Origin of the sequence: Candidatus Pantoea gossypiicola (assembly GCF_008632075.1) — a bacterium.
Classification (GTDB): Bacteria; Pseudomonadota; Gammaproteobacteria; order Enterobacterales; family Enterobacteriaceae; genus Pantoea; species Pantoea gossypiicola.
Genome location: NZ_VWVM01000003.1, coordinates 285360 through 342125 on the forward strand (window position 1 = coordinate 285360; position 56766 = coordinate 342125).

General features: G+C 53.1%; 55 protein-coding genes, 2 tRNA genes and 2 other RNA genes (1 of these 59 cut by a window edge). 32 read left to right on the forward strand and 27 right to left on the reverse strand.

Going from position 1 to position 56766, the window contains the following annotated elements:
* Both trpA and F3I20_RS05870 read left to right on the forward strand, forming a co-directional pair.
* On the forward strand, positions 1 to 383 hold the 3' portion of the coding sequence (gene trpA / locus F3I20_RS05865; RefSeq protein ID WP_150037074.1) for a tryptophan synthase subunit alpha. Its footprint begins 421 nt before the window's first position; the window shows 383 of its 804 coding nt (coding positions 422–804); its start codon lies beyond the left edge, outside the window; its stop codon occupies positions 381 to 383.
* A gap of 149 nt (positions 384 to 532) precedes the next feature.
* Positions 533 to 847: a BON domain-containing protein gene (locus F3I20_RS05870; protein ID WP_009089937.1), complete on the forward strand. Its 315-nt coding sequence runs from the start codon at positions 533 to 535 to the stop codon at positions 845 to 847.
* 47 nt (positions 848 to 894) lie between these two features.
* Here the strand turns inward: F3I20_RS05870 and ompW are convergent, their stop codons facing one another.
* Positions 895 to 1539 carry an outer membrane protein OmpW gene (ompW, locus tag F3I20_RS05875; RefSeq protein ID WP_373276586.1) on the reverse strand — a complete coding sequence of 215 codons (645 nt, stop codon included), beginning with the start codon at positions 1537 to 1539 and terminating at the stop codon, positions 895 to 897.
* 254 nt (positions 1540 to 1793) lie between these two features.
* On the opposite strand from ompW, the gene F3I20_RS05880 reads away from it, so the two are divergent.
* From F3I20_RS05880 to yciA, 4 genes are read left to right on the forward strand one after another with little or no spacing between them, the layout of a single operon-like run.
* Positions 1794 to 2210, forward strand: coding sequence for a YkgJ family cysteine cluster protein (locus F3I20_RS05880; protein ID WP_150015129.1), 417 nt, complete (start codon positions 1794 to 1796; stop codon positions 2208 to 2210).
* A 27-nt stretch (positions 2211 to 2237) separates the two neighbouring features.
* Positions 2238 to 2972: a YciC family protein gene (locus F3I20_RS05885; RefSeq protein WP_150015130.1), complete on the forward strand. Its 735-nt coding sequence runs from the start codon at positions 2238 to 2240 to the stop codon at positions 2970 to 2972.
* Between the two features lie 51 nt (positions 2973 to 3023).
* On the forward strand, positions 3024 to 3563 hold the full coding sequence (locus tag F3I20_RS05890; RefSeq protein WP_111140053.1) for a septation protein A: 540 nt from the start codon (positions 3024 to 3026) through the stop codon (positions 3561 to 3563).
* 59 nt (positions 3564 to 3622) lie between these two features.
* Entirely contained in the window at positions 3623 to 4045 is a 423-nt protein-coding gene (yciA, locus tag F3I20_RS05895; RefSeq protein ID WP_150037073.1) for an acyl-CoA thioester hydrolase YciA, read from the forward strand.
* A gap of 36 nt (positions 4046 to 4081) precedes the next feature.
* Here yciA and tonB read toward each other — a convergent pair whose 3' ends face one another.
* The gene (tonB, locus tag F3I20_RS05900; RefSeq protein WP_150037072.1) at positions 4082 to 4819 is read right to left on the reverse strand and encodes a TonB system transport protein TonB; all 738 of its coding nucleotides are present in this window, start codon (positions 4817 to 4819) and stop codon (positions 4082 to 4084) included.
* A 197-nt stretch (positions 4820 to 5016) separates the two neighbouring features.
* Here tonB and F3I20_RS05905 point away from each other — a divergent pair, with 197 nt between their 5' ends.
* Entirely contained in the window at positions 5017 to 5313 is a 297-nt protein-coding gene (locus tag F3I20_RS05905; RefSeq protein ID WP_003853909.1) for a YciI family protein, read from the forward strand.
* 77 nt (positions 5314 to 5390) lie between these two features.
* The gene (locus tag F3I20_RS05910) at positions 5391 to 5570 is read left to right on the forward strand and encodes a hypothetical protein (RefSeq protein ID WP_150015133.1); all 180 of its coding nucleotides are present in this window, start codon (positions 5391 to 5393) and stop codon (positions 5568 to 5570) included.
* A gap of 208 nt (positions 5571 to 5778) precedes the next feature.
* Here F3I20_RS05910 and ycgZ read toward each other — a convergent pair whose 3' ends face one another.
* Positions 5779 to 6021, reverse strand: a complete 243-nt coding sequence (gene ycgZ / locus F3I20_RS05915; protein ID WP_033732828.1) for a regulatory protein YcgZ — start codon at positions 6019 to 6021, stop codon at positions 5779 to 5781.
* Positions 6022 to 6366: 345 nt separating this feature from the next.
* On the opposite strand from ycgZ, the gene F3I20_RS05920 reads away from it, so the two are divergent.
* Positions 6367 to 6684 carry a hypothetical protein gene (locus F3I20_RS05920; RefSeq protein WP_150015134.1) on the forward strand — a complete coding sequence of 106 codons (318 nt, stop codon included), beginning with the start codon at positions 6367 to 6369 and terminating at the stop codon, positions 6682 to 6684.
* A 22-nt stretch (positions 6685 to 6706) separates the two neighbouring features.
* Here F3I20_RS05920 and F3I20_RS05925 read toward each other — a convergent pair whose 3' ends face one another.
* A complete protein-coding gene (locus F3I20_RS05925; RefSeq protein ID WP_095707117.1) occupies positions 6707 to 6880 on the reverse strand; it encodes a YciY family protein in 174 nt (57 codons plus the stop codon).
* 160 nt (positions 6881 to 7040) lie between these two features.
* Between F3I20_RS05925 and cls the strand changes: the two genes are divergently transcribed.
* Positions 7041 to 8501 carry a cardiolipin synthase gene (gene cls, locus F3I20_RS05930; protein ID WP_150037071.1) on the forward strand — a complete coding sequence of 487 codons (1461 nt, stop codon included), beginning with the start codon at positions 7041 to 7043 and terminating at the stop codon, positions 8499 to 8501.
* A 45-nt stretch (positions 8502 to 8546) separates the two neighbouring features.
* Positions 8547 to 8870: an HI1450 family dsDNA-mimic protein gene (locus F3I20_RS05935; RefSeq protein WP_003853921.1), complete on the forward strand. Its 324-nt coding sequence runs from the start codon at positions 8547 to 8549 to the stop codon at positions 8868 to 8870.
* A gap of 43 nt (positions 8871 to 8913) precedes the next feature.
* On the opposite strand, the gene oppF is transcribed toward F3I20_RS05935, so the two are convergent.
* The 7 genes from oppF to F3I20_RS05970 form a co-directional block, all read right to left on the reverse strand.
* Positions 8914 to 9915 (reverse strand): murein tripeptide/oligopeptide ABC transporter ATP binding protein OppF, encoded by a 1002-nt coding sequence (gene oppF / locus F3I20_RS05940; protein ID WP_150015136.1) that lies wholly within the window; start codon positions 9913 to 9915, stop codon positions 8914 to 8916.
* Positions 9912 to 10925 carry an ABC transporter ATP-binding protein gene (locus F3I20_RS05945; RefSeq protein ID WP_033732831.1) on the reverse strand — a complete coding sequence of 338 codons (1014 nt, stop codon included), beginning with the start codon at positions 10923 to 10925 and terminating at the stop codon, positions 9912 to 9914. Before F3I20_RS05945 ends, oppF begins: the two co-directional genes overlap by 4 nt.
* Before the next feature lie 11 nt (positions 10926 to 10936).
* The gene (oppC, locus tag F3I20_RS05950; RefSeq protein WP_150015137.1) at positions 10937 to 11845 is read right to left on the reverse strand and encodes an oligopeptide ABC transporter permease OppC; all 909 of its coding nucleotides are present in this window, start codon (positions 11843 to 11845) and stop codon (positions 10937 to 10939) included.
* A gap of 14 nt (positions 11846 to 11859) precedes the next feature.
* Positions 11860 to 12780: an oligopeptide ABC transporter permease OppB gene (gene oppB / locus F3I20_RS05955; protein WP_061062598.1), complete on the reverse strand. Its 921-nt coding sequence runs from the start codon at positions 12778 to 12780 to the stop codon at positions 11860 to 11862.
* A gap of 92 nt (positions 12781 to 12872) precedes the next feature.
* Complete coding sequence (gene oppA, locus F3I20_RS05960) at positions 12873 to 14513, reverse strand: oligopeptide ABC transporter substrate-binding protein OppA (protein WP_150015138.1); 1641 nt, start codon at positions 14511 to 14513, stop codon at positions 12873 to 12875.
* Positions 14514 to 14667: 154 nt separating this feature from the next.
* Positions 14668 to 16293 carry an ABC transporter substrate-binding protein gene (locus tag F3I20_RS05965; RefSeq protein ID WP_150015139.1) on the reverse strand — a complete coding sequence of 542 codons (1626 nt, stop codon included), beginning with the start codon at positions 16291 to 16293 and terminating at the stop codon, positions 14668 to 14670.
* Positions 16294 to 16874: 581 nt separating this feature from the next.
* Complete coding sequence (locus F3I20_RS05970; protein WP_150015140.1) at positions 16875 to 17522, reverse strand: YchE family NAAT transporter; 648 nt, start codon at positions 17520 to 17522, stop codon at positions 16875 to 16877.
* 459 nt (positions 17523 to 17981) lie between these two features.
* On the opposite strand from F3I20_RS05970, the gene adhE reads away from it, so the two are divergent.
* Positions 17982 to 20669 carry a bifunctional acetaldehyde-CoA/alcohol dehydrogenase gene (gene adhE / locus F3I20_RS05975; protein WP_150037070.1) on the forward strand — a complete coding sequence of 896 codons (2688 nt, stop codon included), beginning with the start codon at positions 17982 to 17984 and terminating at the stop codon, positions 20667 to 20669.
* 68 nt (positions 20670 to 20737) lie between these two features.
* On the opposite strand, the gene tdk is transcribed toward adhE, so the two are convergent.
* Positions 20738 to 21358, reverse strand: a complete 621-nt coding sequence (tdk, locus tag F3I20_RS05980; RefSeq protein ID WP_150037069.1) for a thymidine kinase — start codon at positions 21356 to 21358, stop codon at positions 20738 to 20740.
* A 407-nt stretch (positions 21359 to 21765) separates the two neighbouring features.
* Between tdk and hns the strand changes: the two genes are divergently transcribed.
* Positions 21766 to 22176: a histone-like nucleoid-structuring protein H-NS gene (hns, locus tag F3I20_RS05985; protein ID WP_150015143.1), complete on the forward strand. Its 411-nt coding sequence runs from the start codon at positions 21766 to 21768 to the stop codon at positions 22174 to 22176.
* A 77-nt stretch (positions 22177 to 22253) separates the two neighbouring features.
* On the opposite strand, the gene F3I20_RS05990 is transcribed toward hns, so the two are convergent.
* From F3I20_RS05990 to rssA, 5 genes are all read right to left on the reverse strand, one after another.
* Positions 22254 to 23261: an NAD-dependent epimerase gene (locus tag F3I20_RS05990; protein ID WP_150037068.1), complete on the reverse strand. Its 1008-nt coding sequence runs from the start codon at positions 23259 to 23261 to the stop codon at positions 22254 to 22256.
* Between the two features lie 14 nt (positions 23262 to 23275).
* Complete coding sequence (locus F3I20_RS05995) at positions 23276 to 24616, reverse strand: UDP-glucose dehydrogenase family protein (protein WP_150015145.1); 1341 nt, start codon at positions 24614 to 24616, stop codon at positions 23276 to 23278.
* A gap of 22 nt (positions 24617 to 24638) precedes the next feature.
* Positions 24639 to 25547: a UTP--glucose-1-phosphate uridylyltransferase GalU gene (galU, locus tag F3I20_RS06000; RefSeq protein ID WP_150015146.1), complete on the reverse strand. Its 909-nt coding sequence runs from the start codon at positions 25545 to 25547 to the stop codon at positions 24639 to 24641.
* Between the two features lie 193 nt (positions 25548 to 25740).
* Positions 25741 to 26757, reverse strand: a complete 1017-nt coding sequence (rssB, locus tag F3I20_RS06005) for a two-component system response regulator RssB (RefSeq protein WP_150015147.1) — start codon at positions 26755 to 26757, stop codon at positions 25741 to 25743.
* Positions 26758 to 26856: 99 nt separating this feature from the next.
* Positions 26857 to 27762 (reverse strand): patatin-like phospholipase RssA, encoded by a 906-nt coding sequence (gene rssA, locus F3I20_RS06010; protein ID WP_150037067.1) that lies wholly within the window; start codon positions 27760 to 27762, stop codon positions 26857 to 26859.
* A 96-nt stretch (positions 27763 to 27858) separates the two neighbouring features.
* Here rssA and F3I20_RS06015 point away from each other — a divergent pair, with 96 nt between their 5' ends.
* The 7 genes from F3I20_RS06015 (at position 27859) to xthA (ending at position 30885) form a co-directional block, all read left to right on the forward strand.
* Positions 27859 to 28314: a YchJ family protein gene (locus F3I20_RS06015; RefSeq protein WP_150037066.1), complete on the forward strand. Its 456-nt coding sequence runs from the start codon at positions 27859 to 27861 to the stop codon at positions 28312 to 28314.
* A 56-nt stretch (positions 28315 to 28370) separates the two neighbouring features.
* Complete coding sequence (purU, locus tag F3I20_RS06020) at positions 28371 to 29219, forward strand: formyltetrahydrofolate deformylase (protein ID WP_003852258.1); 849 nt, start codon at positions 28371 to 28373, stop codon at positions 29217 to 29219.
* A 144-nt stretch (positions 29220 to 29363) separates the two neighbouring features.
* Positions 29364 to 29448: transfer RNA gene (locus F3I20_RS06025), tRNA-Tyr, on the forward strand.
* Between the two features lie 38 nt (positions 29449 to 29486).
* Positions 29487 to 29571: transfer RNA gene (locus tag F3I20_RS06030), tRNA-Tyr, on the forward strand.
* A gap of 41 nt (positions 29572 to 29612) precedes the next feature.
* Positions 29613 to 29740, forward strand: a non-coding RNA gene (locus tag F3I20_RS06035) — RtT sRNA.
* Positions 29741 to 29780: 40 nt separating this feature from the next.
* Positions 29781 to 29908, forward strand: a non-coding RNA gene (locus tag F3I20_RS06040) — RtT sRNA.
* Between the two features lie 170 nt (positions 29909 to 30078).
* Positions 30079 to 30885 carry an exodeoxyribonuclease III gene (xthA, locus tag F3I20_RS06045; protein ID WP_150015151.1) on the forward strand — a complete coding sequence of 269 codons (807 nt, stop codon included), beginning with the start codon at positions 30079 to 30081 and terminating at the stop codon, positions 30883 to 30885.
* Positions 30886 to 30918: 33 nt separating this feature from the next.
* Here xthA and F3I20_RS06050 read toward each other — a convergent pair whose 3' ends face one another.
* From F3I20_RS06050 to F3I20_RS06060, 3 genes are all read right to left on the reverse strand, one after another.
* Complete coding sequence (locus tag F3I20_RS06050) at positions 30919 to 31230, reverse strand: YnjH family protein (RefSeq protein WP_150015152.1); 312 nt, start codon at positions 31228 to 31230, stop codon at positions 30919 to 30921.
* Positions 31227 to 33143, reverse strand: a complete 1917-nt coding sequence (locus tag F3I20_RS06055) for a DNA topoisomerase III (RefSeq protein ID WP_150037065.1) — start codon at positions 33141 to 33143, stop codon at positions 31227 to 31229. Before F3I20_RS06055 ends, F3I20_RS06050 begins: the two co-directional genes overlap by 4 nt.
* Positions 33144 to 33337: 194 nt before the next feature.
* Positions 33338 to 33889 carry an NAD(P)H nitroreductase gene (locus F3I20_RS06060; protein ID WP_150015154.1) on the reverse strand — a complete coding sequence of 184 codons (552 nt, stop codon included), beginning with the start codon at positions 33887 to 33889 and terminating at the stop codon, positions 33338 to 33340.
* A gap of 173 nt (positions 33890 to 34062) precedes the next feature.
* Here F3I20_RS06060 and sppA point away from each other — a divergent pair, with 173 nt between their 5' ends.
* The 3 genes from sppA to pncA all read left to right on the forward strand — a co-directional run bounded on the left by sppA (position 34063) and on the right by pncA (position 37649).
* A complete protein-coding gene (gene sppA / locus F3I20_RS06065; RefSeq protein WP_150037064.1) occupies positions 34063 to 35925 on the forward strand; it encodes a signal peptide peptidase SppA in 1863 nt (620 codons plus the stop codon).
* An 85-nt stretch (positions 35926 to 36010) separates the two neighbouring features.
* Complete coding sequence (ansA, locus tag F3I20_RS06070) at positions 36011 to 37024, forward strand: asparaginase (RefSeq protein ID WP_150015156.1); 1014 nt, start codon at positions 36011 to 36013, stop codon at positions 37022 to 37024.
* Positions 37025 to 37040: 16 nt separating this feature from the next.
* Entirely contained in the window at positions 37041 to 37649 is a 609-nt protein-coding gene (gene pncA, locus F3I20_RS06075; protein ID WP_150015157.1) for a bifunctional nicotinamidase/pyrazinamidase, read from the forward strand.
* A gap of 28 nt (positions 37650 to 37677) precedes the next feature.
* On the opposite strand, the gene F3I20_RS06080 is transcribed toward pncA, so the two are convergent.
* A complete protein-coding gene (locus F3I20_RS06080; protein ID WP_013358061.1) occupies positions 37678 to 37959 on the reverse strand; it encodes a YeaC family protein in 282 nt (93 codons plus the stop codon).
* A 4-nt stretch (positions 37960 to 37963) separates the two neighbouring features.
* Positions 37964 to 38374, reverse strand: a complete 411-nt coding sequence (gene msrB / locus F3I20_RS06085; RefSeq protein WP_150015158.1) for a peptide-methionine (R)-S-oxide reductase MsrB — start codon at positions 38372 to 38374, stop codon at positions 37964 to 37966.
* Positions 38375 to 38715: 341 nt separating this feature from the next.
* Between msrB and gapA the strand changes: the two genes are divergently transcribed.
* Together gapA and F3I20_RS06095 are read left to right on the forward strand one after the other, a co-directional pair.
* Entirely contained in the window at positions 38716 to 39714 is a 999-nt protein-coding gene (gene gapA, locus F3I20_RS06090) for a glyceraldehyde-3-phosphate dehydrogenase (RefSeq protein ID WP_013358063.1), read from the forward strand.
* 74 nt (positions 39715 to 39788) lie between these two features.
* A complete protein-coding gene (locus tag F3I20_RS06095; RefSeq protein WP_150015159.1) occupies positions 39789 to 40688 on the forward strand; it encodes a D-hexose-6-phosphate mutarotase in 900 nt (299 codons plus the stop codon).
* Here the strand turns inward: F3I20_RS06095 and F3I20_RS06100 are convergent.
* Together F3I20_RS06100 and F3I20_RS06105 are read right to left on the reverse strand one after the other, a co-directional pair.
* Positions 40685 to 41536, reverse strand: coding sequence for an aldo/keto reductase (locus tag F3I20_RS06100; RefSeq protein ID WP_150015160.1), 852 nt, complete (start codon positions 41534 to 41536; stop codon positions 40685 to 40687). The genes F3I20_RS06095 and F3I20_RS06100 overlap by 4 nt on opposite strands.
* 72 nt (positions 41537 to 41608) lie before the next feature.
* The gene (locus F3I20_RS06105) at positions 41609 to 42358 is read right to left on the reverse strand and encodes a MipA/OmpV family protein (protein ID WP_150015161.1); all 750 of its coding nucleotides are present in this window, start codon (positions 42356 to 42358) and stop codon (positions 41609 to 41611) included.
* A 420-nt stretch (positions 42359 to 42778) separates the two neighbouring features.
* Between F3I20_RS06105 and yeaG the strand changes: the two genes are divergently transcribed.
* From yeaG to F3I20_RS06135, 6 genes are all read left to right on the forward strand, one after another.
* Positions 42779 to 44713 (forward strand): protein kinase YeaG, encoded by a 1935-nt coding sequence (gene yeaG, locus F3I20_RS06110; protein WP_003852739.1) that lies wholly within the window; start codon positions 42779 to 42781, stop codon positions 44711 to 44713.
* 89 nt (positions 44714 to 44802) lie between these two features.
* A complete protein-coding gene (locus F3I20_RS06115) occupies positions 44803 to 46077 on the forward strand; it encodes a YeaH/YhbH family protein (protein WP_150015162.1) in 1275 nt (424 codons plus the stop codon).
* Between the two features lie 248 nt (positions 46078 to 46325).
* On the forward strand, positions 46326 to 48053 hold the full coding sequence (locus F3I20_RS06120) for a potassium/proton antiporter (RefSeq protein ID WP_150015163.1): 1728 nt from the start codon (positions 46326 to 46328) through the stop codon (positions 48051 to 48053).
* Positions 48054 to 48131: 78 nt separating this feature from the next.
* A complete protein-coding gene (locus F3I20_RS06125; protein ID WP_013358069.1) occupies positions 48132 to 48365 on the forward strand; it encodes a DUF1480 family protein in 234 nt (77 codons plus the stop codon).
* 376 nt (positions 48366 to 48741) lie between these two features.
* Positions 48742 to 50208 carry an undecaprenyl-phosphate galactose phosphotransferase WbaP gene (gene wbaP / locus F3I20_RS06130; protein ID WP_150015164.1) on the forward strand — a complete coding sequence of 489 codons (1467 nt, stop codon included), beginning with the start codon at positions 48742 to 48744 and terminating at the stop codon, positions 50206 to 50208.
* Between the two features lie 127 nt (positions 50209 to 50335).
* On the forward strand, positions 50336 to 51529 hold the full coding sequence (locus F3I20_RS06135) for a multidrug effflux MFS transporter (protein WP_150015165.1): 1194 nt from the start codon (positions 50336 to 50338) through the stop codon (positions 51527 to 51529).
* Here the strand turns inward: F3I20_RS06135 and dadX are convergent.
* Both dadX and F3I20_RS06145 read right to left on the reverse strand, forming a co-directional pair.
* Positions 51522 to 52592 (reverse strand): catabolic alanine racemase DadX, encoded by a 1071-nt coding sequence (gene dadX / locus F3I20_RS06140; protein WP_150015166.1) that lies wholly within the window; start codon positions 52590 to 52592, stop codon positions 51522 to 51524. The genes F3I20_RS06135 and dadX overlap by 8 nt on opposite strands.
* Positions 52593 to 52611: 19 nt before the next feature.
* Positions 52612 to 53913 (reverse strand): D-amino acid dehydrogenase, encoded by a 1302-nt coding sequence (locus tag F3I20_RS06145; RefSeq protein WP_150015167.1) that lies wholly within the window; start codon positions 53911 to 53913, stop codon positions 52612 to 52614.
* Between the two features lie 504 nt (positions 53914 to 54417).
* Here F3I20_RS06145 and F3I20_RS06150 point away from each other — a divergent pair.
* Positions 54418 to 55953 (forward strand): SpoVR family protein, encoded by a 1536-nt coding sequence (locus tag F3I20_RS06150; RefSeq protein ID WP_150015168.1) that lies wholly within the window; start codon positions 54418 to 54420, stop codon positions 55951 to 55953.
* A gap of 42 nt (positions 55954 to 55995) precedes the next feature.
* Here the strand turns inward: F3I20_RS06150 and fadR are convergent, their stop codons facing one another.
* A complete protein-coding gene (gene fadR / locus F3I20_RS06155) occupies positions 55996 to 56715 on the reverse strand; it encodes a fatty acid metabolism transcriptional regulator FadR (RefSeq protein ID WP_150015169.1) in 720 nt (239 codons plus the stop codon).
* Positions 56716 to 56766: the final 51 nt, after the last annotated feature.

Here is a 56766-nt window from a genome sequence, read left to right on the forward strand (position 1 = left end):
AGGCGGCACTGCGTCATGGCATAGCCCCTATCTTTATCTGTCCACCTAACGCCAGCGATGAGCTGCTGCGTGAGATCGCATCGCACGGACGGGGTTACACCTATCTGTTGTCACGCGCGGGAGTAACCGGTGCTGAAAACCGCGCCAGCCTGCCGCTGAAGCATCTGATCGACAAGCTGCGTGAATACCACGCCGCGCCGCCGCTGCAGGGCTTTGGTATTTCAGAACCTGAACAGGTGAAGGAGGCGATCGCTGCCGGTGCAGCGGGCGCTATCTCCGGCTCTGCGATTGTCAGAATCATTGAAAAACACCATGCAGAGCCTGAAGTGATGCTGAGTGAACTCAAGAATTTTGTCAGTCGCCTCAAGGCCGCCAGCCGTTAATCCTGCCACCATGCCTTATCGCGCGATAAGGCATGATTTGTTTCCTTTTTTTTCATTCCGCTATTTGCCCTTTTTGCAAAATCTGCACCACAATGACAATGCGCCGTTACGGTAACGTCGCATCCATTTTGTGACAGGGAGTGAAAGCAATGAAATTCGTTAAACTGCTGACAGGTGCTGTACTGGCGGGCGTGGTTGCGCTGACACTGAGCGCCTGTGCGCCAACCGCAACCAAAGAGGGAACCGGTGGCTATATTGATGACACCGTGGTGACCACAAAAGTAAAAGGTGAACTGCTGAAAGATGACTCGCTGAAATCGACTGAAATCAACGTAGAAACCTTTAAAGGTAAAGTTCAGCTGAGCGGTTTTGTTTCATCACCACAGATGGCGAATCGTGCCGTTCAGGTTACGCGCAGCGTGCCGGGCGTAAAATCAGTCGTCAACAATATGCAGATCAAATAACGTCTTAACAGACAAAAAAGGCCGCTGATTCAGCGGCCTTTTTCTCATCAGAACCGATAACCCGCCCCGAAGAAGAACACCCATGGATCGATACGCATATTGATGTTCTGCTGTTCGCCAGCGGCTTTGAACTTCACTTCCGTATCAATATCCATGTACCACACCGACGCATTCAGCATCCAGTCGCGGTTAATCTGGTAATCCAGACCGACCTGGCCCGCCACCCCCCAGGAATCCTTGACGCTGAGATCGGTCAGGCCTGCATCGCGACCGGTCTGGTTGAAATCGGCGTCATAAAAAGTGGTGTAATTGATACCCACGCCAACGTAAGGGCGCGCTTTGCTTTTACTGTCGAAGAAGTAGTACTGCGCCATCAGCGTCGGCGGTAACTGGCGTACGGTAGCCAGCGTACCGGTCGGGCCAAGACCCACTTTGTGACGGAAAGGCGTGGCGGCCAGTAACTCAACACCAATATTATCTGTTGCCATGTACGTGAAGGTCAGGCCCAGCTGCGTGTCGTTAGTGGCGCTGAACTCGCCCATTCCTAACACATTATCGGAACCCTCGGTGGGCCGGACGGTGGCGCTGCCGGCACGCATAAAGAAGTCGCCTGCTTCGTGGGCCATCGCCAGTTGAGGCAGAGCCAGGGCCAGGGCCAGGGCCAGCAGCATCGCGCATTTTGCCAGTTTCATTATCACTCCTTTGCTTAATGTTAATGTCGCGAACGGAATCGCTTTTTTTGCTGGCAATTATTTAACGTGATTTACAGAAAATTGCACTCAGTAGCCCTGATATAAATTACTTAAAAAACAATGAATTGATTTAGATCAATTTCAGCGCTTTCATCAGGACGCAAATAGCGCTTGCTGAATAATTTCGCCCGCTCTATTTTGCTTATCTTCATTGTTGATTTTGGTTCGATGCCCTGGGAGGGGCGGGTGATCAAATGAGTGAGCTCTCTAACCCTTGTGTCAGCTGTGGTGCCTGCTGCGCCCATTTCCGCGTCTCATTTTACTGGGCTGAAGCCGACGATGCGGGCGGTCTGGTCCCTACTGAATTAACTGAGCCGTTAAGCCTGTTAATGCGCAACATGCGGGGTACGAACGATCGTGCGCCCCGCTGCGTCGCCCTGCAGGGCGACATTGGCGGCTGCGTTTCCTGTGGCATTTATGAACAACGACCGACGCCCTGTCGGGAGTTTTCAATGTCGGGTGAAGCGGGTATCCATAACGAAGCCTGCGACCGTGCCCGCGCGCGTTACGGCCTTCCTCCCCTTTTTGCGCCCTCTTTACCTCATATTACAGAAAGTTATGCCCTGCCGGGTGCCCCGGAGCTGCCAGAACATGTACAATCGCCGGGTTAATTAACCCGGTTCCTCCAAGGAGTGTACATGTCTATCACGGCAAGTTCGTTATACCGTGACACAGGAAATTTCGCGCGCCATCAACTGACTACGGTGCTATTGATGTCGCTGCTGGCCGCGTTCGTCACCGTCATGCTGGTGCATGTGCTGACGCCTGGCACCGATCAGATGGCCATTCTGCAGCAGGGTGATGACAGCGCCAGTTCGCTGTTTGAGATGGTGCAGAATATGTCACCGGAACAGCAACAGGTACTGTTGCGCGCCTCAGCGGCCAGCACTTTTGCCGCGCTGATGGGGAATACCCTGCTGCTTGGCGGTATGCTCTATCTGATCCCGATGGTCTCTTCCGGCCAGCGTGTCAGTGCCTTGCGGGCCATTGGTGCTTCAGCGCCGCTGCTGCCAAAGCTGCTGCTGCTCACCTTCCTGATGACGCTGGTCGTGCAGCTGGGCTTTATGGTGCTGGTCGTGCCGGGCATTCTGCTGACGATCCTGCTATCGCTGGCACCGGTGATGGTGGCGAGTGAGAAGATGGGTGTCTTTGCCGCCATGCGCGCCAGCATGCGGATGGCGTGGAAGAATGTCAGGCTGATCGCCCCGGCAATTCTGCTCTGGCTGCTGGCTAAAGTCATTGTGATGCTCTTCTTCTCATCGCTGACGGTCTTACCCCTCAATGTTTCGTCGGTAATTTTTACCGCGGCAGGCAATGTGGTTTCAGCCATGTTGATTATCTATCTCTATCGGCTCTATATGCTTTTACGTTGATTGGCGATGTGCCCCCGGGCACATTCGCAGCCAACTATGAATGGAAAAACTATGAAGCAGCTACTCGACTTTCTTCCCCTGGTGGTCTTTTTCATCTTCTATAAGCTGTATGACATTTTTGTCGCCTCGGGCGCACTGATTGTGGCCACCGGCCTGGCCCTGGTTGTCAGCTGGGTGCTCTATCGCAAGCTGGAAAAGATGACGATTTTCACCTTTGTGCTGGTGGCCGTCTTTGGCACCCTGACGCTGGTGTTCCACAACGATGAGTTCATTAAGTGGAAAGTCACGGTGATCTACAGCCTGTTTGCCGCCGCCCTGCTTTACAGCCAGTGGTTTATGCAACAGACGCTGATTCAGCGCATGCTGGGTAAAGAGCTGCAGTTGCCTGACGCGGTCTGGCGTCGGCTGAACATCGCCTGGGCGCTGTTCTTTCTTATCTGCGGTCTGGTAAACATCTATGTCGCCTTTTGGTTATCTCAGGCGTTTTGGGTTAACTTTAAAGTGTTCGGTCTCTCCGGCCTGACCTTACTGTTTACCCTGCTCAGCGGGCTTTATATCTGGCGTCAGATGCCGCAGCAGGAACAAAAATAATCATCTGCCCGGTACGCCGGGCATTTTTTTAGCATTCATCTGCATAAGAAGTGGAAGCAATGAGCGAAAAACATAAATTGCCGCAAGGCGAAATGGTGCTGCGTACGCTCGCCATGCCGGCAGATACCAACGCCAATGGTGATATTTTTGGTGGCTGGCTGATGTCACAGATGGATATGGGCGGCGCTATCCTGGCGAAAGAGATCGCTGAAGGGCGCGTTGTTACCGTGCGCGTCGACGGCATGTCATTTATGAAGCCTGTCGCGGTGGGTGACGTGGTGAGCTGTCATGCGAGCTGTCTACGAACCGGCAACAGCTCCATGACGATTAATGTGGAAGTGTGGATTAAAAAAGTATCGTCTGAGCCAATCGGGCAGACCTACTGTGCTACAGAGGCGGTCTTTATCTATGTGGCGGTCGACAATGAGGGCAATTCACGTCCTCTGCCAGTCGGCCGCGCCAATCAGCAGCCTGCCGGATAAGTAACGGGTCAGGCGGCTTCTGCCTGACCCGACGCCTTATTCAATGCTGGCACCACCATTAATTTTAAACACGATATTCATGGTAAGGCCCTGTCCTGGCTGTCCGCTCTGATAACGCCATTTTTTCATCGCCTGCTTTATTTCCCGCTCAAACATATTGCGCGGTTCAGCAGAGAGGATCTGGATGTTATCCACCCGCCCGTCGCTGTCCACATCAAACTTCACCCTTACACGCCCTTCTACCCGTAATGCAAAAGCACGTTGAGGATAGCCAGGCTTACTCACGCTCAGTGCCTTAGGACCGTTTGATGCTGACGCGGTGGGGGCCGGCGTTGCTTTCGGTGCCGTCGCGGGTTTGTTCTGAGTGGCCGGGGCCGCCTGCTTAAACGGGCTGGCCTCAGGTTTGCTCTCCTGACGCGGCTTCACCTCGCGTTTTGGCTGCTCCCGTTTATGTTCCGGCTTTGGTTTAGGTTTAGGCTTTGGTTCAGGTTTCGGAATGGGTACCGGCTCGGCTTTTGGCGGTTCCGGCACTGGCTCCGGCTCAGGCTGTGGTTCAGGTTGTGGCGCAGGCGGCTCTGCGATAGCCGGTGCAGGCTCGGGCTGGACTTCAGGCGCGACCATGGTAACGCTGATGGGCTGCGATGCTTTGGGTACCTCAATCACCTGCTGGAACGAAGCATAAAGAATTCCGGCAATCACGACTCCATGCAGAGCAACAGACAACAACATAGAGACAGGCGTGCGTTTAGGTAATGGCATAGTCAGCGTGGTCATAACAGTCGCAGTGATTGAATAGAGCAGCGATTTTAAATGCAAATAGCAATCAGTTTCAATAACTCCCGCCATCCGGCCTGAAGAAAAGCGCTTTTTAGCCCTTTATGCTGAGCCATTAGCCGCCCACAGGTTTCGTTTGCACTCTAATCTTCAATCCCTTAACGTGTTGCAAAATTCTGATAACCAGGAGTTCCTTAGTGCTTTACGTCATTTATGCAGAAGATACTGCAGAGTCGCTGGAAAAACGTAACGCCGTGCGCCCTGCCCACCTGGCGCGGCTCAAACTGCTGCAGGAAGAGGGACGTCTGATCATCGCAGGCCCAATGCCTGCTGTGGATAGCAACGATCCTGGCGTGGCGGGCTTCACCGGCTCAACCGTTATTGCTGAGTTTCCGTCATTAGAAGCCGCGCAGTCCTGGGCGCAGGATGATCCTTACTTTGCGGCGGGTGTCTATAAACAGGTCTCGGTTAAGCCCTTTAAACGCGTCTTCTGATAACGTATCTGCAGTCAAAATGGCTTCTGTGCCCTGGCACAGAAGCCATTTTTGTTTTAAATATTCAGAGAGGAAAGATGCAGATAATCATACTGGGGCTACTGGCAATTATCGCTTTGCTGATTGGCGGTGCGCTATACCTCTGGCGAACAAAGGGCTGGCGTAGCAAAAAGCAGTGGATTGTGATGCTGATCGTGCTGGCGGCAGCACTGCAGCTGGTGAATGTTACGCTGATGATGACGTCACAACGTCTTTAACGTTGGTTATACATGACAGCTTATTGCGATAGCAGCTTAAACAGACTCTGCGAAAACAGCGCCTTCATACTGCATGACTCTTCTGCCCGGACGGCTGAACGCGACGATCTCTGTATAACCGTTGACAGCTTATTCATGGCTAAGCGGGCCTGCATTCTCAGTTAACCCGCTTTGATTTCCCGTCACTCACTGGCATAGTTGCGTTGAATTAACCCCTGTCCAGAATCAGACCGATCAGCGCATGATAGTGCTGCTCTTCTTCCGGGCTGGTGACATGCTGTAAACGGCTGATCAGCTTTGAGCAAATCGCTTTACGATTCAGGCTACGGCCAGAAGCGATAATTTCCGTCACTACAGACCCCAGAATGGCCTGCTGTGAAGGCTGTGCAGCACTGTGTAAATAAGCGGAGATGTCAGATACTGAAGCGGGAATACGAACGTTAGTCTGCATGGTTGGCCCTCATAGGATTCATTAAAAGTTAGTAACCGATACGGTAAAGTTATACAACAACCCCTTAACTGTACAGATATTTAACTCAAAATTTTGCCCCGCCTGCTGATTAAATGAATAAATCATTATAGAACATCGACTTGCAATAATGTAAAGTTGTACAGGTTTAACGTCAACGGCTGTACACATCTTAAATTACACCTTGAGATAGCCTGTTTAGCTTTAAAAAATGATCTCTGTGTCATTTTTTTAGACGTCGGGAGGAATTATCTGACAGAGCTGTCTACATTTAGATTTTGTGAGTTAAACCTCTGAATGGAAGCACAGCGGAATCGCGGGCAAATTATGAATAAAACGTATCCCGGCCAGGCACTTACTCTTCTCGACCCACTCTTATCCCGGATTGCGGCGATTATTGATCCGAAAATCGAAGTCATGAGTGGTTACCCTGCAAACTGCTCTGCGTGGCTGACCCTCTATTACCAGCGTAAATCGGGAAAGTGGTCTTACGAATGGTACGATCGGACGGGATATCGCAGACCGACGGCGCTGGGCAGCACGATGGAGTGCCTCATGCGCGAAGTCAGTGACCGGGGTGCGTCGCGTCAGGAGCATGCTATGGCGCGACAAGTCATGGCAGAATCGGGATTTTTTGAAGCCTGAACAGGGCGGCTCTCTATATAACCTAAACTAACTGCGTAATAAACAGGATCGAGCGACGTTGCTGCTGTGCCAGTTGATGGCGAATGCAATGGATACGCTTGTAACGCCGCGACTGCCCTTCCAGCCAGCGGGAGCGGCGGCGATGCACCTGACGTAACATTCTCCAGCGCGCCACTTCATTTCTGCTTCGTTTCATCACTTCCTCTCTGACTTCATACATTCAAGACCTGTGCGTGGGCATTATAGAGATCTCCGTCGTAATGCCAAATCAGATCTCTCATCGAGACAAAGGGTTTCGTTAGCGATGATCTGCACGTAAACTTGCCAGACGAAAGCGCGAACGGGATGTCCACTTTATGACCACTTTTTATACCCTGATCAGCTGGTTGCTGGTATTTGGTTACTGGCTGCTGATTGCCGGGGTCACGCTACGCGTGCTGATGAAGCGGCGGGCCGTGACGTCCGCGATGGCCTGGCTGCTGGTTATCTATATTCTGCCGCTGGTGGGTATTGTCGCTTATCTTTCGTTTGGCGAACTGCATCTGGGTAAACGTCGTGCGGAGCGTGCCCGCACCATGTGGCCGTCGACCGCCCGCTGGCTCAATGATCTTAAACAGTGCCGTGAAATTTTTGCCACCGAGCACAGCGATGTCGCCCGTTCACTGTTTGAGCTTTGCTACAATCGTCAGGGCATTGCCGGGGTCAAGGGCAACCAGCTCCAGCTGCTCACCAGCGCCGACGACGTCATGCAGGCGCTGATTCGTGATATTCAGCTGGCCCGTCATAACATTGAGATGGTGTTTTACATCTGGCATCCCGGCGGGCTGGCGGATGAAGTCGCCGAATCGCTGATGGCTGCATCACGCCGTGGCGTCCATTGCCGACTGCTGCTCGACTCCGCAGGCAGCGTCAACTTTTTCCGTAGCCCGTGGGTCGGCATGATGCGCAATGCCGGTATCGACGTCGTGGAGGCCTTACAGGTCAGCCTGCTGCGCGTCTTCCTGCGACGGATGGATTTGCGTCAGCATCGCAAAATCGTCCTGATTGATAATTACATTGCCTATACCGGCAGCATGAACCTGGTGGATCCGCGATTCTTTAAACAGAGCGCAGGTGTGGGCCAGTGGATTGACCTGATGGCGCGAATGGAAGGTCCGGTCGCCACCGCGATGGGCATTGTATTCAGCTGTGACTGGGAGATTGAGACCGGTAAACGCATACTTCCACCACCGCCCGATCGCAACATCATGCCGTTTGAGCAGGAGAGCGGCCACACCGTGCAGGTGATCGCCTCTGGTCCTGGCTTTCCGGAAGATATGATCCATCAGGCGCTGCTGACCGCGGTTTATTCAGCGCGTGAACAGTTGATTATGACCACGCCCTACTTAGTGCCCAGCGACGATCTGCTGCATGCTATCTGTACGGCGGCGCAGCGTGGCGTCAGTGTCAGCGTGATTGTGCCGCGCCACAATGACTCACTGCTGGTCGGCTGGGCCAGCCGCTCCTTTTTCAGCGAACTGCTGGAAGCGGGCGTGAAAATCTATCAGTTTGAAGATGGTCTGTTGCACACCAAAAGCGTGCTGGTCGACGGACAGCTGAGTCTGGTGGGAACCGTTAACCTCGACATGCGCAGTTTATGGCTGAATTTTGAAGTGACACTGGTGGTGGATGATGCAGGATTTGGCAGCGATCTTGCCTGTGTGCAGGATGACTACATTGCCCGCTCCCGCCTGCTGGATAGCAAACGCTGGGCAAAACGTGCCTGGTGGCAGCGCATCGTCGAACGACTGTTTTACTTCTTCAGCCCTTTACTGTAAAACGAGCCAGATTGTGTAAATGGCCGCAGGCCGACAGGACAGACTATGGATTTGAATAATCGCCTTACCGAAGATGAAACGCTGGAGCAGGCCTACGATATTTTTCTCGAGCTGGCCGTCGACAACCTCGATCCGGCAGACGTCATTCTCTTCAATCTGCAGTTCGAAGAGCGCGGTGGCGCAGAGCTGTTTGATCCCTCTGAAGACTGGAAAGATCATGTCGATTTCGATCTGAACCCGGACTTTTTCGCCGAGGTGGTTATCGGGCTGGGTGAAGCGGATGGTGAGCCGATCACGGATGTCTTTGCCCGCGTGCTGCTGTGCCGCGAGAAAGATCACAAGCTCTGTCATATCCTGTGGCGCGAGTAAGCATCAGATAATAAAACGCCGGGCACGTGCCCGGCGTTTTGCTTTATAGCGGATCGACCTTCAGGCAGGAGACCGCATGGTGGAAACTGCCTTCCAGCAGCGGCCGGGTTTTCGCACACTCCGGGCCGGCAATCGGACAGCGGGTGCGGAACACGCAGCCTGACGGCGGATTAATCGGCGACGGCAACTCCCCTTCCAGCAGCTGAATCTGCTTGTTCTTTTCCAGATCAGGATCGGGAATCGGCACGGCAGACATCAGCGCACGGGTGTAAGGATGCTGCGGATTGCTGTAGACCTCGCTGTAGGTGCCCAGCTCCACCGCATGCCCCAGATACATGACCAGCACCCGATCAGAGATATGTTTCACCACCGCCAGATCGTGGGCAATAAAGATTAGCGACAGCCCCATCTCACGCTGTAACTGCTGCAGCAGGTTCACCACCTGCGCCTGAATCGACACATCCAGCGCCGAGACCGGTTCATCGCAGATGATCAGTTTCGGCTCCAGAATCAGTGCACGGGCGATACCGATACGCTGACACTGACCGCCCGAAAACTCATGCGGGTAGCGGTTAATCAGGTTGGGCAGCAGCCCCACTTTCATCATCATATTTTTGACGCGGTCTTTCACTTCCTGACGCGCCATTTTCGGATGATAGGTGCGCAGTGGCTCGGCGATGATATCGCCGATGGTCATACGCGGGTTCAGCGACGCCAGCGGATCCTGGAAAATCATCTGGATATCGCTGCGCGCCTTGCGCCACTCCTCTTCACTCTGACCGAGCAGATCGCGGCCTAACCAGGCCACCCGACCTTCCGTGGCTTTAACCAGACCAATAATGGCGCGCGCCAGGGTCGATTTGCCGCAGCCAGACTCGCCTACCACGCCCAGCGTTTCTCCCTCATAAAGGCGCAGGCTGACGCCATCCACTGCCTTCAGGGTTTTTGACGGCTGCCAGAACCACTGCTTGCCATCTTTGATATCGAAATGAACTTTGAGGTCGGCGATTTCCAGTAACACTTTTTTTTCAGCTACGGTGCTCATACTAACTCCTCCACCGGCTTAAAGCAGGCACGCAGACGGCCATCGCCAAACGGCTCCAGCGGCGGAGCCTGGGTGCAGATATCCATCGCATGCGGACAACGCGGCTGGAACGGACAGCCCTGCGGCAGACGCAGCAGATTGGGTGGATTGCCCGGAATGGTGGTCAGGCTCTCGCCCTCCGCATCCAGGCGCGGCACGGCATTGAGCAGACCGATTGAGTAAGGATGCGCAGGCTGATAAAAAACATCGCGGGCGCGGCCATACTCCATGGTGCGTCCGGCATACATCACCAGCACCTTGTCGCAGATCCCGGCCACCACGCCGAGATCGTGAGTGATCATGATAATGGCGGTGTTGAATTCACGCTTCAGATCGTTGAGCAGCGTCATAATCTGCGCCTGTACCGTCACATCCAGTGCCGTGGTCGGTTCATCGGCAATCAGCAGTTTTGGCCGGCACAGCAGCGCCATGGCAATCATTACGCGCTGACGCATCCCGCCGGAGAACTCGTGCGGGTACATCTTCATGCGTTTACGTGCCTCCGGCATTTTCACCGCGTCCAGCATTCTCACTGACTCTTCAAAGGCCTGGGCGCTGTTCATCCCTTTGTGCAGTTTGAGCACTTCCATCAGCTGCTCGCCTACCCGCATATAGGGGTTCAGCGAGGTCATCGGGTCCTGGAAAATCATCGCAATCTGTTCGGCGCGCAGTTTATTGAGCTGGTTCTCAGGCAAATTCAGGATCTCTTTGCCGTTGAACATCGCCGAGCCGCCAATGCGGCCATTTTTCGCCAGCAGCCCCATCAGAGCAAAGGCCGTCTGTGACTTACCGGAACCGGATTCGCCAACAATCCCCAGCGTCTCACCGGCACGCAGCGAGAAGTTCAGGTCGTTGACGGCGGTCACATCCCCATCGTGCGTGCCAAAGGTCACGCGTAAATCTTTGACCGTAAGTAGCTGTTCGCTTCCCGCGCGGGCCGCCATCGCTGGCTGGAATTCATGAATAGTCATCGGGAAACTCCTTAACGATCTTTCGGGTCGAGGGCATCACGCAGGCCATCGCCAATAAAGTTGAAACAGAACAGCGTGACCACCAGGAAGCCCGCCGGATAGAGCAGCAGCCACGGCGACACTTCCATGGAGTTAGCCCCATCGCTGAGCAGTGCGCCCCAGCTACTCAGCGGCTCCTGCGTACCCAGACCCAGGAAGCTCAGGAAGGATTCAAACAGGATCATGCTTGGTACCAGCAGTGAGGCGTACACCACGACCACACCCAGCACGTTCGGCACGATGTGGCGCAATACGATTTTCCAGGTTGATACCCCGCCGACATGGGCCGCTTCAATGAACTCTTTGCGCTTCAGGCTCAGCGTCTGGCCGCGCACAATACGCGCCATATCCAGCCACGAAACCATGCCGATAGCGGCAAAAATCAGCAGGATATTACGACCAAAGAAGGTCACCAGCAGGATGACGAAGAACATAAACGGGAAGGAGTTAAGAATTTCCAGAATACGCATCATCACCGAGTCTGTTTTGCCACCGAGATAGCCAGCAATCGAACCATAAAGTGTGCCCACGATCACCGCGATCAGCGCAGAGGCCACACCTACCATCAGGGAGATGCGGCCACCAATCGCCACGCGCACCAGCAGGTCACGACCTGATGAGTCAGTGCCGAACCAGTGGCCGGACGTGGTATCCGGCGGCGAGGACATCATGGCCCAGTCGGTATCGTCGTAAGTGAACTGCGCCAGCATCGGCGCAAAAATCACGAACAGGGTAATCACCAGCAGCACCAGCAGGCTGATTAAGGCCGCCCGGTTATGGATAAAACGACGACGCGCGTCCTGCCAGAGGCTGCGCCCTTCTACTTCCAGCTTCTCACTGAACGCATCAAGAGCTTCGCTGTTTTTCTTACTTAACATCATGGCGAACTCCGCAATCAGTAACGAATTTTTGGATCGATAACGGCATAGAGCACGTCAACAATCGCGTTGAAGATAATGGTCAGCAAACCGACCAGAATGGTCAGGCTCATCACCAGTGAGTAATCACGGTTCAGCGCACCGTTCACAAACAGCTGACCGATACCCGGCAGACCATAGATCGACTCAATGACCATCGACCCGGTGATGATGCCGACAAACGCCGGTCCCATGTAGGAGATCACCGGCAGCAATGCGGGCTTCAGCGCATGACGCAGCACAATGCGGCGCAGCGGTAAGCCTTTGGCGCGCGCGGTACGGATAAAGTTGGAGTGCATCACTTCAATCATCGACCCACGGGTGATACGCGCGATACTGGCGATATACGCCAGCGACAGCGCCACCATCGGCAGCAGCATGTAGTTCCACTGCCCGCCATTCCAGCCGCCGCCCGGTAGCCATTTCAGGCTGATGGCGAACAGCAGGACCAGCAGCGGTGCGACCACGAAACTGGGTATCACCACGCCGGTCATTGCCACCCCCATCACCGCGAAGTCCCACAACGTATTTTGTTTGAGCGCCGCGATAACGCCGGCGGTCACGCCCAGCACTATCGCCAGCAGGAACGCGGCCAGACCGAGTTTGGCAGAAACCGGGAACGCATGTGCGACCAGATAGTTGACTGAATAGTCTTTGTATTTAAACGACGGACCGAAATCGCCGTGCGCCAGCTGCACAAGGTAATCGACATACTGCTTACCAATGGGATCGTTGAGGTGGTACTTCGCCTCAATGTTGGCCATGACTTCGGGTGCCAGCGTACGCTCGCCGGTAAAGGGACTGCCAGGCGCAAGGCGCATCATAAAGAAGGAGATGGTAATCAGGACGAACAGCGTCGGTAGCGCTTCAAGCAAGCGACGCAGGATGAATTTTAACATTGCCGTACCTACCAGGCTGTTGCTTCACAACATATAAAAAATTAAAAAAGGCGGCGTCAGACGCGCCGCCACTGCTGATAGCCTGAATGCTATTAGTGTTTAATGATGTAGAAGTCTTTAGACAACGTTTTATCCAGTGGATCTTTACCGGTATAACCACCAACGTAAGGTTTCACCAGACGCGTGTTCACGTAGTAATAAACCGGTACGATGGTGCTGTCTTTATCCAGAATCTGCTCAGCTTTCTGATAGTCCACTGCGCGGGCTTTGGCATCCGGGGCTTTGATCGCGTCACGCACTACTTTGTCAAACGCATCGCTCTTGTAGTGCGATGTGTTACTGCTGCTGTTGGACACCATGGTGTTCAGGAATGAAGTCGGTTCGTTGTAGTCAGCACACCAGGCCGCACGCGACACATCGTAGTTACCCTGATGACGGGTATCCAGGAAGGTTTTCCACTCCTGGTTTTCCAGCTTGATGTTCACGCCGATATTTTTCTTCCAGATCGACGAGGCGGCAATCGCCAGCTTCTTGTGCAGATCGGAGGTGTTATACAGCAGGTTAAAAGTCAGGGGTTTGTCGGCGGTGTAGCCCGCTTCAGCCAGCAGCTTCTTCGCTTCAGCGTTACGTTTGTCCTGTGACCAAGTGAACCAGTCTGGCGGCAGAATGTCCATGCCGTCTGTAGATGGCGGCGTGTAGCTGTAGGCCGGCTTCTGGCCCTGTGCCAGAACTTTATTCACCATGATGTCACGATCCAGACCCAGCTTCAGGGCCGCGCGCACGCGAGGATCGGTGAATGGCGCTTTCTGGTTATTGATTTCGTAGTAGTAGGTGCAGAGGTAAGGATCGACGTGCAGCTCTTTAGGGTTGTCACGCTGCAGTTTTTTAAACAGCTCAATTGGCAGATTGTTGTAGGTCATGTCACTGCCGTTCTCAGAGAAGTAACGGTTAACGTCACTGACTTCAGAACTGATTGGCAGGTAGGTAACTTTGTTCAGCACGGTGTGTTCGTTGTCCCAGTAGTTCGGGTTACGTACCAGGGTGATGCGCTCGTTAATCACGTGTGCGTCCAGTTTAAAGGCACCGTTGCCGACCCAGTTCTGTGGCTGGGTCCACTGCTCGCCAAACTTCTCAATTGCCGGTTTGTAAACCGGTGACATGACGGAGTTAATCAGCAGCTTATCAAAATAGGGAACCGGCTCGCTCAGGGTAACTTCCAGCGTGTGGTCATCAATGGCTTTTACGCCCAGATCGGTAATCGGTTTTTTCCCGGCGATGATGTCATCGACGTTCAGAATATGACCATACTGCGGATAGCTGGCGTACGGTGAAGCCGTTTTAGGATCGACCAGACGCTCCCAGCTATAGACGAAGTCCTGCGCGGTAACCGGCTCGCCATTGGACCATTTGGCATTTTTACGTAAGTGGAACGTCCACACTTTGAAATCTTTGTTTTCGTAACTTTCCGCTACGCCCGGAATCGGTTTGCCGTTGCTGTCATTGACCAGCAGACCTTCATAAAGGTCGCGCGCCACGTTGTCTTCCGGCACGCCTTCAATTTTGTGCGGATCAAGCGACTGTACTTCATCGCCATTGCCGCGAACCAGCTCCTGTTTTGCGGCCAGCTCAACGCCCGCAGGCACGGTTGCTGCGAAAGCCGCATTCCCTGCCAGGGCACTTACTGCGGCGAAAACGCCCGCTGCAATCAGGCTTTTTTTCGTGATGTTGTTCATTATTACACTCCAGTTTTATTATCGTCACCGCGGCGATGCTCTGTCACGGCGTCCCCCGTCTCCGGGCTCCCTGGCCTGTTCCCAGGGAGATTGACCCCAAAATGGTCTGTACGCTGATACGTGTTCCGACTGTCTCGCCGAAGCGGCGATCAGATCAGTGTTGTTTGATGAAATAGTACTTCAGGTCTGTCATGTCCTGCGGGTCTTTGCCCGTAAAGCCGCCAACCCAGGGCTTTACCAGGCGCACACTTACGCGGTAGTAAACTGGCACAATTGGTGAGTCTTTGTCGAGTTGTGTTTCAGCCTGCTGATACAGGTCGGCGCGCTGCGCCTCGCTGCCCGCCGTCAGCGTTTCCGCCATTAAGCGATCGAAGATCGCGCTGCTGTAAAATGCGGTGTTGATTGAGGCATTGCTGATCAGCATGTTCAGGAAGGTAGAGGGCTCATTGTAATCGGCACACCAGGTGGCACGCACCACATCATACTGAGCCTGATGACGGGTCTCCAGCATGGTTTTCCACTCCTGATTCTGCAGCGTCACCTTCGCGCCCAGGTTTTTCTGCCACATTGACGCGGCTGCAATCGCCTGCCGCTTATTTTGATCAGAGGTGTTATAGAGCAGCGTAAAGGTCAGCGGATGACTGGCATCAAAGCCCGCCTCTGCCAGCAGCTTTTTCGCCGCCTCATTACGCTGCGCCTGTGTCCAGGTGAACCATTCTGGTGGGGATAGCTTAATACCGGCCGTGAACGGTGGCGTTAGGCTATAGGCCGGAATCTGCCCCTGAGCCATGATCTTATTGGCAATCACCTCGCGATCGAGGGTCATTTTCAGCGCGGCGCGTACCCGTGCATCGGTAAACGGCGCTTTTTTGTTGTTGATTTCGTAGTAGAAGGTGCAAAGCAGCGGACTCACTTTTACTTCATCACCCAGCTCTTTGCGCAGCTTGCCAAACATCTCTGGCGGAACAGCACTGTTAGTGATATCCGTGCCGCCACTGCGATAGCGATTAATGTCACTGTTTTCAGAAGCGATCGGCAGGAAGGTCCCCTGCTCAATCACCGTATGCGCATTGTCCCAGTAGTGGGGATTACGCTTCACGACGATTTTTTCATTCACCACCCAGTCGTTCAGTGTATAGGCACCGTTACCGATATAGTGATCGGGACGGGTCCAGGCGTCGCCCCACTGCTTAATGGCTGGCGCATAAACTGGCTTCATTGCCGTATGCGCTAACATCGCCACCAGGTAAGGCACCGGCTCACTCAGGGTTATCTGCAGCCGATGTGCATCCAGCGCTTTGACGCCCAGCTCATCGGGTGACGCTTTACCGGCAAGGATAGCATCAATACTGGCAAAATGGGCTGCCTGCAGATAGCTGGAATAAGGCGATGCCGTTTTCGGGTCCACCAGCCGACGCCAGCTATAAACGAAATCGGCGGCGGTCACTGGTTCGCCATTGCTCCACTTTGCATCATCACGCAGAGTAAAAATCCAGACCGTGGGTTGTGGATTCTCCCAGCTTTTGGCGACGCCCGGCACGACCTGACCGCGGTTATCGGTGTTAACCAGCCCATCCAGCAGGTTGTGAATAACATTAGATTCCGGCACGCCTTCGGTTTTATGTGGATCCAGCGAAGAGACTTCGCTTCCGTTGTTGATCACTATTTGCTGTTGCGCGGCCAGTGTCGTTCCCGGCGGAACCGTAGCGGCATAGGCTGGAGAAAAAGCCGTGAACAAAAAGAGTGCGATTACTGACCGCTGTTGTTGCAAGTTTTCCATCCCAATCATGCGAAACGCCAACCTTTAATTAAGTATCCCGATAGGCTTAAGCAAAAAGCGTTCTCACTTTGGGCTTACGGAGAAAAAAATCGCGTTGGGCCAAAAATTATCAGAAGCCGCGAAGGGGTGCCAAAGCAAAATAGCTAAAATGTTAACTAATTCTCTTTTATCATGAGATGTCAGGCAGCGAAAGTGTTAATTTTCGTCCTGAAAATATTATATCGATATGAAAAATAAACTGTTTAGCTGGAAACCTGTTTCCGGGCCGGTATGCAGCCACAAAAAGCGTCTTATTCGGTATTTGTATTGATATAAACGGCATCGGCGTGATGAAATTCAGGCTGAGCACTGTAAACCGGGGGGTTTATAGGGTTGGGTGGAGATCAGGCAGCAGATTATCGTGTGAAAATCGTGACATTATTTTGCAAAAAAAAGTCTGTGAGCAAACCCACAGTAACGGAATTTATAATCGTCTGTTTATATTAAGCAGGATGAATAACTGCATTATTATGGTGCAATAAAATGCTTTACTGCACCATTTCAGGTCACCAATTCACTTCGCCGCATGAAATAAGTGAGTTTTAGTTCAGTAAGCCGGGGAAAATCGACTTCAAACCGGTCACAACAAATTCAATTCCCAGCGCCATCAGTAGCAGCCCCATAATTCGGGTAATCACGTTAATACCGGTCTGGCCAAGCATGCGCACCATTAACGGCGCGGCGCGGAACAACAGCCAGCAGCAGAAAGCAAAAATAGCAATTGCCAGCGTGAATCCCAGCAGATTTATCCAGCTGTGGTAGCGGGTACTCCAGACGATGGTTGAGCTGATGGCACCCGGGCCCGCCATCAGTGGTAATGCCAGCGGCACAACCCCCACGCTTTCACGAATCGCCGTTTCTGACTTCTCCTGCTTGTTCTGCTTATCCTCGCCCAGCTTGCCGCTGATCATCGACATGGCAATGGTGACGACCAGAATTCCGCCCGCAATACGGAACGAGTCAATCGAAATGCCAAACACACGCAAAATCGCATCGCCGAGGAAAAGTGACGTCCAGAGAATAATGGCAACGGCCAGAGTAGCCGTAAGGTTGGTTTTGTTACGCTCAACTACCCCCTGATAACGGGTCATGCTGATGAACACCGGAATAATGCCTACCGGATTGACCAGCGCAAAGAGCCCGACAAAAAATTTTATATAGCCTGATAGATCTAAAAGCGCTGGATTCACGACTCTACTCCGTACCACAGGGGGTAAACGCGCCTAATGTATGTGAAAACGTGCAGAGACGCCAGATGTGCACATAGGTATTTATCCTGATGAACAGTAAAGCATTTAGCGCTTTCCGCCAGAGATTAAAAAGTGGCTGGATTTAGCCACTGCCAGGAGGGCTGAGCACAGGAGCACGCGGACCTGACAGGAAAGCTCTCTAAAGGGGTGCTGAAAGGTGTCAGCTTGAACCTAAATTGATCTGCATCAAAATTGATCTACCCCAAACCAGGTAATCTTTTCTTAACGGAAGTATAAGCGTCAGCGTAAGAAACCTCGCAAACGCCAGCAGAAGACTCGTTCAGTAAACAGTTGAAAATCCGGGCTTTTCCTGTCAGCCAGTCACGTTATTTCAGCGAGACTATACTCAGGACGCAGGATTGTTTACTAAAAAAGTTTAACTTCCTTCAGGAGAACACCATGGCCGTAACCAATGTCGCTGAACTCAATGCACTGGTCGAACGTGTAAAAAAAGCCCAGCGTGAATATGCCAACTTTTCTCAACAACAGGTCGACGCCATCTTCCGAGCCGCCGCCCTTGCCGCCGCTGACGCCAGAATCCCGCTAGCCAAGATGGCCGTTGCCGAATCCGGTATGGGCATCGTCGAAGACAAGGTCATTAAAAACCACTTTGCTTCCGAGTATATCTACAACGCCTATAAAGATGAAAAGACCTGTGGCGTGTTAGCCACTGACGATACATTCGGTACCATTACCATCGCCGAGCCAATTGGCCTGATTTGCGGTATCGTCCCGACCACCAACCCAACCTCAACCGCTATCTTCAAAGCGTTAATCAGTCTTAAAACCCGTAACGGCATTATCTTTTCGCCACACCCACGCGCCAAAGACGCAACAAACAAAGCTGCCGATATCGTATTGCAGGCCGCCATTGCTGCCGGTGCGCCTAAAGACATTATCGGCTGGATCGATGCCCCGTCTGTTGAACTGTCAAACCAGTTGATGCATCACCCTGACATCAACCTGATTCTTGCCACCGGCGGTCCGGGCATGGTGAAAGCAGCATACAGCTCCGGTAAACCGGCGATTGGTGTCGGTGCTGGTAACACGCCGGTAGTGATCGATGAAACAGCCGATGTGAAACGTGCCGTTGCCTCTATTCTGATGTCGAAAACCTTCGATAACGGGGTGATCTGCGCCTCTGAACAATCTGTTATTGTGGTTGATTCTGTTTATGACGCCGTGCGTGAACGTTTCGCCAGCCATGGCGGCTACATGCTGCAGGGTGCTGAACTGAGCGCAGTGCAGAATATCATCCTGAAAAACGGCGGCCTGAATGCGGCCATCGTGGGTCAGCCTGCCTTCAAAATCGCAGAGATGGCCGGTCTCAGCGTGCCGCCGGACACCAAGATCCTGATTGGTGAAGTGCAACTGGTAGATGAATCTGAACCATTTGCCCACGAAAAACTCTCACCTACCCTCGCGATGTATCGGGCAAAAGATTTCCAGGATGCTGTAGATAAAGCGGAGAAACTGGTTGCCATGGGCGGTATCGGTCACACCTCCTGCCTTTACACCGACCAGGATAACCAGACTGAGCGCGTGCACTACTTCGGGGACAAAATGAAAACCGCGCGTATTCTGATCAACACCCCGGCCTCTCAGGGCGGTATCGGTGACCTCTATAACTTTAAACTGGCCCCGTCTCTGACGCTGGGTTGTGGTTCCTGGGGCGGTAACTCTATTTCAGAGAACGTCGGTCCAAAACACCTGATCAATACCAAAACTGTCGCCAAGCGAGCTGAGAATATGTTGTGGCATAAACTTCCTAAATCCATCTACTTCCGTCGGGGTTCACTGCCAATTGCGCTGGAAGAGGTGGCAACGGATGGCGCGAAACGTGCCTTTATCGTCACTGACCGCTTCCTGTTCAATAACGGTTATGCTGACCAGGTGACCCGCGTACTGAAATCACACGGCATCGAAACTGAAGTGTTCTTCGAAGTTGAAGCTGACCCAACGCTGAGCATCGTACGTAAAGGTGCAGAGCAGATGAACAGCTTTAAACCTGACGTCATCATTGCGCTGGGCGGCGGTTCCCCAATGGATGCCGCGAAAATCATGTGGGTGATGTACGAACATCCGGAAACCCACTTCGAAGAGCTGGCGTTACGTTTCATGGACATCCGTAAACGTATTTACAAGTTCCCAAAAATGGGCGTCAAAGCACGCATGGTTGCCATCACGACCACCTCAGGTACCGGTTCAGAGGTCACACCATTCGCTGTGGTAACCGATGATGCGACCGGTCAGAAATATCCTCTGGCTGACTATGCATTGACGCCGGATATGGCGATTGTCGATGCCAATCTGGTGATGGATATGCCGCGTTCACTCTGCGCCTTCGGGGGTCTGGATGCAGTAACCCACGCGCTGGAAGCCTATGTTTCCGTACTGGCGAATGAATACTCTGATGGTCAGGCGCTGCAGGCTCTGAAACTGCTGAAAGAGAACCTGCCGGCCAGTTATGCCGAAGGTGCTAAAAACCCGGTGGCGCGTGAACGCGTACACAATGCCGCAACTATCGCCGGTATTGCGTTTGCCAACGCCTTCCTTGGGGTCTGTCACTCAATGGCACACAAACTGGGTTCAGAGTTCCATATCCCACACGGCCTGGCGAATGCCCTGTTAATCTCGAACGTTATTCGCTACAACGCGAATGACAATCCGACTAAACAGACCGCATTCAGCCAGTATGATCGTCCACAGGCGCGTCGTCGTTACGCAGAGATTGCTGATCACTTAGGTCTGAGCGCACCAGGCGACCGCACTGCGCAGAAAATTGAGAAGCTGCTGGCATGGCTGGACGAGATCAAAACTGAACTCGGTATTCCGACCTCAATCCGTGAAGCCGGTGTGCAGGAAGCTGACTTCCTGGCGAAAGTCGATAAACTGGCCGATGATGCATTCGACGACCAGTGTACCGGCGCGAACCCACGCTATCCGCTGATTGCTGAGCTGAAACAGATTATGCTCGACACCTACTACGGACGTGAATTTGTCGAACCGTTCTCAACTGTCGCCGAAGCCGTAGCTGAGCAGCCGGTGAAAGGCGTGAAGGTTGATAAGAAAGTGAAGAAAGTCTGATAGCCCGCTTCTGACTATCTGATAAAAAAACCCGCCGCGGCGGGTTTTTTATTGCCTGAATGATGCGGTTAATTCAGCGGAGTCTGTGCGCCGTGAATCGCCTGTAACGATCCCTGTTCTATCGCCTGTTTATAATGCTTACGGCAGACGGAAATATAGCGTTCGTTACCGCCAATGACCACCTGCTCGCCTTCGCTGAAAGGTTTACCCTCATTATCCAGTCGCAGCACCATGCTCGCCTTGCGACCACAATGACAAATAGTTTTAAGCTCAACCAGCTTGTCTGCCCATGCCAGCAGATACTGACTGCCCACAAACAGTTCACCGCGAAAATCGGTTCTCAGACCATAACAGAGCACCGGAATATCCAGATCGTCTACGACATCTGAGAGTGCTTTAACCTGCTCCCGGGTCAGGAACTGACTCTCATCAACCAGCACACAGTGGATTGGCTGCACAGCATGCTCGGCGGCAATGTCACTATAGAGTGCGGTTTCAGCATTGTAGAGCAAGGCCGGCGACGAGAGTCCGATACGGGAACTCACCTGTCCGGCACCGAACCGATTATCGATTTCAGCGGTATAGACCAGCGAACGCATGCCGCGCTCCTGATAGTTATAGGAGGATTGCAGCAGTGCTGTCGATTTCCCTGCATTCATGGCAGAGTAATAAAAATAGAGTTGAGCCATAGGAGCGTATCTTCATCAGGACTTAACGGAATGGCGCGCATATTAACACAAAGTGCAGGTAATACGTTGCGGTGTAGCGGTAATTAAAGCGTAACCGCTGACCACTTATTCATCTTTGTGCTTCGCCGGGAGCCAGTTATGTGCACTACACGCAGGATAAGTTTTGCTTATTTTACCCGCAACAAAAGGAACGACATTTTTGTCATCACGCTTAATACATTAAATTTATTGCATATCAGACCCGCGGAAACTATTTTTTATTTGCCATAACCGTGGAATTCTGACTGTGATTATTTTAATTACTCAGGGGATTATCGTTCTGAATATTTTTTAAGATTGAAGTTATTTAATGTCACCACTACTATTAGCGGGCAACACAACTTTTCCCTTATTCAGAGACCAGCACAATGAGCGAAGCACTAAAAGTTCTTAATAATATCCGTACGCTGCGCGCCCAGGCCAGAGAGTATTCCGTCGAAACACTGGAAGAAATGCTGGAAAAACTGGACGTAGTGGTAAAAGAACGCCGCGAAGAAGAGTCACATTTTCAGGCAGAAAATGAAGAACGCACGCGTAAGCTTAATCAGTATCGTGAAATGCTGCTGGCGGATGGAATCGACCCGAATGAACTGATTAACACGCTGACCGCTACTCCCCGAGCTGCGGCAAAAGGAAAACGCTCAGTGCGCCCGGCCAAATATGGTTATACCGATGAAAAAGGCGAGTCAAGAACATGGACAGGTCAGGGACGGACACCAGCCGTGATTAAAAAAGCGCTGGAAGAACAGGGTAAAACGCTGGACGATTTTTTACTGTAATGCTGACTGCTTCGCTGCTTAAGCGTTAGCCTGATACCTCAATAAAAAAGGAAGCCGAAGCTTCCTTTTTCTTTTAATCAGGCGCAATAGAAATCCCGATACCAGTCAACGAAGTTTTTAACGCCCTCTTCGACCCCGGTCTGCGGTTTAAAACCAATGGCCTTATACAATGCTTCGGTATCCGCACTGGTTTCCAGCACATCACCGGGCTGCATTGGCATCAGGTTTTTCTTCGCCGTAATCCCCAATGCTTTCTCAATCGCTTCGATATAGTTCATCAAGGTAACCGGCTGACTGTTACCAATATTATAAACCCGATAAGGCGCAGAGCTGGTTGCGGGTGAACCGGTTTCAACGGTCCAGTTATCATCCTGTTGCGGAATAACATCCTGCAGACGGACAATCGCTTCAGCAATATCGTCAATATAGGTAAAGTCGCGTTTCATCTGGCCCTGGTTATAAACATCTATCGCTTCACCCGCAATCATTGCCCGGGTGAACTTAAAGAGTGCCATATCAGGACGGCCCCATGGACCGTAAACGGTAAAGAAGCGCAATCCGGTCGTCGGCAACTGATAAAGATGCGAGTAAGTGTGCGACATTAACTCATTAGCTTTTTTGGTCGCCGCATATAAAGAAACCGGGTGATCAACGCTGTCTTCGGTTGAGAACGGCATTTTTCGATTCAGGCCATAAACTGAACTGGATGAGGCGTAGAGCAGGTGTTCAATTTTATGATGACGGCAGCCTTCAAGAATATTGAGGTGACCGATCAGATTTGAGTCTGCGTAGGCATGGGGATTTTCAATGGAGTACCTGACGCCAGCCTGAGCGCCAAGGTGAATAACGCGCTGGAATGTGTGCTGGTCGAACAGTGACGCCATTGCGTCACGGTCCGCCAGATCCAGCTCAATGAATGTAAAACCAGAATCAGCTTTAATTAAATTGAGACGGGCATGTTTGAGATTTACGTCGTAATAATCATTCAGGTTGTCGATACCGACAACCTGGTGACCGGCGGCCAGCAGACGCTGACTGACATGAAAACCAATAAAGCCTGCGGCGCCGGTGACCAGAAAGTTCATAAATCCCTCGTTAATTATGCAGTTTGAATTGACGCTCCGCGGCCGATTGCATAATAAACGAAACCGCGTTTGCTGATACGCTCTGGATCATACAGGTTACGACCATCAAAAATCACGGCTTCTTTCAGTGCATTTTTGATAACGTCAAAGTCAGGCGCACGGAAGTTTTGCCACTCTGTACAGATGACCAGACCGTCTGCGCCCTGCAGTGCGGCCTCTTTGGTACCCATCAGCTTCAGATCGCTGCGGTGACCATAGATGCGCTGCGCTTCATCCATCGCTTCAGGGTCAAACGCCTGGACAGATGCGCCCGCTTCCCACAGCGTTTCCATCAGCACACGGCTGGAGGCTTCACGCATGTCGTCAGTGTTCGGCTTAAATGACAGGCCCCAGAGTGCAAACGTCTTACCTTTCAGATCGTCACCAAAATGACGCTTGATGAAGGTCGGCAGCTTGTTTTTCTGGTTGTCATTCACATCTTCCACCGCCTGCAACAGACGTGGCTGATAGCCAATGGACTCAGCGGTACGGATTAACGCCTGCACATCTTTCGGGAAGCAGGAGCCGCCGTAGCCACAGCCAGGATAGATAAAGTGGTAGCCAATGCGGGGATCAGAACCGATACCCTGGCGTACTTTCTCGATATCCGCGCCTAAACGTTCAGCCAGGTTAGACATCTCGTTCATAAAGCTGATTTTGGTAGCCAGCATGCAGTTTGCAGCATACTTGGTCAGCTCTGCGCTGCGGATATCCATCATGATCATGCGATCGTGGTTACGGTTAAACGGCTCATAGAGCTCGCGTAACAGTTCGACCACGTCGTCGTTGTCGGTACCGACAACAATACGCTCCGGACGCATACAGTCATTAACTGCTGCACCCTCTTTCAGGAATTCCGGGTTTGAAACCACATCGAAGGTGATGTTGGCGTCACGCGCTTTAAGCGTTTCCGTCATTACTGCACGAACTTTGTCTGCTGTGCCAACCGGAACGGTTGATTTGTCGATAACCACTTTGTGATCGTTCATATGCTGCGCAATGGTGCGCGCTACGGCGGTCACATATTTCAGATCGGCAGAGCCGTCTTCATCCGGTGGTGTACCGACTGCAATAAACTGCATAACACCATGGTTTACGCCCTGCTCAGCCTCAGTGCTGAACTTCAGACGACCCGCTTCGTAATTGGACATTACCAGCGGCGTTAAACCTGGTTCGAAAATAGGAATGATGCCTTTTTTCAGATTTTCGACTTTATTAGCGTCGACATCAATGCAGAGAACGTCATGTCCGACTTCGGCTAACACCGCAGCCTGAACCAGACCGACATAGCCGATACCAAATACAGTGACTTTCATCGAGTTATCCTGTGTTTATGAATTACTTTTTGTTGCCAACTGCGCCATCGAGCCATTCAGAAAAATCTTTGCCCAATACCGGATGACGAACACCGTACTCAACGAAAGCCTGCATGTAGCCCAGCTTGTTACCACAGTCATGGCTCACGCCTTTCAGGTGATAAGCTTCAACCGTCTCTTTTTCCATCAGCATAGCAATGGAGTCAGTCAGCTGAACTTCGCCGCCTGCACCTGGAGGCGTTTTCGCCAGCAGTGGCCAGATCTCTGAAGACAGCACATAACGACCTACAACGGCCAGATTTGATGGTGACTCTGACGCTTTAGGCTTCTCAACCACACCAACCATAGGTGCGCTGTCGCCTGGGTTCAGTTCTGCGCCCTGGCAATCAACAACACCGTACGCGGTAACATCGTCAACCGGCTCAACCATGATCTGGCTGCGGCCAGACTCTTCATAACGGCTCAGCATCTCTGCCAGGTTATCTTTGGTTGGGTTGGATTCATATTCGTCGATAATGACGTCTGGCAGGATGACCGCAAATGGCTCATCACCGATCAGCGGGTGTGCACACATCACAGCGTGACCCAGACCTTTAGCGATGCCCTGACGGACCTGCATAATGGTAACGTGTGGCGGGCAGATTGACTGGATTTCATCCAGCAGCTGACGCTTAACGCGTTTTTCCAGCATTGATTCCAGTTCGAAGCTGGTATCAAAGTGGTTTTCGATGGCATTTTTTGATGAATGCGTAACCAGCACAATTTCGTTGATGCCAGCAGCGATACACTCGTTAACGACATACTGGATTAACGGCTTATCAACCAGCGGTAACATCTCTTTTGGAATCGCTTTGGTAGCCGGGAGCATACGCGTACCCAAACCCGCTACCGGGATTACCGCTTTTTTTACTTTGGTATTATTGGCAGACATTAAGATACCTCTCTCATAGGCCGTTCAAGTTAATACTTGATATGTCGGTTTAAAATCGGAAATGAGTATATCAGTTAGTATCGAACGGATTTATCCTGGAAGGGACTAAACCGTCGAAATTAAGACAATTACCCAACTGTAAAGCTAAACTCTGGCCCTGAGATCAGCGCCAGAATTTCTGTGTAATGGCGGTTTATTCTTCCGTCGACAGCATCAGCCGAATGCGACCGCCTGCGCCCCAGACGTGGCACTGCCAGTTGTCTGCGCGCTGACTGATTTGATTAAGGTGGGTGCTGCCCATAGTGCCAAGCGGGACACCATTACTGAGCTGTATCTGATGGGCATGGACATGAAGCGTGGCGTTTAATCCGGCCGAAACCAGAATCAGATTTTTTAAACCACGATGATAGTAACCTACCAGCAGCGGGAACTGACCGCTCAGGTTCGCCTGCCGCAGCAGCAGATTGACCTGTCTGAGTAGTCCATTCAGCTCCGGCAGACGCTGTTTTTGGCCCGTGAGCTGCTCCTGCAGCAGGCCATTAAACAGTGCACGCAGCAGCAGTGCCGCCAGCACGCCGTTATCACCGGCGCGCGTCACGTCGAGACAGTAGAACGCCAGATCTTTATCAGAGAGTGCCGCGATATCAAGTACCAGCCCAGGCTGCTCGGCCATCGTCAGCTGACGATAGTTAATCCGGCAGTTGGCAATGGTCTGCTGAACCGGCGGCTGGAGTTGCTTGAGCAGCTTGGCGGCTGCTTTTGGATCGCGAACCAGCGCATCCCAGTCCTGGAAAAGCTGCTCATCCTCCTCCACTTTAGAGGTGAACATTGAGGGATAAAGGCACTCATAAACCGCTTCACGGAAGCGTTCGAAGTTTTTGAGTGGCTTAAGCAACACATCCTGCACCCCAAGACGCAGCACATGAGCGATATCGGACATGTTTTCAGTGGCCGAGATGATTAATATCGGCACGACATTGCCACGTGTACGAATATGCTCTACGAACTGGATGCCACTCATACGCGGCATTTCCAGATCGGAGATAATCAGGTCGACAGTATGCTGTTGTAGTTGTGCAATTGCTTCCAGACCATCTTCCGCTTGTAACGTCACAGCACCCATCGATAACAAAAATTGGTCCAGCAACGAACGGAAAACAGCCTCATCTTCGACAATGAGTATCTTTTTGCCGAGTAGTGGTTTTTCCATTCTTTCCCCCTGCGTACCAGATAATTCAATAGTGGTTCATAAAACGCAGTTGCGCCTTTCAGAATTGCCCGAAGTCACCGTTTTGAATGAACAACCTGATTATCTGCCACGGACCAGTGGTAATAGTTCATCCATTTTCTTCTCTACGGCGGCCCTGCCTGCCTCAATGGCCTCTTCAGCACGATGAAAGTCCAGCGTCGAAATCTGCGGACAGACCGGCTGTATCAAAACATCGGGTGGATCGCCTGCCATACGGTTTCGCTTAAGGCGATTCTCCAGTACCTGAATAGAGGTAGACATAATCTCCATCGCGCCAGGTGACTGAGATGCACGGCGCTGGGTGAAACTCACCAGGCGCTGTCGCAACTTTCCACCCCAACTCAATGCCGCTGCGGCGGCTTCTTCTTCACTGTTCTGAGGTGTAACGGAAAAGAGATCCTGCTGCATTAAATGTGCGTCATGCTGTAAGTCAACGGCGATAACAATGTCTGCCCCCAGGGCTCGCGTCAGTGAAATCGGTACCGGGTTTACCACAGCACCATCCACCAGCCAATACCCATTGTAGCCCACCGGCGGTAATAAACCTGGCATACTGCAGGATGCGCGTACCGCCTGATGAAGATCGCCCTCCGTCAGCCAGAGCTCACGACCGGTACTGAGGTTGGTGGCCACCACGCCAAAGGGTTTATTACAGTGTTCAATCGCATCATTGGGAATCAGCTGGCGGACATGGCTGAATACTCTTTCGCCGCGTAACAACCCGCCACGCTGCCAGGAGACGTCCATCAGGCGAATCACATCCCAGTAGCGAAATGCACTGACCCATTTTTCCATCAGCGGTAAACGGTTATTCACATAGGCAGACCCGACCAGTGCGCCGACAGAGCAGCCTGCAACAACGTCGATCTCAATACCAGCCCGCTCCAGCGCGTTAATCACGCCAATATGCGCCCATCCTTTGGCCGCTCCAGACCCCAGAGCCAATCCAATTTTTACCTTTCTCATTTGTATCTGGTCCTGCCGTCAATACGTAGCGCCACAACGTGGGGTCAGCTAACATAGCGCGCTTGTGAAATCGACTCATCATTCCCGGGAGACAATGTGTCAGAAACCTGCCCATGTTGTAGCGGAGAGCAGTATAGCGTATGTTGCGGACCCTTTCTGCAGGGTAACCAGGTTCCTTTTACAGCTGAACAACTTATGCGTTCCCGTTATTGCGCCTATGTTCAGCAGAATGCGGACTATCTGGTTGCAACCTGGCATCCTGACAAACGCCATCCGGCGCTATCGGGGCTTTTATCTGAAAGTTTTCCAGGCACCGAATGGCTAAGCCTGAATGTAACCTGTTGTAATCATGGAAGCCATGAGAACGAAGCTTTCGTTACCTTTTTTGCGCGATACCGCGAGAAAGCCAACATTCATGCTATTCATGAGCGTTCACGCTTTCTTCGCGAGGATCAACGCTGGTACTATGTTGACGGTACAATACCGCCCGTGGGGCGTAACGATCCCTGCCCGTGCGGCAGTGGCAAAAAATACAAAAAATGTTGTGGTTAAGCTGACGGCTACCCCAGCGGTTTACACCCTAATGCTTTGACAGGACTCTGATTGAGATGCAAGCGCAAACCATGCAAAGAAAAGTTTTACGAACCATTTGTCCCGATGCAAAAGGTCTGATCGCCAAAATCACCAATATTTGTTACAAGCACGAACTTAATATCGTGCAGAACAATGAGTTTGTTGATCATCGCACCGGGCGTTTTTTCATGCGCACCGAGCTGGAAGGGATTTTCAACGATAATACCCTGCTCGCCGATCTCGACAGCGCCCTGCCTCAGGGTTCAGTGCGGGAACTCCACAGTGCCGGTCGTCGTCGCGTGGTAATTCTGGTGACTAAAGAGGCACACTGCCTGGGCGATCTGTTAATGAAGAGCGCATTTGGTGGCCTGGATATGGAAATTGCAGCGGTTGTGGGTAACCACGACACCCTGCGTTCACTGGTTGAGCGTTTCGATATTCCCTTTGTGCTGGTGAGTCACGAGGGGTTGACGCGGGAAGAGCACGATAACCGCATGGTGGAAGAGATTGATCGCTATCAGCCCGATTACGTGGTGCTGGCAAAATATATGCGCGTTCTGACGCCCGCTTTCGTGCAGCGTTATCCGAACCAGATTATCAATATTCATCACTCCTTCCTTCCCGCTTTTATCGGTGCCCGCCCATACCACCAGGCCTATGAGCGTGGCGTAAAAATCATTGGTGCTACCGCGCACTACGTGAATGACAATCTCGATGAAGGTCCAATCATTATGCAGGATGTGATTAACGTTGATCACAGCTATACCGCGGATGAGATGATGCGTGCCGGCCGCGACGTAGAAAAGAATGTCCTGAGCAACGCACTGTATAAAGTGCTGGGACAGCGCGTATTCGTTTACGGCAACCGTACGATTATTCTTTAATCAGCCAGGACGCTGAATTGTCTGCAGATTCAGCGCTACGCGTAAAAAGTGGGCAAACAGTTGTGGTTTTGCCAGCGGGCGCTTTACACCCTTATCGCATTTGGTATGATGCGCCCCGCTTCAAGAGACAAAGATTCAGGCCATGGTGGGATTCCCGAGCGGCCAAAGGGAGCAGACTGTAAATCTGCCGTCACAGACTTCGAAGGTTCGAATCCTTCTCCCACCACCATCTGAATCTGAATCATCTTAAGCCACTTCATTATCCCTGGTGGGATTCCCGAGCGGCCAAAGGGAGCAGACTGTAAATCTGCCGTCACAGACTTCGAAGGTTCGAATCCTTCTCCCACCACCATCTCGTATGTTGCACTCAATTCCAAATCAAATATCAAAGCTTCCTGTTCTGCGGGGAGAGGGATGAGAACCTTCGACTAAGGTTCGGGTCGAGCATCGCGAGACAACGCGCTTCAGCGCGGCCCGAAGGGTGAGGCGCAACGCGCCGAATAATCCTTCTCCCACCACCATTTTGCATGTTGCAGATAATCCCAAATTAACTCAAAAGCCTCCTGTTCTGCGGGGTGAGGGATGAGAACCTTCGACTAAGGTTCGGGTCGAGCATCGCGAGACAACGCGCTTCAGCGCGGCCCGCAAGGTGAGGCGCAACGCGCCGAATAATCCTTCTCCCACCACCATCTCGTATGCTGCACTCAATTCCAAAACAAATATCAAAGCCTCCTGTTCTGCCTTACAGCTGCTCACCTTCTTACCCACTTTCACACAATCTCAGCCTGTTCTGCCATGACTTCTTCAACAAAAATCGCTACCATCTTCGCCCATTACTCGCTGAACAATGGTCGATCTCATGAAATTTGTTTCATTTAACATCAATGGGTTGCGTGCCCGCCCGCATCAGCTTCAGGCGCTTGTCGAACAGCATCAGCCTGATGTGATCGGTCTGCAGGAAACCAAGGTCCATGATGACATGTTCCCGCTGGAGGAGGTGGCAAAGCTTGGCTATCACGTCTTTTATCATGGACAGAAAGGCCACTATGGGGTGGCGTTGCTGACCAAAGCGCAGCCCGTGTCAGTGAGCCGGGGCTTTCCGGGCGATGACGAAGAGTCCCAGCGCCGCCTGATTATGGCGGAAATCCCCAGCCCGATCGGCGACATCACAGTGATCAATGGCTATTTCCCACAGGGCGAAAGTCGCGACCATCCCACCAAATTCCCGGCTAAAGAGAAGTTCTATCGCGATCTGCAACGCCTGCTATCCGACGATCTGCCTGCTGATAAACCGGTTCTGGTTATGGGCGACATGAATATCAGCAGCACCGATCTGGATATTGGTATTGGTGAGGAGAGCCGCAAGCGCTGGCTGCGCACCGGCAAATGCTCTTTCCTGCCGGAAGAGCGCGAGTGGATGGATCGCCTGCTGGGCTGGGGACTGGTGGATACCTGGCGCGAGCACAACCCGGAGGTGGCGGACCGTTTCTCCTGGTTCGATTATCGTTCGAAAGGGTTTGATGATAATCGTGGGTTACGCATTGATTTAGTGCTGGCAAGTAAAAATCTGGCAGCACACTGCGTTGAGAGCGGCATTGATTATGAGATTCGGGGCATGGAGAAGCCGTCTGACCACGCCCCCATCTGGTCAACCTTCCGCTTTTAATTAATGGTCGCGTGGCAGAGCGCCACGCGACGACTATTTCACTATTTTCCAGATCAGGTTGTTGGTGCCAAGAGACTGTTCATCACGCGCGCACTGCAGCAGCACGCCCTCAGATTTCACCACCGCGCCTTCTGTGTAGTTGCGGTTCTCAAAGATACAGCAGCGAAGACACTCCTGCTGACGTCTCTCTGACTGCGTCCAGGCTTCCGGCGGCATATCCACCACCACATCGGTATTCCCACCGTTGCTGCCTTGAGGTGGCATCGACTGATAACGACTATTGGCCTGCACTGCGCTGGTCGCCAGCGTCAGAGCCACAACCAGAAATACTGAATAACGCCTCATTCCGTCTCCTTCACTTTACGCCTGATTTTGCGCACCGGACGTTTCTGTCCGGTGGACGGTAATCCCCGAAATGCATGCGCCGCAGGCTGATGCCGCGCCTGCTGGATAAGGCCGGTTAAGGTCTGCACCAGTGGCTGCATAAACTCATCATAGCGGCAGGCCTTTTCGCTGATACGCGTCAGTGTCGATTCCCACTGCGCCGTCATATCCGGGCGCGCTACCAGATCGGGCAGAGAGTGAATCAGGGCGCGTCCGGCATCCGTGGAATTGATGTAACGGCCCTTCTTCACCAGGAAGCCACGACGAAACAGTAATTCGATAATGCCGGCACGTGTGGCTTCCGTTCCTAAACCATCGGTCGCACGCAGCACTTTCTTTAATTCTTTATCCTGAACGAAACGGGCTATGCCGGTCATTGCAGAAAGAATCGTCGCATCAGTAAACGGGCGTGGCGGCTGAGTCTGCTTCGCCAGCACCTCGCCACGCTCACACAGCAACTCATCACCCTTTGCTACCACTGGCAGCGGCATACCATCGTTCTCTTCATCCCGCTCTTTGCTGCCCAGCAGTGCCCGCCAGCCTGCCTCAGCCAGGAAGCGCGCTTTCGCCACAAATTTTCCGCCCGCGATATCAAGGTCGATGACACATTTACGGAATACCGCATCCGGGCAGAACTGCATCAGATACTGGCGCGCTACCAGCTCATAAATATGCTGTTCATTTTCGCTGAGCTTTACCGCGCTGCTTCGGGCCGTGGGAATAATGGCGTGGTGAGCATCGACTTTTTTATCGTCCCAGCAGCGATTTCTGCGATCGGCGTTAAAGTCTGCTGGTGGGGTAAGCTGGGGCTGATGCGCCTGTATCGCCTTTAAGACCGCATGACGACCGGCAAAATGCTCTTCCGGAAGATAGCGGCTGTCTGAACGCGGGTAGGTAATCAGTTTGTGGGTTTCATAGAGCCGCTGACAGGTATCCAGGACCGTCTGGGCACTCAGTCCGTAACGTTTTGCGGCCTCTATCTGCAGGCTGGACAGGGAGAATGGCAGCGGTGCGACGTCATTTTCGCGCTTATCATTGTAGGCCGTGACGATGGCCGGCTGACCTGTGATACGCGCCACCACGTGATCGGCCAGTGCACGTTTGAGCAACCGGCCCTCTTCATCCTGCCACGGCTCACAGGCTTCGCTGGGGATCCAGCTGGCAATAAATCTGGCACCATCAGGTGTGAGGATATGCGCTTTAACTTCGAAGTAATCTTTCGGTACGAAGTTTTCGATCTCCTCATCGCGCCGGACCACCAGCCCCAGCACCGGCGTCTGCACCCGACCCACCGACAGCACGCCATCGTAGCCCGCATTGCGTCCCAGCAGCGTCCAGGCGCGAGTCATGTTTATGCCGTAGAGCCAGTCCGCCCGGGCGCGGGCCAGCGCAGAAACGCAGAGCGGGATAAACTCGCGGTTCTCACGCAGGCGATTTACGGCACGATCCACTGCCTGAGGGTTAAGATCGTTGATCAGACAGCGCTGCACTTTGCTGCGTTTTTCAGCGGGCAGGTTCAGATAATCCAGCACCTCATCTACCAGCAACTGCCCTTCCCGATCCGGGTCACCTGCATGCACCACTTCACTCGCCTGCGCCAGCAAACCTTCAACCACTTTCAGCTGCTTCGCAACCGACGGACGCGGTTTTAGCTGCCATTTTTCCGGGATGATCGGTAGATCGTTCAACGACCAGCGTGCGTAACGGCTGTCATAACTGTCGGGCTGCGCCTGCTCCAGAAGGTGTCCCACGCACCAGGTCACGATCTGATCGTTGCCGCAGGCAATAAAGCCATCGCCGCGACGATGCGGTTTCGGCAGCACATCTGCGATAGCACGCCCAAGGCTCGGTTTTTCCGCAATAAACAAACGCATTGAATCAGGACATCCTTAACATCAGTGGGAACACAGTGATAACCGGTTGTTCGCTGTCGGTTTGAATCTCGCGGGCTATGTTAGCCTGGCAGGGCGTCGGGCGTAAGCGTGACGCGCAGTGTTAGCGATCGTTCGCACAGGAACCGTGCAAAAGGCAGGGCTGAAATGCACCCCGCCGGAACCGGACAGGCAGATCAGAAGTAACGGACGAATGGTGCAGTGTCAGGCGGGAGCACCGTGGTGCTGGATTTCAGTTGCGGGGTACCCAGATAAAGGAAGCCGACGATGGCATCCTGCTCGCGGCAGCCAAAACCCTGCCGGACCTGCTCGTCATCGGTCCAGGGACCGCTGCGCCAGATACCGTTGTAACCCTGAGCAAGCGCTGCCATCTGCATCGCCATTACCGCACAGCTGGCCGAGGCAATCTGTTCCCAACGCGGCACTTTGAGGTGCGCTTCACAATGTGCCACTACTGTAATAATCATTGGTGCGCGAAACGGTGCCTGGCTTGCTTTATTGATCGCCTTTTCATCCAGTTGGCTATCGCGTGCCGCCTTCTCCAGCAGTCGACTCATCCGGTCACGCCCTTCATTTTCTACAATGATGAAGCGCCAGGGTTGCAGCGTGCCGTGATCCGGGGCGCGCATGCCAGCCCGCAGGATATTTTCCAGTGCGTCACCTGCCGGTGCCGGCTCAGTCAGGCGTGAAGCCGAACGTCGGTTGACCAGTAACTCCAGTGCGTCCATGTTTCTCTCCCGATCTCTGTAATGTTGCCATTATCCTGGCACAGGCAGATTTTTTGTAACAGTGCGTAGTGATTTCCTGCTGACTTTTCACACGCCGCTCTTTAGGATGAGCTCGTCGGGGAAGTCTGGTCCGCGCGGCGGCCACTTCCTGCTACATATTTATGGAGAGTCTGATGCGCACATTGTGGCGAATAGTTGCAGGTCTGTTCCGCTGGAGCTGGCGGGTATTGAATTTTATCAGGGAATTTATTCTGAATATTTTCCTGATTTTATTGATTGTGGTGGGTGTGGGGATCTGGCTGCAGGTCAGCGGATCGGGCGGCAGTTCAGCGCCGATTCAGCAGGGCGCGCTGAAGGTCGATCTCAGCGGCGTGCTGGTGGATAAACCGTCGGTAAGCAACCGTCTGAGTAAAATTGGCCGCCAGCTGCTGGGTGCCAGCAGTGACCGCTTACAGGAAAATTCGCTGTTTGATGTGGTCGATGCCATTCGCCAGGCAAAAGATGACAGCAACATTAAAGGCATGGTGCTCGATCTACGCGAGTTTGCTGGTGGCGATCAGCCTTCCCTGCAATATGTGGGTAAAGCACTGCGTGAATTCCGCGACAGCGGCAAGCCAATTTATGCTCTGGGCGACAGCTACAGTCAGGCGCAATACTACCTTGCCAGCTACGCCACGAAAATCTATCTGTCGCCGCAGGGCACCGTGGATCTGCATGGTTTCGCCACCAACGGACTCTATTACAAAACCCTTCTGGAGAAGCTTAAAGTCACGTCACACGTCTTCCGTGTCGGGACCTACAAATCAGCGGTCGAGCCATTCCTGCGTGACGACATGTCACCCGCGGCACGTGATGCTGACAGCCGCTGGGTAGGTCAGCTGTGGCAGAACTATCTGAATACCGTGGCGGCGAATCGCCAGCTGACGCCGGAACAACTCTTCCCTGGCGCAGCAGCGATTATTGCTGGTTTAAACGCGGTTAAAGGCGACACCGCGCAATATGCGCTGGATAACAAGCTGGTCGATGCCCTGGGTTCCCGTGCAGCAGCCGATCAGGAGCTGGTGAAAACTTTTGGTCTGGATAAGCAGAGCAACGATTACCGTAGCGTCAGCATCTATGACTACAGCGTGAAACCGACCTCCTCGCAGCAGGATGGCAACATTGCGGTCGTCATGGCCAGCGGTGCCATCATGGATGGCGAAGAGACGCCGGGTAACGTGGGGGGCGACACAACAGCCGCTCAGATCCGCGATGCGCGTCTCGATCCGAAAATCAAAGCGATCATTCTGCGGGTGAACAGCCCGGGTGGCAGCGTGACAGCTTCGGAAGCGATTCGTGAAGAGCTGGCGGCGGCCCAGGCCGCAGGTAAGCCGATTGTGGTCTCTATGGGCGGCATGGCGGCATCCGGCGGTTACTGGATCTCAACGCCAGCCAGCTACATTGTGGCGAACCCCAGTACGCTGACTGGCTCGATTGGTATCTTCGGCGTCATCAATACGCTGGAGAACAGTCTGGACAGCATTGGCGTGCACACAGATGGTGTCGCGACCTCCCCGCTGGCGGACATCTCCACCACCAAAGCGCTACCAGCGGAAGTTCAGCAACTGATGCAGCTGACTATCGAAAATGGCTACCGCAACTTTGTGGGTCTGGTGGCGAAGTCGCGTCATAAAACCCCAGAGCAGATTGATGCGATAGCGCAGGGCCATGTCTGGACCGGCAGCGACGCCAAAGCCAATGGTCTGGTGGATGCGCTGGGTGACTTCGATGATGCCGTGAAGAAGGCGGGCGAGCTGGCGAAAGTCAGTAAACCCATGCTGAGCTGGTATCAGGATGAACCGACCTTCCTGGATATGCTGCTGGGCCAGATGAACGCCTCAGTACAGGCCGTATTGCCGGATACGCTCAAAGCCTGGCTGCCCGCACCGATGCTGGATGTGATGAGTGCCATGAAAGCCCAGCCGGGGCTCTTCGACAAGCATAACGATCCTCAGAACCGTTATGCCTTCTGCCTGAACTGCGGCGAAGTGCGATAAACCTCTCAGCCCGGCCGCTGGTCGGGCTGCTTTTCCCCGCTATTCCCCTTATACTGCGCCTTTTATGGCGAGTCTGAGTTCTCTAATGCACAAGAAAAACATCTACGTAGCCTACACGGGCGGGACAATCGGTATGCAGCGCTCTGCGCAGGGCTATATTCCGGTCTCAGGGCACCTGCAGCAGCAGCTGGCGAATATGCCCGAGTTCCACCGTCCCGAGATGCCTGATTTCACCATCCATGAATATCAGCCGCTGATCGACTCATCCGATATGACCCCGGAAGACTGGCAGTTTATCGCCAACGATATCCGACAAAATTACGATCGCTATGATGGCTTTGTGATTCTGCATGGCACGGACACCATGGCGTTTACCGCTTCTGCGCTCTCGTTCATGCTGGAAAATCTGGCCAAGCCGGTGATCGTGACCGGGTCACAGATTCCACTGGCGGAGCTGCGCTCAGATGGTCAGCAGAATCTGTTAAATTCCCTCTATGTGGCGGCTAACTATCCGATTAGCGAAGTGTCTCTGTTTTTCAATAACACACTTTATCGCGGCAACCGTACTACCAAGGCTCATGCCGATGGCTTCAACGCCTTTGCCTCGCCGAACCTCTCTGCACTGCTGGAAGCGGGCATTCATATTCGCCGCCTCAATACGCCACCTGCCCCATCCGGCAAGGGCGAACTGAACGTTCACACCATTACGCCTCAGCCCATTGGTGTGGTCACCCTCTATCCTGGTATTTCTGCCGACGTGGTCCGTAACTTCCTGCGGCAGCCGGTGAAGGCGCTGATCCTGCGTTCTTATGGCGTAGGCAATGCCCCGCAGAACAAGGAATTTCTGGCCGAACTTCAGCAGGCCAGCGAACGTGGTATCGTGGTGGTGAACCTGACCCAGTGTATTTCAGGCAAGGTAAATATGGGCGGATACGCCACCGGCAATGCGCTTGAAGAGGCTGGTGTGATTAGCGGATTTGATCTGACGGTAGAAGCCGCACTGACCAAGCTACACTTTTTACTCAGTCAGGAACTCTCTGCCGATCAAATCCGTGCCAGAATGCAGCAGAATTTGCGCGGCGAACTGACTGAAGACTGAAACGGAGCGACATGTAATGAAGCGGGCACTCATCATTATTGATATTCAGAACGATTTTTGCCCCGGCGGCCCGATGGCAGTCCATGAGGGCGACCACACGGTCGAGGTGGCTAATCGTTATGCGCGTTTGTTCCGTGAAAACGGTGAATGCGTACTGGCGCTGCAGGACTGGCACCCGGCCAATCACGGCAGCTTCGCCTCGGTTTCCGGTGAGCCGGTCTACACGCTGGGCGAGTTAAATGGTCTGGCGCAAATCTGGTGGCCCGATCACGGCATTCAGGGCTCGGCGGGCGCGGACTTCCATCCCGCTCTGGATCGATCACTGTTCGATGCAATTTTCCATAAAGGTGAGGATCAGGATGTCGACAGCTACAGCGCCTTTTTTGATAATGGCCACCGTCGTAAAACCGAGCTGGACAGCTGGCTGCGTGAGCGTGGCATCACTCATCTGGTGATGCTGGGGCTGGCGACAGATTACTGCGTGAAATATAGCGTGCTGGATGCGCTGGAATTGGGGTATCACGTCGAGGTAGTCAAAGAAGGCTGCCGCGGCGTTAATCTGAATCCTGAGGACAGTGAAATCGCCTTTGCTCAGATGACGGCTCAGGGCGCGATTCTGATTTAAAATGGAGCTGGCATGACGCCAGCTTTTTTTAATGCAGATGAATGCGGGTGACATCCGGGTCGATGCCGAACGCTTCTTTCAGCTCTTTTTTCGACTTCATTACCATCTCGCCGCCCTTAGCGATGGTCATATGCTGCGGCGCATCGTTGTGTCTTGCCTGCCACAACATAACCAGTTGCAGGCAGTTGTCGCGCTGCTCCTGCGTCAGTGCCACGCCATCCGGCCATTTCCCAATCTCAACGGCTGTTGCCAGTCGCTCATAGACTTCAGGCGTCATCGACGCAAGCATTGCTTCAAGTTGTTCCTTCATCGCCTTACCCTTTGGTCTGTTCGCCCTGCTCGTCGGTGAAATTCAGCGAGGCGGAGTTAACACAGTAGCGTTCACCGGTCGGTTGCGGACCGTCTGGAAAAACATGCCCCAGATGTGCATCGCAACTACTGCAGCGGATCTCAACACGCTGCATGCCATGAGAATTGTCCTCGATATAGCGAATCGCATCATCATTCACCGGCTGGTAAAAACTGGGCCAGCCACAGCCTGAATCATATTTGGTCTCAGAGAGAAAAAGTGGCGCCTCACAGACCAGGCAGTGGTAGATCCCTTCCTGCTTGTTGTGCAGCAGTGCGCCGCTGTAAGGCGGTTCCGTTCCGCGTTGCTGTGTCACATAACGCTGCATTTCTGTCAGCTCGGCGATTTTTGCGTCGGGTGCGGTGTCTTTAGCCATTTTAGGATTCCGGGGAAGTGCCATTCTGAAAAATTCGACTATTATTCTAACAAATGATCAACATTACCGGGTCTTTTTTTGTGCTCACCCTTTCATGCCGTCCACTGCAAAGCGTAATTGTGACTTCGATCACCTTTTATCCCGGGCATCACTATATATTCGGCGATTGATTAGACGAAAAGCGATATCATTGGCGGCGCGCAAGCGGTTGCGCATCGAATTATTCCTATCAGGCGAATTGACCTGTCGCAACAATTGACACGATTCCGCTTGACGCCTGGTAAGGTTTTTGTAATTTTACAGGCAACCTTTTATTCACTAACCAATAGCTGGTGGAATATATGACTATCAAAGTAGGTATCAATGGTTTCGGCCGTATCGGTCGCATCGTTTTCCGTGCTGCTCAGAAGCGTTCTGACATCGAAATCGTTGCTATCAACGACCTGCTGGACGCGGATTACATGGCGTACATGCTGAAGTATGACTCTACGCACGGTCGTTTCGACGGTACCGTAGAAGTTCAGGATGGCGCACTGGTCGTTAACGGTAAAAAAATCCGTGTTACTGCTGAGCGTGATCCGGCCAACCTGAAGTGGGATGAAGTGGGCGTTGACGTTGTTGCTGAAGCAACCGGTATCTTCCTGACCGACGAAACCGCGCGTAAACACATCACCGCAGGTGCTAAGAAAGTCGTTCTGACCGGTCCATCTAAAGATGACACCCCTATGTTTGTTCGTGGTGCAAACTTCGACAAATATGATGGCCAGGATATCGTTTCTAACGCGTCCTGTACCACTAACTGCCTGGCACCACTGGCTAAAGTCATCAACGACAAGTTTGGTATCGTTGAAGGTCTGATGACCACCGTTCACGCTACCACTGCGACTCAGAAAACCGTTGATGGCCCGTCTCACAAAGACTGGCGCGGCGGCCGTGGTGCATCGCAGAACATCATTCCTTCATCAACTGGCGCAGCAAAAGCGGTTGGTAAAGTTCTGCCAGAGCTGAACGGCAAACTGACCGGTATGGCATTCCGCGTCCCTACCCCTAACGTTTCCGTTGTTGACCTGACCGTACGTCTGGAAAAAGCGGCCTCTTACAAAGAAATCTGTGCTGCAATCAAAGCGGCTGCAGAAGGTGAGATGAAAGACGTTCTGGGCTACGTTGAAGATGACGTGGTTTCTACCGACTTCAACGGCGAAGTCCTGACTTCAGTATTCGATGCTAAAGCGGGTATCGCGCTGAACGACAACTTTGTGAAACTGGTTTCCTGGTACGACAACGAAACCGGCTACTCAAACAAAGTTCTCGACCTGATTGCGCTGGTTTCTGCTAAATAAGGCAGACAGACATCATTGAGATTAAGGGCGACTTCGGTCGCCCTTTTTTTGATCCGCACAGGAAGGAATCGAACATGCAAGATAAACTGTTTTCACTGCCCGTAGTCACGCAGATCTCCCCTTACCTTTCGCAGCGACAGGTTGGCGAACTGCCGGCGATTGTCATCAGCCATCCTAAGGTACGAGCAGCGATTACGCTGCAGGGCGCGCACCTTATCGCCTGGCAGCCGAGTGGCGAAAAGCCGGTACTCTGGCTGAGCGACAAGAGTCTTTTTTCACCCGGTAAAGCGATTCGTGGCGGCGTACCGATCTGCTGGCCCTGGTTTGGTCCGGCAGGCGAACCGGCACACGGTTTTGCCCGGATTCAGACATGGAAGCTTACGGCGCATGATGAGAATGAAGATGGCGTGATGCTTACGCTGGTGCTGGAAAGCAACGCTCAGACGCTGAAACTGTGGCCACACGAATTTACCCTCATCGCCCGCTTCCGCCTGGGTCAGCATTGTGAGATTGAACTGGAAGCTCATGGTGACTTTGAAGCCACGGCAGCGCTGCATAGCTACTTTACTGTCAGTGACATCAACGGTGTTGAGGTCTCCGGTCTGGGCAACAGCTATATCGACAAAGTAAATAACGGTGAGGTTGCCAGCAGTGATGGCAAACAGCGCTATCCTGGACGCATCGACCGTATCTTCACGGCGGCAGAAGATTGCTCCGTTATCAATGATACAACGGGTGAGCGACAGATCGAAGTTTACCACCACCATCACAGTGACGTTGTCACCTGGAATCCGGGTGTGGAACTCTCCTGCAGCATGGCGGATATGGCGAATGAAGGTTATAAGACAATGGTCTGTGTAGAGACGGCCCGAATCAATAAACCGCTGCGCAGTGCGGGTGAAAAGCCGGCACGCCTGGCCACGACGTTCCGCCTTAAGAAGAAAGTCGCAGCCAGCGACAGAGCTAACGGCTAAACGATATCCAGCGGTAATTTATGCTGTGGTGCTGGCCACGCACGATCGATGAGCTGCAACTCTTCATCGGTCAGTTCCACCTCCAGCGCCGCAGCATTTTCCTGAACGTGAACCACAGAACTGGCTTTGGGAATGGCAATGACCCCTGGCTGACGAACCACCCAGGCCAGCAGTAGTTGCGCCACGCTGATGCCCTTCTGTTGTGCAATCTGATTCAGCACCGCATCGGTAAACAGCGCATCCCGTAGTCGTCCAGCCTGTGCCAGCGGACAATAGGCCATCACCGGCACGCCACGCTGCTGACAGACGGGCAGAAGATCAAACTCGATACCGCGTGAAGCCAGATGATACAGGACCTGATTGGTCGCGCACTGATTGCCTCCGGGTTCATCCCACAGTTCGGCCATATCATCAGTGTCAAAATTCGAGACGCCCCAGTGACGAATCTTGCCCTGCTGCTGCAGGTGCTCCATGGCGCGCAGAGTCTCTTCCAGCGGGATATTACCGCGCCAGTGCAACAGATAGAGGTCAAGGTAATCGGTCTGCAGACGGCGCAGGCTACGCTCACAGGCTTCAATGGTATCCACTTCGCCGGCATTCCACGGGTAGACCTTCGACACCAGCAACGCTCTATCGCGACGCCCCAGCAGCGCCTGCCCGACGACCTCTTCAGCGCCGCCGTCTGCATACATTTCGGCGGTATCAATCAACTGCAACCCACACTCAAGACCTGCCTGTAATGCTGCGACTTCACCGGCCCGCTGCGCCGGGTTTTCGCCCATATACCACGTGCCCTGGCCGATTACCGGCAGGTCATTAAAACCAGCGAAGTTAATCGTGTTGCGCATTCTGCTCTCCCGCCTCATTCTGAGGCCCCATAAAAGAACAGAGGGCACCGTATGCCCTCTTTTAGTGCATTATCAGAAGGTGTAGCTGACACCTGTCCAGATTGTCGTCTGCCCGCTCTTATCGATCATCGGGCTGTCTTTAATCTCGCTGTCGAAACGGGTGTAACGTCCCACAATGCCAACATTCCACTGCGTTGCTATCTGATAGCTGGCACTCAACTCAACATAAGGCGACCAGCTGTCGTCCGGATTGTAACGGCTGATGCCGGTACGTGCGCTTTCATGCGCGGAAACACCGTAGTAATAACGGTTTTGATTGGCGCTATTCCACATGGCACCGATGCCCGGCGTCAGGCTGAAGTCGCCCATCTGGATGGGGTAGAGGTAAGTCAGGTCCCAGATCATCCCGTTGCTGTTATTCAGCACGTCGCCCAGCAATGCCGTCCGGACAACCCCCCAGTCGGCGGTGTGACGATAGGTTGCGCCACCCATCAGTGTCATGCGGCGCTTATCCAGCCCTTTCATATCACCCAGATCGTTGTCGCTGGGTTTGTACTCCTGCGGTGAGCCCAGCAGCGTCAGAGAGAGCTGATTCTGGGGATCTTTCCACAGGTAGTAACCGCCCTGCAGGCTGCGGAACCAGAAGTCTTCACCCTCATAATTGATGACCGGAACCGGAAGATAACGGTCCTGTCCGCCGCGATACGGTGAGTCGGCATAGATGACCGACGCACCCACAGAAAGCGGAGCGGCATTGGCGTGCGTAGCCAGCAAATAACAGGGTAAAAGTGCAACAAGCGTCTTAAATTTGAATTGGTTCACAATTTATTCATTCCATAAATATAACAATCAAACAGGAAGTCTAACGTTTTTTTACGGCTGGATTAACTTATATCGAAATCCTTTAAGCAACCAACAGATGAAAGTGGCATGAAAGGTTAAAAACAAGTTAAGTTAAAGCATCATCCATATGAACTCATCTCATAACTGACCCGAATTAGTCTTGATCTTCCCCTCATTCGCCCAAACCCATGGAGGAAATTTCCTAGAAGCCATCTACAGTTAGAATTAACAGCAGAGATTTTGTACGAGCAGAGTAACCACAAACGTTGTGTATCCCGATAAAAAAGATCAGGTTGGCATAAGGGTTGCTGTACTCAACAGAGAATATCTTCCGGGAGCTGCTACAAGTCTTAAATTACGCTCCTTACCTGTGCTAAAAACGAAAGGACGGGCATCGCTATGAATATATTCGATCACTATCGTCAGCGTTATGAAGCTGCCAAGGACGAAGAGTTCACACTGCAGGAATTTCTTGCTATCTGTAAGCAGGATCGCAGTGCATACGCCAACGCTGCAGAGCGACTGTTAATGGCTATCGGAGAGCCAGTAATGGTCGACACTGCTCAGGAGCCACGCCTTTCCAGAATATTCTCCAACCGTGTGATGGGACGCTATCCGGCGTTCGAGGAGTTTTACGGCATGGAGGAAGCGATTGAACAGATCGTCTCCTATCTGAAACATGCCGCTCAGGGACTTGAGGAGAAGAAACAGATCCTCTATTTACTGGGTCCGGTGGGTGGCGGTAAATCTTCACTGGCGGAACGACTTAAGTCGCTGATGCAGCGGGTACCCATCTATGTACTGAGCGCTGATGGTGAACGCAGCCCGGTTAACGATCATCCTCTCTGCCTGTTCAATCCTCAGGAAGACGCGCATATTCTTGAAAAAGAGTATGGCGTGCCGCGCCGTTACCTCGGCACCATCATGTCGCCGTGGGCAGCGAAACGCCTGCACGACTTTGGTGGCGATATTTCGCGGTTTAAAGTCGTAAAAGTCTGGCCGTCCATTCTGGAACAGCTGGCGATCGCCAAAACCGAGCCGGGTGATGAGAACAATCAGGATATCTCTGCGCTGGTAGGTAAAGTGGACATCCGTAAACTGGAAAACCATGCGCAAAACGATCCTGATGCCTACGGTTACTCTGGTGCACTCTGCCGCGCGAACCAGGGCATCATGGAATTCGTGGAGATGTTTAAAGCGCCGATTAAGGTGCTGCATCCACTCCTGACAGCAACGCAGGAAGGGAACTACAACGGCACCGAGGGGATTTCGGCGCTGCCGTTTAACGGCATTATTCTGGCGCACTCCAACGAATCAGAGTGGGTGACGTTCCGCAACAACAAGAATAATGAGGCGTTCCTGGACCGCGTTTACATCGTCAAGGTGCCCTACTGCCTGCGGGTTTCTGAAGAGATCAAAATCTACGACAAACTGCTTAATCACAGTGAGCTGGCAACCTCGCCCTGCGCACCGGGCACGCTGGAAACGCTGGCACGCTTCTCTATCCTGTCACGTCTCAAAGATCCGGAGAATTCCAGCATCTACTCCAAAATGCGGGTATACGATGGTGAGAGCCTGAAGGATACCGACCCTAAAGCGAAGTCCTGGCAGGAATATCACGATTATGCCGGTGTGGATGAAGGTATGAACGGTCTCTCGACCCGCTTTGCCTTTAAGATCCTGTCGCGGGTATTTAACTTCGATCACGCCGAAGTGGCGGCTAACCCGGTGCATCTGTTCTACGTGCTGGAGCAGCAAATCGAGCGTGAGCAATTCCCGCAGGATCAGGCTGAGAAATACCTTGAGCACCTCAAAGGCTATCTGATTCCCAAATATGCTGAGTTTATTGGCAAAGAGATTCAGACCGCCTATCTGGAATCCTACTCTGAATATGGTCAGAACATTTTTGACCGCTACGTGACCTATGCCGACTTCTGGATTCAGGATCAGGAATATCGCGATCCCGATACCGGACAGTTGTTTGACCGTGAGTCGCTCAACGCGGAGCTGGAGAAGATCGAGAAGCCTGCTGGCATCAGTAACCCGAAAGATTTCCGTAACGAGATCGTCAACTTTGTGCTGCGCGCCAGGGCACACAATAACGGTCGCAATCCGAACTGGACCAGTTACGAGAAATTGCGCACCGTCATTGAGAAGAAAATGTTCTCGAATACGGAAGAATTGCTGCCGGTCATCTCGTTTAACACCAAGACCTCTACCGATGAGCAGAAGAAGCATGATGATTTTGTCGATCGCATGATGGAAAAAGGCTATACCCGCAAACAGGTTCGCCTGCTGTGCGAATGGTATCTGCGTGTGCGTAAATCGTCCTGATAAGAGTCTGTAAGCTTGCCGGTAAGTGATACCGGTCTGACAGGGTCGGGTTCGCCCGGCCTGCTTACAATGTAGTTTGGGGGAATACCATGGCCTATTTCATCGATCGCCGGCTTAACGGCAAAAACAAGAGCGCGGTAAACCGCCAGCGCTTCTTGCGCCGTTATAAGTCGCAAATTAAGCAGTCGATCTCCGAGGCCATTAATAAACGCTCGGTGACCGACGTGAGCAGCGGTGAGTCCGTCTCTATCCCGATTGACGATATTAACGAGCCGATTTTCCATCAGGGGCGCGGTGGTAACCGCCATCGGGTCCATCCGGGCAACGACCATTTTGTTCAGAACGACCGCGTTGAGCGTCCGCAGGGTGGCGGTGGCGGCGGCAGTGGTCAGGGCAATGCCAGTCAGGATGGTGAAGGTCAGGATGAGTTTGTCTTTCAGATATCGAAAGATGAGTATCTCGACCTGCTGTTTGAAGACCTCGCCCTGCCTAATCTGCGCCGCAACCAGCATCGTCAGTTGAATGAATTTAAGACCCATCGTGCCGGTTTCACCTCTAATGGCGTGCCGGCCAATATCAGCGTTGTGCGCTCATTGCAGAACTCGCTGGCGCGTCGTACGGCGATGACGGCAGGTAAACGCCGGATGCTGCACGAACTGGAAGAAACGCTGCAGGAAATTGAGAACGCTGAACCGGCACAGCTGCTGGAGGAGGAACGGCTGCGCAGAGAGATTGCCGAGTTACGGGCGCGCATTGAACGCGTCCCCTTTATCGACACTTTCGATCTTCGCTACAAAAACTTTGAGAAGCGCCCGGAGCCTTCCAGCCAGGCAGTCATGTTCTGTCTGATGGATGTCTCCGGCTCAATGGACCAGGCGACTAAGGACATGGCAAAACGCTTCTATATCCTGCTCTACCTGTTCCTGAGCCGCACCTACAAGAATGTCGATGTGGTTTATATCCGCCATCATACGCAGGCTAAAGAAGTCGATGAACAGGAGTTTTTCTACTCTCAGGAGACCGGCGGCACCATCGTTTCCAGTGCGCTGAAACTGATGGATGAGGTAGTAAAAGAGCGTTATGACCCGGCGCAATGGAACATCTATGCAGCACAGGCCTCGGATGGTGACAACTGGGCTGATGACTCACCGCTCTGTCATGAGATTCTGGCGAAGCACATTCTGCCGGTCGTGCGTTACTACAGCTATATCGAGATCACCCGCCGGGCGCATCAGACCCTGTGGCGCGAGTATGAGCATCTGCAGGCGACGTTTGATAACTTTGCCATTGAACATATTCGTGAGCCGGAAGATATCTATCCGGTGTTCCGATCGCTCTTCCATAAACAGGCAACGGAAGCCTGATGCACTAAGCCGGTTAATGACCGGCTTTTTTTATCTGCCGAATAACCTGTTAAAACAGTCTGTTTTCTCCCGCTTGCCTGCCAACCCCCTCATTCTTCACATTAATCTGATTCCATATGCTGTTAAGCAATTCGTATAATACGCATTTTCACAATGACAACTCCTTGATAAAACATTATCTTTCAGAGATAGCATGGATATTTGTCACCCCTTGCTGCATCGCACTGTCATATCTCAGGAGACCGGGTTTGAACCACACTATTGTCTACAGTCTGTTTATCATCGGTTCCGTGCTGGTCGCATCGAGTATTCTGCTCAGCTCTTTCTCGTCCCGGCTGGGCATTCCTATTCTGGTTATCTTCCTTGCACTGGGTATGCTGACCGGTATTGATGGTATCGGCGGCATCGCCTTTGATAACTATCCGGCAGCCTATCTGATTTCAAACCTGGCGCTGGCCATCATCCTGCTGGATGGCGGCATGCGCACGAAAGCCAGCTCGTTTAAAGTCGCGCTGGGGCCAGCGCTGTCGCTGGCCACTGTCGGGGTAATGATCACCGCAGGTCTGACTGGCGTGGTGGCGGCCTGGCTATTTAACCTCGATATGATGCAGGGCTTCCTGATTGGTGCCATTATCGGCTCTACGGACGCCGCCGCTGTCTTCTCCCTGCTGGGTGACAAAGGCCTGAATGAGCGCGTCAGCTCTACGCTGGAGATTGAGTCGGGCAGTAACGACCCGATGGCAGTCTTTCTGACCATTACCCTGATTGAGATGATCGAGCAGGGCCGCAGCGGCCTTGACTGGATGTTCCTGGTGCATCTGGTGCAGCAGTTCGGCCTGGGTATCGTGTTGGGTCTGGGCGGCGGCTGGGCGCTGCAGCAGTTGATTAACCGTATCAGTCTGGCCCCAGGACTTTATCCGCTACTGGCGTTGAGCGGCGGCATTCTGGTGTTCGCCCTCACCACCGTGTTAGAGGGCAGCGGCATCCTGGCGGTCTATCTGTGCGGCTTCTTACTGGGCAACCGCCCGATTCGTAACCGTCACGGCATTCTGCAGACCTTTGATGGGATGGCCTGGCTGAGCCAGATTGGCATGTTCATTGTGCTGGGTCTGCTGGTGACGCCGTCTGATTTATGGCATATCGCGGTGCCCGCGATGATCCTCTCGCTGTGGCTGATTCTGGTGGCGCGTCCGCTCTCGGTGTTTATTGGCCTGTTGCCGTTCCGCAACTTCACCACCCGCGAGCGGGTTTTTATCAGCTGGGTCGGCTTACGCGGTGCGGTGCCGATTATCCTCGCCGTCTTCCCGATGATGGCCGGCTTAGAGAACGCCTCGCTCTATTTTAATATCGCCTTTTTTGTGGTGCTGGTCTCCCTGATGTTGCAGGGCACCTCGCTGGGCTTTGCGGCAAAAAAAGCCAAAGTCGTGGTGCCGCCGACCGCCTCGCCGATCAGCCGTATCGGTCTGGACATTCACCCCGAAAATCCGTGGGAGCAGTTTGTCTATCAGCTCAGCGCCGACAAGTGGTGCGTGGGTGCCGCGCTGCGTGACCTGCAGATGCCGCGCGAGACCCGCATCGCTGCCCTGTTCCGTGACAATGTGCTGATGCACCCCAACGGCGGCACACGGCTGAAAGAGAACGACGTCATCTGCGTGATTGGCCGTGAGCGCGATCTTCCGGCGCTGGGCAAAATGTTCAGCCAGTCGCCGCCGGTTTCGCTCGACCAGCGCTTCTTTGGAGACTTTATTCTGGATGCAGAGGCCCGCCTGCGCGACGTTGCGCAGATTTACGGACTCGAGCTGGATGAGAGCACCAACGATCAGCAGTCACTGGGGCAACTGGTGCTGGCTATGCTGGGCGGCTCACCGGTCGTCGGCGATCAGGTGGAGTGGAATCAGCTGACCTGGACCGTCGCGGAGAAAGAGGATAACCGCATTGTTAAGATTGGTGTCCGTCCGGCTGAAGAGAAGGAATAATCCTAATCATTCAGCCACGTTGTTTTCTCTCAGTGCGCTAAGCTTAACTCTCTATGCCAGTTAAAACGGGAGAAATGAATGGGACACGTGGTTAAAATTGGTCGTTATGAGATTGTAGATGCCGATCTTGACAGTGAGAACGCCGACACCGTCAGTATCCCCTGTCACACTAATCCCGGCTTAATTACCCAACTCGATGGCTGGGATCGCGATACCAGCGTACCGGCCTGGATTGACGGGGAGCCAGTGAATCTGCAGATTGGCCATTACGATAAGCAGCAGGACCGCTGGATTTTAAAGAAACCTGCCTGAGCCACTATCACTACCGCCAGTCATATGATTTGGCGGTAATTCCTAAAAAGCGTCTTAAACAGTTTGGTTATAACCGCACCCTTCCTTATTTTATCTAATAAAAACGTGCAGTTAGCGCTTTAAAACTTTAATCACTTTTGATGTTTTCAGATTTTTTCCGTATTAACTCTGTCAAGTAACTCCTGCATACTCATTCTCAATGCTGCAACATTTCGTGAGTACCATCACGCTTTAATCGTTACCTTTTTTGCAGCTGCACTGGCTGTACTGACTGCAACAGACTGAAAATTATTTTTTAATTTTTCAGAGGCCCACTCCTGAGCGCGTATTTGATTTTGATCAGGCCATCTTTTACTTGAGAAAGAGAGCAGGTTTTATGGCAAGTACATTGATAATGAATAGCCCGAGCCGCTCATGGAGCGGAACGCGTAAAAATATCATCGTGAAATTCGCCCTGAGTTTTTCCGATCTGATTGCACTTAACCTGGCACTGTTTTTATCTGCCGCGACGATACAGGGTATTTGGGGCGAGCTGGATACGTTTATTCCACCGCATCAGATTGAATATCGTTTTGTGGCTCAGTTTATTATGTCAGTCATGTGTACCGGTTGGTTCTGGGTACGTCTGCGCCATTACACCTATCGCAAACCCTTCTGGTTTGAACTGAAAGAGATCGTTAAAACATTATTTGTTTTCTCGCTGCTCGACCTTGCGCTTATTGCCTTCTCTAAGTGGGACTTCTCCCGCATGGTGTGGGTCTTCAGCTGGACATATGCCCTGCTGCTGCTGCCGCTGATGCGTGCTCTGGTTAAACGTGCCATTAACAAGGCGGGCCAGTGGCAGAAAGAGACCATCATTATCGGTTCCGGCCGCAACGCCACTGAAGCGTATGCGGCGCTGCAAAGTGAAGAGATCCTGGGCTACAACGTACAGGCATTTATTTCGGTCGACGATGTTCCTGCTCAGCAGAGCGTGAATGGTGTGCCAGTGATCACCTGGAAAGACATTAACTGGCAGACCATTGACCGTGACAATGTGCAGTTTATTGTTGCCATGGAGTATGAGCAGCAGCCGATGCGCGATCGCTGGCTGAAATTCCTGTCGAAGATGAACTGCCGGTCAGTCTCGGTGATCCCGACGCTGCGCGGCGTGCCGCTTTACGGTACGGACATGTCCTTTATCTTCAGTCATGAAGTGATGATCCTGCGCGTCAGCAATAACCTGGCGAAACACTCATCCCGTTTCATGAAGCGTGCCTTTGATATCGTCGTAGCGTCGATGCTGCTGCTGTTCCTTGGCCCGATCTTCGCCCTGCTGTGCTTTATGGTGAAACGTGACGGCGGCAATGCAATTTATGGTCACGAACGTGTGGGCCAGAATGGCAAAAAATTCAAATGTCTGAAATTCCGTTCCATGGTGACCAATTCCAAAGAGGTACTGGAGAAATTGCTGGCGACCAGTGAAGAGGCCCGGATGGAGTGGGATAAAGATTTCAAACTGAAGAATGATCCGCGCGTAACCCGGATCGGCAGCTTCCTGCGTAAAACCAGCCTCGACGAATTGCCGCAACTGTGGAACGTGATTCGGGGTGAGATGAGTCTGGTCGGCCCGCGTCCGGTCATCGAAGCTGAGCTGGAACGCTATGCCGGTGACGTCGACTACTACCTGATGGCCAAACCAGGCATGACCGGCCTCTGGCAGGTCAGTGGACGTAACGATATCGACTATGATACACGCGTCTATTTTGACTCCTGGTATGTCAAAAACTGGGCGCTCTGGACCGATATCGCGATCCTGTTCAAAACCGCAGGCGTGGTGCTACGCCGCGACGGTGCTTACTAAGCAAGACCCTGCGATGCCTGTTTACAGCAGGCATCGCACTTTCCGCACGACTTCCTCTATCTTTTTTGCCTCTTAATCATTACCCTCTGCGCTCGTTTTTTAACAGAACGTTTACCCTCTGGTTGTTATGCAAAAATTTACTCTGCTGTTATTAAGCCTGGTGCTGCTGGCACCTTTAGGCATCGATCTCTATTTGCCCACGCTGCCGCAAATCGCAGAAGGGCTGGATACGCCAGTCTCGCTGGTACAGACTACCATTCCTCTGTTTCTGCTGGTGATGGGACTGGGGCAACTGGTGACCGGTCCGCTGGTGGACAACTATGGGCGTAAGCCGATTGCCCTGCTGGGGCTGGGGCTCTACATCACCGGCAGCGCCATCGCCGCTACAGCCACCTCATTTCCGCTGTTCGTTCTTGCCCGTCTGGTGCAGGGTTGTGGCGTCTGCTGCAGCGCGGTCGTCGCCTTCAGCGGCGTGCGTGACCGACTCAGCGGTGATGATGCCGCCCGCGCCTATGGCTTCCTGAACGGTGCGTTAAATATCGTTCCAGCCCTGGCCCCGCTGCTGGGCGGATTGCTGGCCAGCGCCTTCGACTGGCGCGCGCCCTTCTGGTTCCTCTGCGCCTATGGCGTGCTGATTACGCTGCTGGTGATTATCTGGCTGCCGGAAACACGTCCGGCGGATACGCTGCGGGTGAAAGGCTTGCCGATTAAGCAGTACGCTGAAATCCTGCGTCAGCCGCGCTTCCTGGCCTTCGCCTTTGCCAATGCCGGTGCGCTGGGCATGGTGCTTACCTATGTGTCGCTTGCACCGCAGGTATTGATGACCGAAGGTGGGCTGACGCCGATCCAGTTCTCTTTTGCGTTTGGCGCTAACGGTTTCTGGATCATGTTTGTCAGTATGTTCGTGAATAAAGCGATTCGTAAAGCAGGTCGACCGTTCTGCCTGGCAATGGGATTCTTCACGATGCTGCTGGGCGCGGTGCTGCTGGTGGGAGGGATGCAGATTTTCCCGGCGGAGATGCAGACGCACTGGGCGCTCTACATGTTCCCGGTCGCTGTGTCGGTGGCCGGACTGGCCTTTACAGTGGGACCGGCCACCAGCTATGCGCTGGAACCCTATCAGCAACAGGCGGGCGTAGCGTCCGCCCTGCAGGGCTTTATTCAGATGGCCGGTGGTGCGGCAGGCAGCCTGGTGATTGTCGCCCTGCCGGTGGCGGAGAAGCTGTCGCTGAGTCTGATGATGCTGCTGGGTGCAGCGCTGGCCTTTCTCGCCTGGCGCTGCAGCAGAAAGATGCGCGGCAGCCTGACCGCGCTTAAATAACCGTGACCGGGACGCGGGGTGCCAGCGCGCACATCAGCTCGTACCCTACCGTTCCGGCCGCTTTTGCCACCTGATCGATTTTCACCTGCTCACCCCACAGCTCAACAGATGAGCCGATGCCCGCCTGCGGACAGGGTGTTAAATCCACGGTGATCATATCCATGGAAACCGCGCCAACCACCTGAGTCATCACGCCATCGACGCAGACCGGCGTGCCCGTCGGGGCATGGCGCGGATAGCCATCGGCATAACCACAGGCTACGACGCCAATCCGCTGCGTCGTGCTGGCGTGATACCGGTAACCGTAACCGACACCATCGCCCGCCTGTAACTGCTGAACCGCAATAATCTCACTGCTCAGAGTCATCACTGGCTTCAGGCCGCTGCCGGCAATGTCCTGCCAGTCACCGCTGGGCGACGCGCCGTACAGAATAATACCGGGCCTGACCCAGTCAAAATGCGCGTCAGGATGCCATAAGGTACAGGCGGAATTCGAGAGCGACCGCGGGCAGTTCAGCCCCTCTGCCGCCTGCTCAACACGCTGCAACGGTGCAATCAGGCCCTGCGGATTTTCGGCATCGGCAAAATGGGCCATCAGCGTCATCTCACCGACATTGTTCAGCGCCCGCAGCTTTTGCCAGACGCCAGAAACCTGCTCCGGGCGAAAGCCCAGACGGTTCATGCCGCTGTTCATTTTAAGATAGATATCAACCGGCGCAGAAAGGCTGGCACTGGCCAGCGCCTTGATTTGCCAGTTACTGTGTACGCTGGTGGTCAGGCGATAGCGGTCAATCAGTTGCAGATCCTCTGGCTGGAAAAATCCCTCCAGCAACAGAATCGGTTTTTTCCAGCCCTGCTCACGCAGCAGAATGGCTTCTTCCATATTAAGCAGCGCAAAGCCGTCGGTGGCAGATAACGCTTCGCGTACGCGATCAATGCCATGGCCATAAGCATTGGCTTTCACCACTGACCAGATGCGGGATGCGGGGGCCGCCTGGCGAACAACAGTCAGGTTATGACGAAGCGCCTGCTGGTTAATGGTAGCGACAATCGGACGTGACATCCTCTCTCTCCCTGAATACTTAACGAGTTGCGTTGGCGTTACGCAGCGGCGATGAGGTCGCCGCGAAACCGGGTAAGTAGCGGAACACCGCTAAGTCATCCGCCGCAATGGCTGGCTTTTTACCGGAGATGAGATCGGCCAGCAACTGACCAGAACCACACGCCATTGTCCAGCCCAGTGTACCGTGACCGGTATTAAGATAAAGATTGGAGAGTGGCGTGGCACCGACAATCGGCGTACCGTCTGGCGTCATCGGACGGAGACCGGTCCAGAAACTTGCCTGCGCGAGATGACCGCCTTCAGGATAGAGATCACTGACCACCATCTCCAGCGTTTCCCGCCGCGCTTCGGTGAGTCTGGTGTTAAAACCAACAATTTCCGCCATTCCGCCGACGCGGATACGGTCGTCAAACCGGGTCACCGCCACTTTGTAAGTCTCATCCAGTATCGTCGAAACCGGGGCAGCATCAGGATTTTTAATCGGAATGGTGAGTGAGTAGCCTTTCAGCGGATAGACCGGAATATCAATAACGTTTTTCAGCAGTGCAGTCGAGTAGGAACCAAAGGCCACTACATAACTATCCGCCTTGATGATCTCCTCGCCGCACTTCACACCATAAATGCGATTGCCATCGCGCAGCAGGTGATCGACCTGAGTGTTAAAGCGGAAGACCACCCCCGCCTCTTCGGCCATTTTTGCCAGTCGCTGCGTAAAGAGCTGGCAGTCACCTGTTTCATCGTTAGGCAAGCGCAGTCCGCCAGTGAGTTTATGCTGGGTTGCCGCCAGCGCCGGTTCCACGCGAGACAGCTCATGTGCCTCCAGCAGCTCATAGGGCACGCCCGCGTCGCGCAGTACCGCAATATCTTTACTGGCGCTGTCGAACTGCTGCTGCGTGCGGAAAAGCTGCAATGTTCCGCCCTGACGACCCTCATAGGCGATGCCGGTTTCAGCGCGTAACGCTTTCAGACAGTCACGACTGTATTCGGCTATCCGCACCATGCGGCTTTTGTTCTGTTGATAATGGTTGATGTCGCAATTACGCAGCATGTGCCACATCCACTCCAGCTGAAAACTGCTGCCATCGAGCCGGATAGCCAGCGGCGCATGACGCTGGAACATCCACTTCACGGCTTTCAGCGGCACGCCAGGCGCTGCCCAGGGTGCGGCATAACCCGGTGAGATCTGACCCGCATTTCCTGCGCTGGTCTCCATCGCCGCGGCTGGCTGACGATCAATGACCGTAACCTGATGTCCGGCACGCGCCAGATACCAGGCGCTTGCCACGCCAACCACACCACTTCCAAGAATGACTACGTGCATAGCTCCCCCACCCGGCATGTAAAAGCATAATTCACTGTTAAGGAGATGATAGTCAGCGGATTTACACAGCGAACACCACCCCATAAATTCAGCATCTATTTCACATCTTTTTCACTTTTCAGGTAACTAAAATCTTGTCGCACAGCCAATTTCAGCGCTTTATGCGCCTTATTCCATAAACACAGAAATAAATGACAACGGATGCAGTTAAATCTACGCATGGCAGGAGAATGCTTCAACTCCATACATTCCGCTTATAAACAGGATGATATCCCGCGTTTTAAAATAACGTTCGAATTAAAGGCTATTAAATTCTTTGCCGCATCTGTCTGAATGATTTTGTGCCAAAGAATTCGTTTGAGTTCGCATTTCGGATAAGCGACAGTGGGCTATCATTGTTGTGTTCGCTCAGTTTTTTTCGGGTTCCCTTTTTCAGGATGAAGCCTTAAATAACCAGAACGGGTTGTCTTTCGGGTCAGCCGGTTTGCCATAAAGAGGTGCGCTATGACGACAATCTTTGACGAAGCCATCAGAGACAGCAAACGACTCAATGACGGACCAGACTGGACATTCGAACTGCTCGATGTCTACTTAGCGGAGATCGACCGCGTCGCGAAGCTCTACCGTCTGGATACCTACCCGCACCAGATTGAAGTGATTACCTCTGAACAGATGATGGATGCCTATTCCAGCGTCGGCATGCCCATTAACTATTCACACTGGTCATTCGGTAAAAAGTTTATCGAGACCGAGCAGCGCTATAAGCATGGTCAGCAGGGTCTGGCCTATGAAATCGTTATCAATTCCAACCCCTGCATCGCCTATCTGATGGAAGAGAACACCATGACCATGCAGGCGCTGGTGATGGCACATGCCTGCTATGGCCATAACTCCTTCTTCAAGAATAACTATCTGTTTCGCAGCTGGACGGATGCCGGATCGATTGTCGATTACCTGCTGTTTGCCAAAAACTACATCAGTGACTGCGAAGAGCGCTATGGCGTCGAAGAGGTCGAGCGGCTGCTCGACTCCTGCCATGCCCTGATGAATTATGGCGTGGATCGCTATAAACGTCCGCAGAAGATCTCTCTGCAGGAGGAGAAGGCGCGGCAGAAAAGCCGTGAAGAGTATCTGCAGAGCCAGGTGAATACCCTGTGGCGTACACTGCCACGACGTGAGAAAGAGACAGTGGCTTTTGAAGCGGCACGCTACCCTTCTGAGCCGCAGGAAAACCTGCTCTATTTTATGGAAAAAAATGCCCCGCTACTGGAGCCATGGCAGCGGGAGATCCTGCGCATTGTCCGCAAGGTAAGCCAGTATTTCTATCCGCAGAAGCAGACACAGGTAATGAACGAAGGCTGGGCGACGTTCTGGCACTACACCATCCTTAATCACCTGTACGATGAAGGCAAAGTGTCGGAACGCTTTATGATGGAGTTCCTGCACAGTCACACCAACGTCGTGTATCAGCCGCCCTATAACAGTCAGTGGTACAACGGTATCAACCCTTATGCGTTAGGGTTTGCGATGATGCAGGATATCAAGCGGATCTGTCAGTCACCGACAGAAGAAGATCGCTACTGGTTCCCGGACATCGCCGGCTCCGACTGGCTGGAAACGCTGCATTTTGCGATGCGTGAGTTTAAGGATGAAAGTTTTATCAGCCAGTTCCTGTCGCCGAAAGTGATGCGTGATTTCCGTCTCTTCACCGTACTGGATGACGACCGCAACAACTATCTGGAGATCGCCGCCATCCATGATGAGGCAGGCTATCGGGCCATTCGCCAGCAGCTTTCTGCACAGTACAACCTGAGTAATCTTGAGCCTAATATTCAGGTTTACAACGTCGATCTGCGTGGCGATCGTTCGCTGACTCTGCGTTATGTGCCACAGAGCCGTACGCCGCTCGATAAGAGTCGTCGTGAGGTGCTGAAGCATGTGCATCGTCTGTGGGGATTTGATGTGATTCTGGAACAGCAGAACGAAGATGGCAGCGTCGAGTTACTGGATCGTAATCCGCCGCGCGGTTCATCGCTCTGATAGAGCTAAAAACAAAAAACCGGACGCGATGTCCGGTTTTTTTTATCGTTTATTGCCAAGGTCATCTGGCAGGTTCTTCTGCATACTGTGCCAGATTTCGCCGCTACGGCGGCCATAGTTGCGTACCACCTCAACAATCTCATCCTGGCCTGGCTGTTTGTCGCACAGCGCCAGAAGTGTCAGATAGAAATCCCGCGCAACCTGGCGCGCTTCCGCACTGGAAAAGTAGTGGCGACCCACCCGGGTATAGAGGCCTTTCAGACCATTGAGGATCAGACCGTAAATCGGATTGCCCGATGCAAATGCCAGACCGCGGAACACCCGGTAGTCGAGTTCGGTATAGGCATCCGCCTGATCGGCCGCGGCACTTACCGTCTCGAGCACTTCACGCGCCTTCTCCGGATGATGGCGCAGCGCACGGCTGATAAAGATCGACGAAATATTGCTGCGGACCGATAGCAGGTTATCAATCAGCACCGGCACACTGTCATGATCGAGGCGGGCGAGCGTTTCCAGAATATTAAGGCCGGATGTCTCCCAGAAATCATTCACACGGGTCGGTTTGCCGTGCTGAATCGTCAGCCAGCCGTCACGTGCCAGGCGCTGTAACACCTCACGCAAGGTGGTACGCGTTACCCCAATCAATTCAGAAAGCTCACGCTCAGCAGGAAGAATCGATCCGGGCGGAAAGCGACTGTTCCAGATGCTTTCAATAATATACTCTTCAGCAAATCCCGCTGGACTCTGAGCCTTTATAACCATAGCAATGTGTTCTCGTTGCTTTTCTAATCATGATAGGGACTCATCATACCA

Coding starts and splice junctions, on each gene's coding strand:
- hns (WP_150015143.1), top strand. CDS start 21,766: ATGAGCGAAGCACTAAAAGTTCTTAATAATATCCGTACGCTGCGCGCC.
- msrB (WP_150015158.1), bottom strand. CDS start 38,374: ATGGCTAAAGACACCGCACCCGACGCAAAAATCGCCGAGCTGACAGAA.
- F3I20_RS05910 (WP_150015133.1), top strand. CDS start 5,391: ATGCAGATAATCATACTGGGGCTACTGGCAATTATCGCTTTGCTGATT.
- rssB (WP_150015147.1), bottom strand. CDS start 26,757: ATGGAAAAACCACTACTCGGCAAAAAGATACTCATTGTCGAAGATGAG.
- F3I20_RS05925 (WP_095707117.1), bottom strand. CDS start 6,880: ATGAAACGAAGCAGAAATGAAGTGGCGCGCTGGAGAATGTTACGTCAG.
- ycgZ (WP_033732828.1), bottom strand. CDS start 6,021: ATGCAGACTAACGTTCGTATTCCCGCTTCAGTATCTGACATCTCCGCT.
- F3I20_RS06060 (WP_150015154.1), bottom strand. CDS start 33,889: ATGGACGCACTGGAGTTACTGGTCAACCGACGTTCGGCTTCACGCCTG.
- F3I20_RS05870 (WP_009089937.1), top strand. CDS start 533: ATGAAATTCGTTAAACTGCTGACAGGTGCTGTACTGGCGGGCGTGGTT.
- F3I20_RS06055 (WP_150037065.1), bottom strand. CDS start 33,143: ATGCGTTTGTTTATTGCGGAAAAACCGAGCCTTGGGCGTGCTATCGCA.
- F3I20_RS05880 (WP_150015129.1), top strand. CDS start 1,794: ATGAGTGAGCTCTCTAACCCTTGTGTCAGCTGTGGTGCCTGCTGCGCC.
- sppA (WP_150037064.1), top strand. CDS start 34,063: ATGCGCACATTGTGGCGAATAGTTGCAGGTCTGTTCCGCTGGAGCTGG.
- F3I20_RS05990 (WP_150037068.1), bottom strand. CDS start 23,261: ATGAACTTTCTGGTCACCGGCGCCGCAGGCTTTATTGGTTTTCATGTC.
- F3I20_RS06100 (WP_150015160.1), bottom strand. CDS start 41,536: ATGCGCAACACGATTAACTTCGCTGGTTTTAATGACCTGCCGGTAATC.
- oppB (WP_061062598.1), bottom strand. CDS start 12,780: ATGTTAAAATTCATCCTGCGTCGCTTGCTTGAAGCGCTACCGACGCTG.
- purU (WP_003852258.1), top strand. CDS start 28,371: ATGCAAGCGCAAACCATGCAAAGAAAAGTTTTACGAACCATTTGTCCC.
- F3I20_RS05935 (WP_003853921.1), top strand. CDS start 8,547: ATGGATTTGAATAATCGCCTTACCGAAGATGAAACGCTGGAGCAGGCC.
- fadR (WP_150015169.1), bottom strand. CDS start 56,715: ATGGTTATAAAGGCTCAGAGTCCAGCGGGATTTGCTGAAGAGTATATT.
- oppF (WP_150015136.1), bottom strand. CDS start 9,915: ATGAGCACCGTAGCTGAAAAAAAAGTGTTACTGGAAATCGCCGACCTC.
- wbaP (WP_150015164.1), top strand. CDS start 48,742: ATGGCAAGTACATTGATAATGAATAGCCCGAGCCGCTCATGGAGCGGA.
- F3I20_RS05885 (WP_150015130.1), top strand. CDS start 2,238: ATGTCTATCACGGCAAGTTCGTTATACCGTGACACAGGAAATTTCGCG.
- pncA (WP_150015157.1), top strand. CDS start 37,041: ATGAAGCGGGCACTCATCATTATTGATATTCAGAACGATTTTTGCCCC.
- F3I20_RS05945 (WP_033732831.1), bottom strand. CDS start 10,925: ATGACTATTCATGAATTCCAGCCAGCGATGGCGGCCCGCGCGGGAAGC.
- F3I20_RS06125 (WP_013358069.1), top strand. CDS start 48,132: ATGGGACACGTGGTTAAAATTGGTCGTTATGAGATTGTAGATGCCGAT.
- ansA (WP_150015156.1), top strand. CDS start 36,011: ATGCACAAGAAAAACATCTACGTAGCCTACACGGGCGGGACAATCGGT.
- yeaG (WP_003852739.1), top strand. CDS start 42,779: ATGAATATATTCGATCACTATCGTCAGCGTTATGAAGCTGCCAAGGAC.
- F3I20_RS06050 (WP_150015152.1), bottom strand. CDS start 31,230: ATGAGGCGTTATTCAGTATTTCTGGTTGTGGCTCTGACGCTGGCGACC.
- xthA (WP_150015151.1), top strand. CDS start 30,079: ATGAAATTTGTTTCATTTAACATCAATGGGTTGCGTGCCCGCCCGCAT.
- F3I20_RS06135 (WP_150015165.1), top strand. CDS start 50,336: ATGCAAAAATTTACTCTGCTGTTATTAAGCCTGGTGCTGCTGGCACCT.
- dadX (WP_150015166.1), bottom strand. CDS start 52,592: ATGTCACGTCCGATTGTCGCTACCATTAACCAGCAGGCGCTTCGTCAT.
- F3I20_RS05965 (WP_150015139.1), bottom strand. CDS start 16,293: ATGGAAAACTTGCAACAACAGCGGTCAGTAATCGCACTCTTTTTGTTC.
- cls (WP_150037071.1), top strand. CDS start 7,041: ATGACCACTTTTTATACCCTGATCAGCTGGTTGCTGGTATTTGGTTAC.
- F3I20_RS06145 (WP_150015167.1), bottom strand. CDS start 53,913: ATGCACGTAGTCATTCTTGGAAGTGGTGTGGTTGGCGTGGCAAGCGCC.
- adhE (WP_150037070.1), top strand. CDS start 17,982: ATGGCCGTAACCAATGTCGCTGAACTCAATGCACTGGTCGAACGTGTA.
- galU (WP_150015146.1), bottom strand. CDS start 25,547: ATGTCTGCCAATAATACCAAAGTAAAAAAAGCGGTAATCCCGGTAGCG.
- oppC (WP_150015137.1), bottom strand. CDS start 11,845: ATGATGTTAAGTAAGAAAAACAGCGAAGCTCTTGATGCGTTCAGTGAG.
- ompW (WP_373276586.1), bottom strand. CDS start 1,539: ATGAAACTGGCAAAATGCGCGATGCTGCTGGCCCTGGCCCTGGCCCTG.
- F3I20_RS05920 (WP_150015134.1), top strand. CDS start 6,367: ATGAATAAAACGTATCCCGGCCAGGCACTTACTCTTCTCGACCCACTC.
- tdk (WP_150037069.1), bottom strand. CDS start 21,358: ATGGCTCAACTCTATTTTTATTACTCTGCCATGAATGCAGGGAAATCG.
- F3I20_RS06150 (WP_150015168.1), top strand. CDS start 54,418: ATGACGACAATCTTTGACGAAGCCATCAGAGACAGCAAACGACTCAAT.
- gapA (WP_013358063.1), top strand. CDS start 38,716: ATGACTATCAAAGTAGGTATCAATGGTTTCGGCCGTATCGGTCGCATC.
- oppA (WP_150015138.1), bottom strand. CDS start 14,513: ATGAACAACATCACGAAAAAAAGCCTGATTGCAGCGGGCGTTTTCGCC.
- F3I20_RS05995 (WP_150015145.1), bottom strand. CDS start 24,616: ATGAAAGTCACTGTATTTGGTATCGGCTATGTCGGTCTGGTTCAGGCT.
- F3I20_RS06115 (WP_150015162.1), top strand. CDS start 44,803: ATGGCCTATTTCATCGATCGCCGGCTTAACGGCAAAAACAAGAGCGCG.
- tonB (WP_150037072.1), bottom strand. CDS start 4,819: ATGACCACGCTGACTATGCCATTACCTAAACGCACGCCTGTCTCTATG.
- F3I20_RS06080 (WP_013358061.1), bottom strand. CDS start 37,959: ATGAAGGAACAACTTGAAGCAATGCTTGCGTCGATGACGCCTGAAGTC.
- F3I20_RS05890 (WP_111140053.1), top strand. CDS start 3,024: ATGAAGCAGCTACTCGACTTTCTTCCCCTGGTGGTCTTTTTCATCTTC.
- rssA (WP_150037067.1), bottom strand. CDS start 27,762: ATGAGAAAGGTAAAAATTGGATTGGCTCTGGGGTCTGGAGCGGCCAAA.
- F3I20_RS06095 (WP_150015159.1), top strand. CDS start 39,789: ATGCAAGATAAACTGTTTTCACTGCCCGTAGTCACGCAGATCTCCCCT.
- yciA (WP_150037073.1), top strand. CDS start 3,623: ATGAGCGAAAAACATAAATTGCCGCAAGGCGAAATGGTGCTGCGTACG.